58 protein-coding genes (1 of these 58 running past the window's edge) are annotated in these 57671 nt (G+C 30.9%); 34 read left to right on the top strand and 24 right to left on the bottom strand.

Features of this window, described 5'->3' with window-relative positions; genetic code table 11:
- From EG240_RS10410 to EG240_RS10385, 6 genes are all read right to left on the bottom strand, one after another.
- Nucleotides 1–683, bottom strand: the 5' portion of a protein-coding gene (locus tag EG240_RS10410; protein WP_125019340.1) for an OmpH family outer membrane protein. Its footprint begins 469 nt before the window's first position; only the first 683 of its 1152 coding nucleotides appear in the window; it begins with the start codon at nt 681–683; the stop codon falls past the left edge of the window.
- A gap of 27 nt (nt 684–710) precedes the next feature.
- Nucleotides 711–3395 (bottom strand): BamA/OMP85 family outer membrane protein, encoded by a 2685-nt coding sequence (locus EG240_RS10405; protein WP_125019339.1) that lies wholly within the window; start codon nt 3393–3395, stop codon nt 711–713.
- Nucleotides 3396–3410: 15 nt separating this feature from the next.
- Nucleotides 3411–4151, bottom strand: a complete 741-nt coding sequence (locus EG240_RS10400; protein ID WP_125019338.1) for an isoprenyl transferase — start codon at nt 4149–4151, stop codon at nt 3411–3413.
- Nucleotides 4151–4840, bottom strand: a complete 690-nt coding sequence (porG, locus tag EG240_RS10395) for a type IX secretion system protein PorG (protein WP_125019337.1) — start codon at nt 4838–4840, stop codon at nt 4151–4153. Before porG ends, EG240_RS10400 begins: the two co-directional genes overlap by 1 nt.
- A gap of 114 nt (nt 4841–4954) precedes the next feature.
- Entirely contained in the window at nt 4955–5839 is an 885-nt protein-coding gene (locus EG240_RS10390; RefSeq protein ID WP_125019336.1) for an NAD kinase, read from the bottom strand.
- Nucleotides 5840–5841: 2 nt separating this feature from the next.
- Nucleotides 5842–6501 carry a CBS domain-containing protein gene (locus EG240_RS10385; protein WP_125019335.1) on the bottom strand — a complete coding sequence of 220 codons (660 nt, stop codon included), beginning with the start codon at nt 6499–6501 and terminating at the stop codon, nt 5842–5844.
- A gap of 88 nt (nt 6502–6589) precedes the next feature.
- Between EG240_RS10385 and EG240_RS10380 the strand changes: the two genes are divergently transcribed.
- The 11 genes from EG240_RS10380 to EG240_RS10330 all read left to right on the top strand — a co-directional run bounded on the left by EG240_RS10380 (nt 6590) and on the right by EG240_RS10330 (nt 18070).
- The gene (locus EG240_RS10380; RefSeq protein ID WP_125019334.1) at nt 6590–7303 is read left to right on the top strand and encodes a pyridoxine 5'-phosphate synthase; all 714 of its coding nucleotides are present in this window, start codon (nt 6590–6592) and stop codon (nt 7301–7303) included.
- Nucleotide 7304: 1 nt separating this feature from the next.
- On the top strand, nt 7305–8072 hold the full coding sequence (locus tag EG240_RS10375; protein WP_125019333.1) for an alpha/beta fold hydrolase: 768 nt from the start codon (nt 7305–7307) through the stop codon (nt 8070–8072).
- A 127-nt stretch (nt 8073–8199) separates the two neighbouring features.
- Nucleotides 8200–9459: an OmpP1/FadL family transporter gene (locus EG240_RS10370; RefSeq protein WP_125019332.1), complete on the top strand. Its 1260-nt coding sequence runs from the start codon at nt 8200–8202 to the stop codon at nt 9457–9459.
- Nucleotides 9460–9469: 10 nt separating this feature from the next.
- Entirely contained in the window at nt 9470–11053 is a 1584-nt protein-coding gene (locus tag EG240_RS10365; protein WP_125019331.1) for an SGNH/GDSL hydrolase family protein, read from the top strand.
- A 57-nt stretch (nt 11054–11110) separates the two neighbouring features.
- Nucleotides 11111–11461, top strand: a complete 351-nt coding sequence (locus tag EG240_RS10360) for a phage holin family protein (RefSeq protein ID WP_125019330.1) — start codon at nt 11111–11113, stop codon at nt 11459–11461.
- A 101-nt stretch (nt 11462–11562) separates the two neighbouring features.
- Nucleotides 11563–12885: a trigger factor gene (gene tig / locus EG240_RS10355; protein WP_125019329.1), complete on the top strand. Its 1323-nt coding sequence runs from the start codon at nt 11563–11565 to the stop codon at nt 12883–12885.
- 95 nt (nt 12886–12980) lie between these two features.
- The gene (gene clpP / locus EG240_RS10350; RefSeq protein ID WP_125019328.1) at nt 12981–13640 is read left to right on the top strand and encodes an ATP-dependent Clp endopeptidase proteolytic subunit ClpP; all 660 of its coding nucleotides are present in this window, start codon (nt 12981–12983) and stop codon (nt 13638–13640) included.
- A 21-nt stretch (nt 13641–13661) separates the two neighbouring features.
- Nucleotides 13662–14894: an ATP-dependent Clp protease ATP-binding subunit ClpX gene (gene clpX, locus EG240_RS10345; RefSeq protein WP_125019327.1), complete on the top strand. Its 1233-nt coding sequence runs from the start codon at nt 13662–13664 to the stop codon at nt 14892–14894.
- An 87-nt stretch (nt 14895–14981) separates the two neighbouring features.
- On the top strand, nt 14982–15653 hold the full coding sequence (locus tag EG240_RS10340) for a hypothetical protein (RefSeq protein WP_125019326.1): 672 nt from the start codon (nt 14982–14984) through the stop codon (nt 15651–15653).
- A 183-nt stretch (nt 15654–15836) separates the two neighbouring features.
- The gene (locus EG240_RS10335; protein ID WP_125019325.1) at nt 15837–16202 is read left to right on the top strand and encodes a BlaI/MecI/CopY family transcriptional regulator; all 366 of its coding nucleotides are present in this window, start codon (nt 15837–15839) and stop codon (nt 16200–16202) included.
- Between the two features lie 2 nt (nt 16203–16204).
- Nucleotides 16205–18070 (top strand): M56 family metallopeptidase, encoded by a 1866-nt coding sequence (locus tag EG240_RS10330; protein ID WP_125019324.1) that lies wholly within the window; start codon nt 16205–16207, stop codon nt 18068–18070.
- 77 nt (nt 18071–18147) lie between these two features.
- Here EG240_RS10330 and EG240_RS10325 read toward each other — a convergent pair whose 3' ends face one another.
- The 7 genes from EG240_RS10325 to purH are packed head-to-tail and all read right to left on the bottom strand — an operon-like array spanning nt 18148 to nt 25939.
- Nucleotides 18148–18771: a hypothetical protein gene (locus EG240_RS10325; protein WP_125019323.1), complete on the bottom strand. Its 624-nt coding sequence runs from the start codon at nt 18769–18771 to the stop codon at nt 18148–18150.
- A 47-nt stretch (nt 18772–18818) separates the two neighbouring features.
- Nucleotides 18819–20093 carry a rod shape-determining protein RodA gene (rodA, locus tag EG240_RS10320; RefSeq protein ID WP_125019322.1) on the bottom strand — a complete coding sequence of 425 codons (1275 nt, stop codon included), beginning with the start codon at nt 20091–20093 and terminating at the stop codon, nt 18819–18821.
- Nucleotides 20086–21987 carry a penicillin-binding protein 2 gene (gene mrdA, locus EG240_RS10315; protein WP_125019321.1) on the bottom strand — a complete coding sequence of 634 codons (1902 nt, stop codon included), beginning with the start codon at nt 21985–21987 and terminating at the stop codon, nt 20086–20088. The genes rodA and mrdA overlap by 8 nt, the downstream gene beginning before the upstream one ends.
- Nucleotides 21984–22490, bottom strand: coding sequence for a rod shape-determining protein MreD (locus tag EG240_RS10310; RefSeq protein WP_125019320.1), 507 nt, complete (start codon nt 22488–22490; stop codon nt 21984–21986). Before EG240_RS10310 ends, mrdA begins: the two co-directional genes overlap by 4 nt.
- On the bottom strand, nt 22483–23316 hold the full coding sequence (gene mreC / locus EG240_RS10305; protein ID WP_125019319.1) for a rod shape-determining protein MreC: 834 nt from the start codon (nt 23314–23316) through the stop codon (nt 22483–22485). Before mreC ends, EG240_RS10310 begins: the two co-directional genes overlap by 8 nt.
- A 13-nt stretch (nt 23317–23329) precedes the next feature.
- Nucleotides 23330–24358, bottom strand: a complete 1029-nt coding sequence (locus EG240_RS10300; RefSeq protein ID WP_125019318.1) for a rod shape-determining protein — start codon at nt 24356–24358, stop codon at nt 23330–23332.
- 54 nt (nt 24359–24412) lie between these two features.
- Nucleotides 24413–25939: a bifunctional phosphoribosylaminoimidazolecarboxamide formyltransferase/IMP cyclohydrolase gene (purH, locus tag EG240_RS10295; protein WP_125019317.1), complete on the bottom strand. Its 1527-nt coding sequence runs from the start codon at nt 25937–25939 to the stop codon at nt 24413–24415.
- 169 nt (nt 25940–26108) lie between these two features.
- Here purH and EG240_RS10290 point away from each other — a divergent pair, with 169 nt between their 5' ends.
- Nucleotides 26109–27356 carry an ABC transporter permease gene (locus tag EG240_RS10290; protein WP_125019316.1) on the top strand — a complete coding sequence of 416 codons (1248 nt, stop codon included), beginning with the start codon at nt 26109–26111 and terminating at the stop codon, nt 27354–27356.
- A gap of 56 nt (nt 27357–27412) precedes the next feature.
- On the opposite strand, the gene accD is transcribed toward EG240_RS10290, so the two are convergent.
- The 3 genes from accD to tamL are packed head-to-tail and all read right to left on the bottom strand — an operon-like array spanning nt 27413 to nt 31983.
- The gene (accD, locus tag EG240_RS10285) at nt 27413–28267 is read right to left on the bottom strand and encodes an acetyl-CoA carboxylase, carboxyltransferase subunit beta (RefSeq protein ID WP_125019315.1); all 855 of its coding nucleotides are present in this window, start codon (nt 28265–28267) and stop codon (nt 27413–27415) included.
- Between the two features lie 31 nt (nt 28268–28298).
- A complete protein-coding gene (gene fbaA / locus EG240_RS10280; protein WP_125019314.1) occupies nt 28299–29366 on the bottom strand; it encodes a class II fructose-bisphosphate aldolase in 1068 nt (355 codons plus the stop codon).
- 55 nt (nt 29367–29421) lie between these two features.
- Entirely contained in the window at nt 29422–31983 is a 2562-nt protein-coding gene (gene tamL, locus EG240_RS10275) for a translocation and assembly module lipoprotein TamL (RefSeq protein WP_317127011.1), read from the bottom strand.
- Nucleotides 31984–32135: 152 nt separating this feature from the next.
- Between tamL and EG240_RS10270 the strand changes: the two genes are divergently transcribed.
- On the top strand, nt 32136–32858 hold the full coding sequence (locus tag EG240_RS10270) for a TrmH family RNA methyltransferase (RefSeq protein ID WP_125019313.1): 723 nt from the start codon (nt 32136–32138) through the stop codon (nt 32856–32858).
- Between the two features lie 41 nt (nt 32859–32899).
- Here the strand turns inward: EG240_RS10270 and porT are convergent, their stop codons facing one another.
- On the bottom strand, nt 32900–33619 hold the full coding sequence (gene porT / locus EG240_RS10265; protein WP_125019312.1) for a type IX secretion/gliding motility protein PorT/SprT: 720 nt from the start codon (nt 33617–33619) through the stop codon (nt 32900–32902).
- A 3-nt stretch (nt 33620–33622) separates the two neighbouring features.
- The gene (gene ubiE, locus EG240_RS10260) at nt 33623–34351 is read right to left on the bottom strand and encodes a bifunctional demethylmenaquinone methyltransferase/2-methoxy-6-polyprenyl-1,4-benzoquinol methylase UbiE (protein ID WP_125019311.1); all 729 of its coding nucleotides are present in this window, start codon (nt 34349–34351) and stop codon (nt 33623–33625) included.
- A gap of 155 nt (nt 34352–34506) precedes the next feature.
- On the opposite strand from ubiE, the gene EG240_RS10255 reads away from it, so the two are divergent.
- Nucleotides 34507–35013 carry a hypothetical protein gene (locus EG240_RS10255; RefSeq protein WP_125019310.1) on the top strand — a complete coding sequence of 169 codons (507 nt, stop codon included), beginning with the start codon at nt 34507–34509 and terminating at the stop codon, nt 35011–35013.
- 33 nt (nt 35014–35046) lie between these two features.
- Here the strand turns inward: EG240_RS10255 and EG240_RS10250 are convergent, their stop codons facing one another.
- The 4 genes from EG240_RS10250 to EG240_RS10235 all read right to left on the bottom strand — a co-directional run bounded on the left by EG240_RS10250 (nt 35047) and on the right by EG240_RS10235 (nt 40075).
- On the bottom strand, nt 35047–35568 hold the full coding sequence (locus EG240_RS10250) for an inorganic diphosphatase (protein ID WP_125019309.1): 522 nt from the start codon (nt 35566–35568) through the stop codon (nt 35047–35049).
- A gap of 94 nt (nt 35569–35662) precedes the next feature.
- On the bottom strand, nt 35663–38152 hold the full coding sequence (locus tag EG240_RS10245) for a DUF5686 and carboxypeptidase-like regulatory domain-containing protein (RefSeq protein WP_125019308.1): 2490 nt from the start codon (nt 38150–38152) through the stop codon (nt 35663–35665).
- 52 nt (nt 38153–38204) lie between these two features.
- A complete protein-coding gene (locus EG240_RS10240; protein ID WP_125019307.1) occupies nt 38205–39182 on the bottom strand; it encodes a pyruvate dehydrogenase complex E1 component subunit beta in 978 nt (325 codons plus the stop codon).
- Nucleotides 39183–39295: 113 nt separating this feature from the next.
- The gene (locus EG240_RS10235; RefSeq protein WP_125019306.1) at nt 39296–40075 is read right to left on the bottom strand and encodes a hypothetical protein; all 780 of its coding nucleotides are present in this window, start codon (nt 40073–40075) and stop codon (nt 39296–39298) included.
- A 315-nt stretch (nt 40076–40390) separates the two neighbouring features.
- Between EG240_RS10235 and EG240_RS10230 the strand changes: the two genes are divergently transcribed.
- The 9 genes from EG240_RS10230 (at nt 40391) to EG240_RS10190 (ending at nt 47465) form a co-directional block, all read left to right on the top strand.
- A complete protein-coding gene (locus EG240_RS10230; RefSeq protein WP_125019305.1) occupies nt 40391–41137 on the top strand; it encodes an electron transfer flavoprotein subunit beta/FixA family protein in 747 nt (248 codons plus the stop codon).
- A gap of 39 nt (nt 41138–41176) precedes the next feature.
- A complete protein-coding gene (locus tag EG240_RS10225) occupies nt 41177–42145 on the top strand; it encodes an electron transfer flavoprotein subunit alpha/FixB family protein (protein ID WP_125019304.1) in 969 nt (322 codons plus the stop codon).
- An 88-nt stretch (nt 42146–42233) separates the two neighbouring features.
- Nucleotides 42234–42866: a bifunctional nuclease family protein gene (locus tag EG240_RS10220; protein WP_125019303.1), complete on the top strand. Its 633-nt coding sequence runs from the start codon at nt 42234–42236 to the stop codon at nt 42864–42866.
- Nucleotides 42867–42875: 9 nt separating this feature from the next.
- Nucleotides 42876–43700, top strand: a complete 825-nt coding sequence (locus EG240_RS10215; protein ID WP_125019302.1) for a thymidylate synthase — start codon at nt 42876–42878, stop codon at nt 43698–43700.
- 1 nt (nt 43701) lies between these two features.
- Entirely contained in the window at nt 43702–44202 is a 501-nt protein-coding gene (locus tag EG240_RS10210; protein WP_125019301.1) for a dihydrofolate reductase, read from the top strand.
- Nucleotides 44195–44980: a hypothetical protein gene (locus EG240_RS10205; protein ID WP_125019300.1), complete on the top strand. Its 786-nt coding sequence runs from the start codon at nt 44195–44197 to the stop codon at nt 44978–44980. Before EG240_RS10210 ends, EG240_RS10205 begins: the two co-directional genes overlap by 8 nt.
- A complete protein-coding gene (locus EG240_RS10200; protein WP_125019299.1) occupies nt 44981–45595 on the top strand; it encodes a deoxynucleoside kinase in 615 nt (204 codons plus the stop codon).
- Nucleotides 45596–45599: 4 nt separating this feature from the next.
- On the top strand, nt 45600–46730 hold the full coding sequence (locus EG240_RS10195; protein ID WP_125019298.1) for an acyloxyacyl hydrolase: 1131 nt from the start codon (nt 45600–45602) through the stop codon (nt 46728–46730).
- 3 nt (nt 46731–46733) lie between these two features.
- Nucleotides 46734–47465, top strand: a complete 732-nt coding sequence (locus EG240_RS10190; protein ID WP_125019297.1) for a GIN domain-containing protein — start codon at nt 46734–46736, stop codon at nt 47463–47465.
- Between the two features lie 52 nt (nt 47466–47517).
- Here the strand turns inward: EG240_RS10190 and gldA are convergent, their stop codons facing one another.
- Nucleotides 47518–48420: a gliding motility-associated ABC transporter ATP-binding subunit GldA gene (gldA, locus tag EG240_RS10185; RefSeq protein ID WP_125019296.1), complete on the bottom strand. Its 903-nt coding sequence runs from the start codon at nt 48418–48420 to the stop codon at nt 47518–47520.
- Between the two features lie 174 nt (nt 48421–48594).
- On the opposite strand from gldA, the gene EG240_RS10180 reads away from it, so the two are divergent.
- The 11 genes from EG240_RS10180 (at nt 48595) to queA (ending at nt 56106) form a co-directional block, all read left to right on the top strand.
- Nucleotides 48595–49680, top strand: coding sequence for a bifunctional 3-deoxy-7-phosphoheptulonate synthase/chorismate mutase type II (locus EG240_RS10180; RefSeq protein ID WP_125019295.1), 1086 nt, complete (start codon nt 48595–48597; stop codon nt 49678–49680).
- Between the two features lie 61 nt (nt 49681–49741).
- Nucleotides 49742–50707 (top strand): ribosome small subunit-dependent GTPase A, encoded by a 966-nt coding sequence (rsgA, locus tag EG240_RS10175; protein ID WP_125019294.1) that lies wholly within the window; start codon nt 49742–49744, stop codon nt 50705–50707.
- On the top strand, nt 50707–51159 hold the full coding sequence (gene dtd, locus EG240_RS10170) for a D-aminoacyl-tRNA deacylase (RefSeq protein WP_125019293.1): 453 nt from the start codon (nt 50707–50709) through the stop codon (nt 51157–51159). The genes rsgA and dtd overlap by 1 nt, the downstream gene beginning before the upstream one ends.
- Before the next feature lie 52 nt (nt 51160–51211).
- On the top strand, nt 51212–51409 hold the full coding sequence (locus EG240_RS10165; protein ID WP_125019292.1) for a hypothetical protein: 198 nt from the start codon (nt 51212–51214) through the stop codon (nt 51407–51409).
- On the top strand, nt 51402–51596 hold the full coding sequence (locus EG240_RS10160; protein WP_125019291.1) for a hypothetical protein: 195 nt from the start codon (nt 51402–51404) through the stop codon (nt 51594–51596). Before EG240_RS10165 ends, EG240_RS10160 begins: the two co-directional genes overlap by 8 nt.
- The gene (locus tag EG240_RS10155; RefSeq protein ID WP_125019290.1) at nt 51586–51786 is read left to right on the top strand and encodes a hypothetical protein; all 201 of its coding nucleotides are present in this window, start codon (nt 51586–51588) and stop codon (nt 51784–51786) included. Before EG240_RS10160 ends, EG240_RS10155 begins: the two co-directional genes overlap by 11 nt.
- Before the next feature lie 185 nt (nt 51787–51971).
- On the top strand, nt 51972–52298 hold the full coding sequence (locus EG240_RS10150) for a nucleotide pyrophosphohydrolase (protein WP_125019289.1): 327 nt from the start codon (nt 51972–51974) through the stop codon (nt 52296–52298).
- Nucleotides 52299–52303: 5 nt separating this feature from the next.
- Nucleotides 52304–53518, top strand: coding sequence for a 3-phosphoshikimate 1-carboxyvinyltransferase (locus EG240_RS10145; protein WP_125019288.1), 1215 nt, complete (start codon nt 52304–52306; stop codon nt 53516–53518).
- Between the two features lie 52 nt (nt 53519–53570).
- The gene (locus tag EG240_RS10140; protein ID WP_125019287.1) at nt 53571–54083 is read left to right on the top strand and encodes a hypothetical protein; all 513 of its coding nucleotides are present in this window, start codon (nt 53571–53573) and stop codon (nt 54081–54083) included.
- A gap of 103 nt (nt 54084–54186) precedes the next feature.
- A complete protein-coding gene (locus EG240_RS10135) occupies nt 54187–54903 on the top strand; it encodes a carbonic anhydrase family protein (RefSeq protein ID WP_125019286.1) in 717 nt (238 codons plus the stop codon).
- 153 nt (nt 54904–55056) lie between these two features.
- Nucleotides 55057–56106, top strand: coding sequence for a tRNA preQ1(34) S-adenosylmethionine ribosyltransferase-isomerase QueA (gene queA / locus EG240_RS10130; RefSeq protein WP_125019285.1), 1050 nt, complete (start codon nt 55057–55059; stop codon nt 56104–56106).
- Nucleotides 56107–56158: 52 nt separating this feature from the next.
- On the opposite strand, the gene EG240_RS10125 is transcribed toward queA, so the two are convergent.
- Nucleotides 56159–56890 carry an SIMPL domain-containing protein gene (locus tag EG240_RS10125; RefSeq protein ID WP_125019284.1) on the bottom strand — a complete coding sequence of 244 codons (732 nt, stop codon included), beginning with the start codon at nt 56888–56890 and terminating at the stop codon, nt 56159–56161.
- Nucleotides 56891–57671 lie beyond the last annotated feature (781 nt).

Genomic DNA, 57671 nt, shown 5'->3' with positions numbered 1-57671 from the left:
TCGCGACTATTTTCATTTGTATTCGAAGGATTTAATAAACCAGACTCTAAATCTTTTTGTCTTTCTCTTAAATCATCTCTTTTGTTGCGTTGTCTTTCTTTACTTTCGGCTATCTTATCTTGAGCTTCTAAATCTGCAATTTCTTTTTTAGATAATTTACCTCTAGATCGACTTTTCTCCATTTCTTTTAAGACCTGATCTGTAATATCGTTTCTTTTATTAGCATAAAGCATTGTATTACCGTCACCTTTTACGAGTACTACATCGTATTTCTTTTTGGCAGCAATGTCATTTGTAATGGTATGAATCTGATCTAAAATTGGTTTATAAATGTTTTGATGTTGATTGAAATAATCCCCATCCGTGCCAAATTTTTCTTGTTGAAGTGTGTTCAGTTCCGATTCGACCATTCTGATTTCATCTTCTTTTTCTTCAATAAGTTGACTTGTCAAAAGCGCTCTCTCAGTTAGTAAAGCATCTTTCATTTTAGAAACTTCTGCTTTTTTCTTATTGATTTGCGCTTGCCAATCTTTGACACGTTTTTCTAGTTCCAAATTTGCCTCTGTATATTCAGGGCTCTTTTTTAATATATGATAGATATCAACATAAGCAGTTTTGCCATTTTGTCCGAAAACAAATGAACTCGCTGAAAAGAATAGAATTGAAACTAAAAATTTTTTCATAAATGTTATTTTTCAAATATTGTGCCATTAGAACTGTTGCCCTAAGACAAAGTGCGTTTGCCAACCACCTTTTTGGTTTGTTCCTGGAATTTTATCAAATCCGTATCCAAAATCAATTCCTAAAAGACCAAACATTGGCATGTGAACACGTACTCCGGCTCCAGCTCCACGTTGCAATTTAAATGGATTATAATTTTTGAATGAAGCATACGAAGCACCAGCATCAAAGAATCCTAATACGTATGCACTCATCGATTGTTTAAGTGTTATAGGATAACGTAATTCTAGGGCAAATTTATTGTACACAGTTCCACCAATATCAATTCCATTTGCATTTACTGGAGATAAAGAGTTGTCCGGGTAACCTCTCAATGCTATGTTTTCTCTACCATCCATTGAATAATTAATCATTCCACTTCCTCCTAAATAATATCTTTCAAAAGGAATTAATCCTCTACCTTGATTATAAGCTCCTAAAAATCCAAATTGTCCTGAAGTTTTTAAAACTAAATCAGCAAATAGATTTGAATACCATTCCGCTTTTAAATTTATCTTATAATATTCTAACCAATTGAAACGTTTTTGATCAATCTTTTCTTCGTTAGGTGCAGCATCTTCCCAATTTGCTACTGGCAATCCTTTTGAATCTAGATAAGTTCCGATTGGAATATCAGCACCTGTTTGAGGATTGGTTTGAATTTGTGTTGTTCTAATTTTGTATTCTCTTTCGTTACCTAAATTACCATAATCTACTTTGTTAAACAAAGAATATGGAGGTGTTAATTTTGCATCAAAACTTATTAATGATCCATATTTTGGAAATATTGGATTATTACCTCTACTTTCTCTAGTAATATTGAAATTGTAGCTTAAATTTTTTGAACTTCCATTTTTGAAATTAAATAATCCAAAATCATAATTCTTTAAATCATAATATTGGAATCCAATAGAATGAGAAACAGAAAAGAAATCATCTGGTACACTCAATCTTTTTGCAAAACCGAAATTAAAACTTGTAATATTTAATCCTTGTGAACGGTCAACTTTGTAATTGCTATAGTTGTAAGCAAATTGTCTACTGTGAGAAACCGATCCGAATAATGAAATTGGTTTACGACCTCTAAACCAAGGTTCAGAAAAACTTAAACTAAATGTTCTGTAATACGTACTTGCTTGAATTCTTAAAGACATTTTCTGCGCATCTCCCATTGGGAATGGCTTGTAAGCCTCTGTATTGAAAATATTACGTGCAGAGAAGTTGTTGAACGAAAGCGCTAGTGTTCCAATCAATGCTCCACCGCCATATCCTCCTTGAACTTCAACTTGACTTTGACCGTTTTCTGTTACATCCCAGTTGATATCAACTTTACCTTCGTTTCCATCAGGTTTAATATCTGGAGTAATCGATTCTGCATCAAATATTCCCATTCCACCTAATCTACGAATTGTTTCTACAACATCTGCTTTACTCCAAATTTGACCAGGACGTGTACTTAATTCTCTGTAAATAATATTGTCATGAGTTTTGTTGTTTCCAGAAACAGTAATGTTGTTGTATCGTGCTAAAGGTCCTTCAATGATTCTAATGTCATAATCAATAGTATCATTGTATGTCTTAGTTTCTACAGGAATTACTTGAGCAAATAAATATCCGTGATTATGGTATTCATTTGTTAAATCAAATGCATCTGGATTAGAAGTATCTGCAATTTTTTTCTGAAGTAAAACACCGTTATATAAATCACCGTTTTTAATTCCAAGAACATTTCTTAAATGACGGTCAGGATAAATGGTGTTTCCTACAAAACGGATATTTCCAATGTGATATTGATTTCCTTCTTCGATTTTTAAATCAATTTTTACACGATTTGTTTTAGGATTAAAAATAGCAGTTTCTTCTACAATTTGAGCATCTCTATAACCGTTTTCTTTGTATTTATCTAAAATACTATTTAAATCTGTTTTGTAATTTTTTTCAATAAATTTAGAAGATTTAAAAATACGTTTAGGATTCAAAATACTACGAGTTTTTGTTTCCTTCATTGCTTTTTTAATCTGAGAATTCGTAAGTTTCGAATTTCCTTCAATATTGATTGATTCGATTTTGACTTTTTTACCTTTGTCCAAATCAATAATCATATTTTGAGTTTTTCCGTCTCCAGAATCTACTGTTTTTATGTTAACCTTAGAGTTGAAAAAACCATCTTTTTTGTATTTATTTTGGATGTAGTTTGTAGTTGTAGTAATTAAATTATCGTTAACTACAGTACCTTGTTTGATATCTAAATCTTTTAAAATCTCAGCTTTCTTAGCTTTCTTTAATCCATTTAAAGTAATTTCGTTTAAACGAGGAAGTTCATTAAGATTAAGCTCAAGGTTAATTACATCACCAACTATAGAAGTTTCATAAAAATTAATATCACTAAAATAATTAAGTTTCCAAAGCTTTTTAATAGCATCAGGAATCTCTTCTCCAGGAATGTTAATTTCTTGACCTTTCTCTAAACCTGTAAAAGTTAAGATAGTAAGTTCGTTGTATTTAACATTTCCAGTAACTGTAATGTTGCCCAATTTATAGGTTCTAACTCCGTATTCTTCTCTGTTAATAACATTTTCAGAAAATTCTGTTTCTGTTACTATTTCTTGTGCATTTACTTGCGAAGCAATTCCTATGCAAAAGGGAATTAGATATTTTATGCTTTTATGAAACATTGGTAATTTTTTTTCTTATTTTAATTGTTCGCTTGTTTTTCCAAAGCGTCTCTCTCTATCTTGATAATTCTGTAACGCTTCCATTAAATGGTCTTTTGTGAAATCTGGCCATAAAACTTCAGTGAAATACAACTCAGCATACGCAATCTGCCAAAGCAAGAAGTTGCTGATTCGTTGCTCTCCACTAGTTCTTATAACCAAATCTACGTCTGGCATCATTTTAGTGTAAAGATGATTATTAATAATGGAATCGTCAATATCTTCGATTGAAATTATATTATTTTTAACTTTATTACAAAGCTCTTTTGTGGCTGAAACTAGCTCTTCTCTTGAGCCGTAGTTCAATGCGAGTGTTAAAGTTAGTTTTGTGTTTTCTTTTGTTTTTTCTAAAACTTCTGTTAATTCTTTGCGAACTTCCGACGGTAAATTGTTTAAATTACCAATAGCATTTAGGCGAATATTATTTTTTGTGAAAGTTTTTAGTTCCTTTTTTAAAGATTTAACTAAAAGTTTCATCAACATCTGAACTTCAAATTTTGGTCTATTCCAGTTTTCTGTAGAAAACGCATATAAAGTTAGATAATCTAATCCTAATTCTGTACATGCTTCAACAATAGTTCTAACTGTTTTTACTCCATTTTCGTGTCCGATTGTTCTTAAGAATCCATTTTTCTTAGCCCATCTTCCGTTACCATCCATGATTATGGCTAAGTGTCTTGGTAACTTTTCTTTATTTAAATTAAATTCTGTGTTCATTAATTAGGTGCGCAGTAGCAAGGGTTTTTTCCAAATGTGTATGAAAGGGTTAGTCCAGTAAAGACATACCAATCTTTTGATAATGTGTTTCCAAATTGGTTTGATGAATAATTGGTGTCTTTTGGATGATTTCCATCTAAATTGTCTGTAAATGTATATCTGGCTCCAACTTCAGCGCTAAGAACTAGTCGCTTATTTATCAGCGCTTTTACACCAACATGAAGAGGAATTGCCATTGAATATCCATTTCCGTATTTAACTTGGGTATTTGTTTTATTAAAATAAGTTTCGTCAAATTTGAATCCTGCTAAACCTGTGTAAATATAAGGTGTGAAAGCAAACCATTCGTTATGAAGGTCAAATTCAAAGAAGTTAAATTCGATACCTAATGATGCTTCGTGAATTTTATTCTCGAACGTTAAATTTCTAATTCTTCTGCTTGACATATCAGATTTTGCATCGTTTCCAGATATTCCCATATACATATAAGAAGCTCTCCAAGAATGTCTTGGGCTTCTGTTCCATCTATATTGAATTCCGAATCCTAAATCCTTAGGTGCTATATAATCTGTAGCGCCTATATCACCAATGTGATTTGCACCACCTATGGTTACTCCGATTTCATGTATTTGCGCATTTGAATTTACGCATATTGCCAAGGCAAAAAATGTTATTAAATTTCGAATCATAGGTATCTATTAATTTGCAAATATACTAATGTAAATCAATAATTGTTATTTTCAAAATTGAAATTAATTAATTATTTAGTTACTATAACGCTAAAAAATTACAATTATTTTGTGTTAATTTCTTTTGTCTTCGCCCCAAAGTAATTTATTTCTCAGTGTTCTAAGGAAAGTTACATCCGGAAATTCAACCATATTTACTGTATGATGTGCCAATGAAATTTCTATTTCAGTCTCGTTATTTAATGCTGCGGTTTCAGAATCTATTGATAATAAGAATTGAGGTTCACGTCCTGCAATTTTCATTTTTATTCGACTTCTATCATTGATGATTAACGGACGAGTTGTTAAATTATGTGGTGCAATTGGTGTGATAACCAAACAGTTTGAGTCTGGTGTGATAATTGGTCCACCACAACTTAATGAATATCCAGTCGAGCCAGTTGGTGTTGAAATTATTATTCCGTCTGCCCAATATGTTGCTAAAAATTCTTCATTGATATATGTTTCGATGGTAATCATCGAAGTAGTATTTTTACGTGAAATCGTAATTTCGTTTAATGCAAAATTTATTTCAAACGGTGTTTGACTTGGTTCTGGAGAATCTAATTTTAATAAAGTTCTTCTAGAAAGTGTATATTTGTTTTCAAACAATAAAGGAATCAATTCTGAAATAGCTTCTTGTTGTACATTTGCTAAGAAACCCAATCGACCAGCATTTATTCCAACAATCGGAACATTTTTACTTTTTACAAAATTTGCAGCACGTAACATAGTACCATCGCCACCAATACTTACAAAAAATTTGGTATCATCTGCCAAATCAATATGATTGGTGAATGTCTCAAAAACTGGTTCAATGATTTTTTCTTTAATTAATTCATTGTAATATGATTGTTCAAAACTAATTTCACCGTCTTTGTTTTGTATGGCTTCGATTAACGATTTTACAATCGCATTATTCGATGGTTTATAAACTTGTGCGTAAATGGCAAACTTCATATTTATATGTTTAAATATTTATCTAAATAATCTGAACGGTCTTTTAAATCAGACAGAAATTGGTCTTCTATATGTTCTGAAATGATGTTGTATTCATATCTTCTTAACGATTGAATAATTTCATTTATGTTTATTGAAGTAGCTTTGATAATGATTTGAGCAATATTTCCTTCAACTTCACTTATAATAATACCTAAAATTTTAGAATTGTTTATTTCAAAAATTTGAGAAACCTGACTAATGCTATAGCTATAAATATCTTTTTCGATTATTACTGTTGTGCCGATTTCTTTCAAAAAAGGAGTTTCGTTGAAAAAAGGAATAACATCGTCAAAAAGATAATACCCAACTACTTTATTGTTTTTGTCTAAAACAGGAATTATATTGGTCTGATGTTTTGAAAAAAGTTCTAAAACTTCAAACCAAAAACTTGTTTCTCTAACAAAGAAAATTTCAAATAAAGCTCTTGCGTCTTCAATTGGATTATTTTGTGTAAAAGTTTCTGCATCATCTAATGAGATATTTCCAAGAAAGATACCGTTTTCTACTACAGGGAAATGTGTTAAATTTTTATTTATCAATACATCGACTACGTCTGAAAACGAAGTTTCTAAATCAAAGTATTTATTTTTTCTAATAATGAATTCCTGAAGAGATATCATAAGCTCAAATTTGTTACTGCAAAATAATTAAAAATATACTAATTACCCTTCATATTTACTTTGTATTTTTGTAATAAAATGATTAATAATGACAAAACTATCTGTAAACATAAATAAAATTGCTACTTTGAGAAATTCTCGAGGTGGAAATGTTCCTGATTTATTACAATTTGCAACTGATGTTCAAGGTTTTGGAGCTGAAGGTGTAACCATTCATCCACGTCCAGACGAACGCCATATTCGTTATCAAGATGCGCGTGATTTGGTAAAAGTGGTTTATACCGAATATAATATTGAAGGAAATCCAATGGATAACTTTATGGATTTGGTTTTTGAATGTAAACCAACTCAGGTTACTTTGGTTCCGGATGCTGTGAACGCTTTGACTTCGAATGCAGGTTGGGATACAATCAAACATCAATCGTATTTAAAAGAAATTGTTGCTGAATTTCAAAGAAATGGAATTCGTACTTCTATTTTTGTTGACCCCGTTCTGGAAATGATTGAAGGAGCAAAAGCGACAGGTACAAATCGAATTGAATTATATACCGAAGAATTTGCGCATCAATATGGATTAGGAAATGAAAAAGCTATTGAACCTTACACAAAAGCGGCACAATTAGCTAATGATTTAGGAATTGGTGTAAATGCTGGTCACGATTTAAGTTTGCAAAATATTGAGTTCTTTAAAAATAATATCCCCGATTTATTGGAAGTTTCGATTGGACACGCTTTGATTTCTGAATCTTTATATTTAGGAGTTGAAAACGTAATTCGAATGTATCAACAAAAAATGAAATAGTATGATTTATTCTAAGGTTGAAGGTTCGGGTAAACCATTTTTGATTATTCACGGTTTTTTGGGGATGTCTGATAATTGGAAAACGCTTTCTACGCAATTCGCTGCTGAAGGTTTTGAAATGCATTTACTTGATATGAGAAATCATGGACGTAGTTTTCATTCGAATGAATTTAATTACGAAGTAATGGTTCAGGATGTTTTGGAATATGTAAATGATAAAAATCTGGATAAATTTATTTTATTAGGACATTCGATGGGTGGTAAAGTTGCAATGAATTTTGCGTGTGATTATCCAGAACGTGTAGAAAAATTATTGGTGGCAGATATTTCTCCTCGTGAATATGCACCACATCACCAAGATGTGATGGAAGCTTTGAATGCTGTTGATTTTTCTGCGGTATCTTCTCGTAAAGAAATTGAAGATATTATGAGTAAGTATATTAAAGACTTTGGTACACTTCAGTTTTTAATGAAGAATGTGCATCGAGTGACTTCAGATTCGTTTGGTTTTCGATTTAATTTAGAAGCTTTTAATAATGACGAATCTGTAATTGGAGAAGCTTTATCTTCAGATAAAAAATACTCTGGGAAAACTTTGTTCTTAAAAGGAGGTCGTTCAAAATATATTCAAGAATCTGATTATAATGATATTCAAAATCATTTTCCGAATTCAATAATAGAAACCATTTCTAATTCAGGTCATTGGCTTCATGCGGAAAATACAAATGAATTTTTTATTAAAGTAAATGATTTTATTTGTGATAAATAGTATTAAAGCTTTAATAATTTTTAATTAAAACGTTATTTTTTTTTATAAATGTATTTTTTTCTAAAAATATTGCAAGGTTAACATTTTGTTATATATTTGAGATTATAAAACTATAAATGTGAAATTTATGAATAGAAACAAACTTATGGCAATCTCTTTGCTAACCTTGATGTCTTCGAGTGTTTTTGCAGGGGGATATCGTATTAGTATGCAAGGTCAAAGACAATTGGCGATGGGGCACACTGGAGTTGCTGTCATTGGTCAAAACGCAGAAAGTATATTTTTCAATCCTGCGAATGGAACTTTCTTAAAAAACAAATGGAGCTTTTCTGCTGGTGTTACTGCGTTGACATCAGATGTGAAATTTCAAAATAAAACTTATAATTGGAAAAACGAAACAAGTAATACGGGGACGCCTGTTTATTTTTATGGTAATTATCAAGTGAATGATCGTTTTTCTGTTGGATTAGCAATTTATACTCCTTATGGAAGTGCTGTTGAATGGGATCAAGATTGGCAAGGTTCACACTTGGTAAATAATATTGATTTGAAATCTTACTTTATTCAACCAACTTTTTCGTATAAAATCACAGACGAAGTAAGTTTAGGTGTTGGATTGATTTATGTGAATGGTGGTGTTAAATTCAATAGAAATTTGACTCGTAATATGACAGATGATTCTGGTATGAATAGATCTGATGTTACGGTTGATGCACAAGGAGTTCATTCTTTTGGATATAATTTAGGTTTGACAGCGAAATTAGACGATTATGTGACTTTTGGTGTTAATTACCGTTCTCAAATTGATATGAAAGCAAAAGGAGGTAATGCAACTTTTCATGATATGCCAACTTTTGCACAATCAACTTACAAAGATGGTAAATTCGATGCAACGATGCCGTTACCAGCTGAGTTAACAGTAGGATTCTCGTATCAAATTAATAAGCAATGGTTAGCTGCTATTGATTATAATTATACTTTTTGGAGTGCTTATGAAAGCTTAGTAATTGAATTTGAAAACCCGAATATTCCAACTTCGGTTAATCCGAGAAATTATAAAAATTCAAGTACAATTCGTGCTGGAGTACAATATGCGCCAACTGAAAAATTCTCTGCTCGTATTGGTGGATATTATGATGTTTCGCCAGTTCAAGATGGATATTTTGCACCAGAAACACCTAGAAACGATGCTTTGGCAGGAACTTTAGGATTTACTTATAATGTTACTCCAAGATTAGGAGTAGATTTTTCTGCAACTGTTCTTCATTTTAAAGAGACAGATAATTCTTATGATTATTTCATGGAAGATGGAAATCCTGTTTCTTTTGGCGGAACATATCGTTCAGGAGCATATTCTCTTGGTTTAGGTCTTTCTTATAACTTTTAATTGAAGCATCATGAAAAAATATCAAATTATACTTTTAGCTGCAATTGCAGTAGGTTTTTCATCATGTAAACCAGAGTTCGATGATGAAATTGCAAGCGGAACTTATACTGCTGGTGAAGCTGATTTTTCTAGATATGTTGCTGTAGGTAATTCATTAACTTCTGGTTACATGGATGGAACAATGTATCGTTCAGGACAGCAATATTCTTTTCCAAATTTACTATCAAAACAATTTTCTGTAGTTGGTGGAGGAGAATTTACTCAACCTTCGTATGCGGATGACGTCAATGATGTAGGTGGATTACTTTTGGGAGGAAATGTTATCGCTCAAACTCGTATGATTATTAATATGAGTACTGGAGGACCTCAAAATATTGTAGGAACCCCAACTATTCAGGTTGGTCAACTTCAAGCTAAAGCTTTCAATAATATGGGAGTTCCAGGAGCTAAATCTTTTCATTTACTTGCTCCGGGTTATGGTAATTTAGCTGGTGTTGCAACTGGTCAATCGAATCCTTACTTTGTTCGTATGGCGACTTCTCCAAGTACAACAGTGATGACAGATGCAATGTCTATGAATCCTACTTTCTTTACCAATTGGATTGGAAGTAATGATGTTTTAGCTTATGCTTTGTCTGGTGGAACTGGAGTTAATCAACAAGGTAATTTAAATCCAGCGACATATGGTGGAAATGATATTACCGACCCAAATGTATTTGCTCAGGTTTATTCTACAATTACGAATGGTTTGACAGCTAATGGAGCCAAAGGTGTAGTTGCGACAATTCCTTATGTGACTTCAATCCCACATTTTACAACAGTTCCTTATAATCCGTTAACACCTGAAGCTTTGGGTGGTGCGGCAGTTGTTGGTCAATTGAATGAATTGGTTGGGAAATTGAAAGGTGCTTTGACTTATTTAGGAGCAGGTGATCGTGTTGAATTGTTTTCAACAACGGGTTCAAATCCTTTGTTAATAAAAGACGAAACTTTACCAAATTTATCTAATCAATTAACTGCTATTTTTGCACAAGATCCTCAGTTTGGTCCATTAGCTCCAATTTTAGGGCAGATTTACGGTCAAGCTCGTCATGCAAAATCTGATGATTTGTTTGTATTAGGAACAAGTTCTGTGATTGGTACAAATGCATCATCACCATTGTTGCAAAATATTCCAGCTCAGTTTTTACCGATGTTCAATAAAATGGGAGTTACTTTTCCTTTAGAAGATAAATATACTCTAATTCCTCAAGAACAAGAAAATATTAGAGTTGCAACAGATGTTTTTAATAATACAATTAGAACAGTCGCTGCAAGTAAAGGATTAGCAGTTGCTGATATGAATGCGATTTTATCTCAATTAGTTTCTGGAATTCGAGTTGCAGATGGCCAAATTTATACAGCTGATTATTTTAAAGGTTTAGGGAATATGAATGTTGTATTATTCTCTTTAGATGGAGTTCATCCAAATCCAAGAGGATATGCATTTGTATCTAACGAAATCATTCAAGTGATTAATAAACATTACAAATCTAATATACCTTTATTGGTTCCTGGGAATTACCCTGGTGTAACTATTAAAGCAACAAACTAATTTAGTGTTTTATAGAAAAAAGCGTTACATTGTAGCGCTTTTCTAATTTAAATAACTATGAATTTTATTATTCGATTAATCGTTTCAAGTATCTTGGTGATGTTAACAGAAGTTATTGTCCCAGGGGTTTCAATAGAAAGTTGGTCATCAGCTTTATGGGTTGTAGTTGCATTGTCTGTTTTAAATGCGATTGTAAAACCAATTTTGCAAATTTTTTCATTTCCGATTACGATTCTTACATTAGGGTTATTCACCTTAGTAATTAATGCAATAATCGTATTGTTGGCAGAATATTTTGTTAGTGGTTTTGTGGTAAATGGATTTTTTAGTGCATTGCTTTTCTCAATCGTATTATCAGTATTACAAACTATAGCTGGAATTCTGATTCCTTCTTCTAAAAAAAAATAAAAAATTAATAGTTTATTGTAATACAATAGATTAAAAACTTGGTTGGCTTGTAAAAATATTATAATTTTGCAAGCCAATTTTAGTAGTAAATAAACAGAAAGATGAATATTACAAAAAATAATGTAGATGCTCTTAACGCAATCGTTACTATCGAGCTTGCAAAAGAAGATTTCCAAGGAAATGTAGACAATGTTTTAAAAAACTACAAGAAAAGTGCTAACATTCCTGGATTTAGAAAAGGTGCTGTTCCAATGTCTTTAATTCAAAAACAATACGGAACTGCAGTTTTATTCGAAGAAGTAAACAAATTACTTCAAGAAAATTTAAATAAATTTTTAACAGAAGAAAAATTAGATATTTTAGGAAATCCACTTCCTGTTGCAAAAGATATCGATTGGAAAGCTGATACTTTATCTTTTGATTTTGAATTAGGATTAGCTCCAGAATTCACTGTTGATTTAGATTCTAAAAATAATATTACTAAATTCAATATTGTTGCTGACGATGCAATGTTAGAAGAGCAAATTGAATTTATCCAAAAACAATACGGAAAAATCGTTTCTAAAGAAAAATCTGAAGAAGGTGATGATATCCGTGTAAAAGTTTCTAACGAAGAAGAAGGAATTTCTAACGAAGTTACTTTCAATATCGGAGATGTTCGTACAAAAACAAACCAGAAGAAATTTATCGGTAAAAAAGTTGGAGATGTTGTAACTATCTCAACAAAAGGTTTATTCGAAGATGAGCAAAAATTAGTAAGCGTTTTAAATATCGATACTGAAAAAGCTAATGGTTTAGATGTTGAGGTTTCTTTTGAAATTACAGAAATCAACACAACTGAAAAAGCTGAATTAAATCAAGAATTCTTTGATAAATTATTTGGAGAAGGTGTAGTTACTACAGTTGAAGAATTAAAAGCTAAAATTAAAGAAGATGCTGAAAAACAATTCGCATCTCAAGGTGATCAAAAATTCACTAACGATGTAGTTGAATTTTTAATCGAAAATACAGATTTCGAATTACCTGCAACTTTCTTGAAAAAATGGTTACAAACTGCATCTGAGAAACCATTAACTGAAGAAGAAGCTAACGAAGAATACGCAAAATCTGAAAAAGGTTTACGTTACCAATTAATCGAAGGAAGAATTATTACTGACAATAATTTACAAATTACTTTCGAAGAAATTAAAGATTATACTTCAAATTTAATCAAAGAACAAATGGCTCAATTTGGTCAATTAGAACCATCTGAAGCTGATGTTGATAATATCGTTTCTCGTGTTTTAACTAACCAAGAAGAAGTTCGTAGAATTTCTGAGCAATTAATGCAAGAGAAAATGGTTAAATTATTTAGCGAAAAAACAAACGCTAAAGTAAAACAAGTTTCTTATAAAGATTTCGTTAAGGAAGCTTACGAAGCATAATTTTACGAAAAAAAATAACTATATTTGAGCGTCAAATTCAATCGAATTTGACGCTCGCTTATTTAAAATAATCAAAAAAATAAAAAACTTTGCATATGGATTTTGGTAAAGAATTTAAAAAATACGCTACTAAGCATCACGGAGTAAACAGTATGTACTACGACAAAATCGTAGGAAGTATGACACCTTATATTATCGAAGAACGCCCAATGAATATCGCTTCAATGGATGTATTTTCTCGTTTAATGATGGATCGTATCATTTTCCTTGGAACAGGAGTTGATGATTACGTGGCTAACATCATTCAAGCACAATTGTTATTTTTAGAAAGTGTTGATGCTTCTAAAGACATTTCAATTTACATCAATTCTCCTGGCGGAAGCGTTTATGCTGGTTTAGGAATTTATGATACAATGCAATTCGTGAAACCAGACGTTGCTACAATTTGTACTGGAATGGCTGCTTCAATGGGAGCTGTTTTATTATGTGCTGGAGCTGATGGGAAACGTTCGGCTTTACCACATTCACGTGTGATGATTCATCAACCTTCTGGTGGAGCTCAAGGTGTTGCTACAGATATGGAAATCAACTTGAAAGAAATGTTGAAATTGAAAGAAGAATTGTATGAAATCATCGCCAAACATTCTAAGCAACCTTTCGATAAAGTATATAAAGATTCAGAACGTGATTACTGGATGAAAGCTGCTGAAGCTAAAGAATACGGTATGATTGACGAAGTTTTAATTAGAGAATAATTCCAAGAGAAATTGAATAAAATGAAAAACGATGGTAATGATTGTTCGTTTTGTGGACGTCCGAAAGCAGAAACGAACATTCTTATTGCAGGAATAAATGCACATATTTGTGATCATTGCGTGGAACAAGCTCACGGAATTGTCATTGAAGAATTAAAGTCAAATGGGATTTCAGGTTTTTCTGATGACGTTTTATTAAAAAAACCAATTGAAATTCGTCAGTTTTTAGATCAATATGTAATTGGTCAAGATCAAACTAAAAAAGTACTTTCTGTTGCCGTTTACAATCACTACAAAAGATTGTTACAACAAGAATCGAATGATGATGTTGAAATTGAAAAAAGTAATATAATCATTGTTGGACAAACAGGAACTGGTAAAACATTAGTAGCAAAAACAATTGCTCGTATGTTAAACGTACCATTAGCTATTGTTGATGCTACAGTTTTGACTGAAGCTGGTTATGTTGGAGAAGATGTTGAAGGTATTTTGACAAAACTTCTTCAAGCTGCTGATTACGATGTTGAAAAAGCAGAGCGCGGAATTATCTTTATTGATGAAATCGATAAAATTGCTCGTAAAAGTGATAATCCATCAATTACAAGAGATGTTTCTGGAGAAGGAGTTCAACAAGCTTTATTGAAATTGTTAGAAGGTTCGATTGTGAATGTTCCACCAAAAGGAGGAAGAAAACATCCCGATCAAAAATTTATCGAAGTAAATACAAAAGACATTCTTTTTATTGCTGGTGGAGCTTTTGATGGAATCGAAAGAATCATTTCTAAACGTATGAACTTCCAAGCTGTTGGTTTCGGAAATTCTAAAGATGATGGAAAAGTTGATAAAGCTAATTTGTTACAATACATCATCCCAAAAGATATTAAAGACTTTGGTTTAATTCCTGAAATCATTGGTCGTTTACCTGTTTTAACGCATATGGATCCGTTAGATAGAGAAACACTTCGAATGATTTTAACAGAGCCTAAAAATGCATTAATTAAGCAATATCAGAAGCTTTTTGAAATGGATGGTGTTGAACTTAAATTTACAGATGAAGCTTTGGATTATGTTGTTGATAAAGCTTTAGAATATAAACTTGGTGCGCGTGGATTACGTTCACTTTGTGAAGCAATTTTGACAGACCCAATGTATGAATTGCCAAGCAGTAATGAAGATAATTTTGTAATTGATAAACATTTTGCAGAATCTGCTTTAAACAAAAACTTAATGAATAGATTAGAATTAGCAAATTAATTCCATTCTGTAAACTATAAAAATCTCAATATGTTTTTACGTATTGAGATTTTTTTGTATATTAAATTTATTTTTAAAAGATTTAATATGAAAAGCATTATAAATAAAAGTTCAGTTTGTCTTCTTTTTATCTTTCTATTTTTATCTCCTAGGGTAGAAGCAATTTCAAATACTTTTAGTTTTGTTCAATCACAAACTGATTTAATAAATATTACGTATGTGAATAACAGACTTTCGTTTGGATATTTTCAACTTTACGAAAATGTTTATTATTATGTAATCTTGCCTGATAAAACGGTTTCCTTTTATAATAATCTAGGTCAAAAACAGATTTCGTCTAATTTTCAATATCGGATTACAGAAGTTTCTGAAGAAGAAAAAAATAGTTCATTAACGAATGATGTTTATGATATTTTTTTTCAATTTGAGGATGAGGAAATACGGAGAAGTTTTTCTAGAACAGAACCAGTTGGCGGTATAAAACAACTTTATACTGACTTTATGCGTAGATTTAATGCTCCAGAACTTAATTCAAGAAATACTAAAGTTAACTTAGTAATAAAAATATCTGTTGATTCTAAAGGTAATTTGACTGATTTTATTATTCTTAATGATGCTGATTTCAAAAATGCTGATTTCAAAAAAGAAATATTTCGAGTTCTTAAATTACTTCCAAAATTTAATCCAGCTATTTTAAATGGTGTTGAAGTTGATTCTGAATATTTATTTCCTCTTGTCATAAATATATCAATTATGTAGTCTATTTGAGCTATTTTTTTAAATCCTTCGGGATTTTTTTTGTTTTTAAAAAGCCCGAAAACGCCTTGTTTTATTGATGATTTTATTTTAAATATCAAATTACTAGTGTTTTATACCAAAAATAAATTTGGATTCTAAATTTTTTGTTCTATATTCGTAGAACGGATTCTAAAAACATAGAATATGAAATTAACACCAGCAGAAGAACAATTGATGCAATATGTTTGGAAACAAAAGAAAATTTTGTTGAAAGATTTAATTGATAGTTACGACGAACCCAAACCAGCCAAAACCACGGTTGCAACAACGATTAAAAAACTTATTGATAAAAACTTTGTTGCTTATGACGAAATCGGAAGTACGCGTTTGTACTATGCGATTGTTAAGAAGGAAAACTATTTTTCGAAACAAATGAAAAATATGATACATCAGTTTTTTGATAATTCGACTTCCAATTTTGCTTCGTTTTTTGCAAAAGAAGCTTCATTAACTAAAGAAGAATTACAAAATCTACGCGACTTAATTGACGATGAACTTAAAAATAAATAGTTATGATTTTGTATTTTATCAAATCAACTTTTTTGTTGCTGATTTTCTTTTCGATTTATCGATTCAGTTTACAAGACAAGAAATCATTGCAATTCAATCGGTTTTATTTATTGATTGCTTTGGTTTTGGGATTGGTTTTACCTCTTTTTAATTTTAGCTTTTTTGTAGAATCAAATCCAATTATCGAAACAAAAGAAGTCGTTTTTCAACAAATTGCAGGTTTTTCTGATTTTGAATATTTTCCGATGATTCAAAAAGAAAGTTTGTTTTCAAACCTTGAAATTCTTTTTATTGGAATCGTTATTTTTTTAACCATTCGATTTGTATTTCGAGTTTACTTAATTGTTAGATTAAAAAAAGCAGGACAACAAATCAAAAATGAATACGGAAGATTGATTTTACATTCTAAAGTTAAATCGCCTTTTTCATTTCTAAAATCCATATATCTGAATTTGGAATCGTGGAATTCTGGATTAATCGAAAAAGAAATTCTTATTCATGAGCAAGGTCACGTAGTTCAAAAACATTCGTTGGATATTCTGTTTATTGAATTTTTAAAAATCGGATTGTGGTTCCAACCAATGCTATATTTTTATAAAAAAGCCATTCAAGAAAATCACGAATTTCTGGCTGATGCATATTGTGTACAACAAACAACGGATATTAATGCTTATCAAAATATTATTTTGAACTATTACAGCGAACAAAACAAGCGTTTGGAACTGAGTAGTTCGATAGATTATAAAAATTTAAAAAAACGTTTTATGATGATGAAAAACACAAAAAAAGGGAATGTTACAAAAGTTCTGTTTTATAGTTCTGCTTTTGTATTGACGTATTTTGGTTTAGTTGGAATTGAAACCAAAGCAAATACCATTGAAAAATTCGAAACACAAATCTCAGATAAAGTAAATCTGATGATTGATGATAAGATTTCGAATTCAAATTTACAATTTGATGAAAAAATCGAGACACATTCTTTTAAGGAAAATAACGATGAGGTTAATGTTTTAGAATATGTTAAAGGTGAAGAAGCTACTGGTTTTATGTTTAGTAAAAAACACGATAAAATGTTTTACTATGTTATTTCACCTCAATTGGAAGTTTCTATTTTTAATAGAGAAGGAGTAAAGCAAAATGAAAAAGAATTCAATTATAAGTTGAAAGAAATTACAAAAGAAGAACAACTAGCAAAGCTTTCGTCTATAAAGGACGAAAGTTCAAATAAGGGATCTGTTTTTCTTCAATATGTAAAAGGTCAAAAGTCTTATGGATATATTAAGTTTCAGAATGATTCATATTACTATATTATTTCACCTGAATTGGAGGTTTCAATTTATAATCGATATGGTGTAATTCAGGATAAAAATGATTTTAAATATGATTTGAAAGAAATTTCTAAAGAAGAAAATGAATCAAATTTAGTAGCTAAAGAAATTGAATCTTTTTTTAATATCAGAACTGAAGTACTAACAAAAAATCCAGATATTACGGATGGTAAATCAATGAAAGATGCTGTTTCTGCTAATGATATCATAAAAGCTTCACCAAAAGAAGGAATGATGTATTTCTATAAGAGTTTTATGAGAAAAGTAAATGCGCCTGATGTTGATGATATTTTAGAAGTAAAGGTAGTTATAAAAATGCTTATTGATGAAGAAGGAAAACTAACCAATTTTGAAATTGTAAATAAGTCAGCTGCTAATGAATCCTTTGAAAACGAATTTTTACGCGTTCTAAAAACGATGCCTAATTGGAATCCTGCAACTAAAGATGGTAAAGCTATTGCTACTGATTTTATTCTTCCAATTACTATGAAAGTTAATGGTAAATTGAATTCCAATAACACTTTAGTTAATCAAAAATAATTAAGTTGCTACTTTAATTATTTAAGAAAGTGATACATTTAAACAAAAAAACCGAAGATTATAAATCTTCGGTTTTTTTAAACATCAAGTTTTGCTTTTTTAAGTTCCAACTCGTTTTGTTGTAATTTTATTTTAAGTTCTTTTACTTCCGTGTCAAGTTTTAAAATTTTTGCTTTTGCTTTAATTTCTTTTTCAACTGTTAGTTTTCTATTAAGTTTATCTTTTTCAAATTGAGTAGAAGATTTTTTAAGTTTATTTTCAGCGTTTGCTAATTTTTCTTTCGTTTTTGTAACATTTTTTTGACTCTTTTCAATTGAATTATTGGATTTAGATAAACGATTCGCTTCTTTTAATAAAGATTTTTGAGCTTTTTCTAAGTCTTTTAATTCATTTTTTACAAGTTTTACTTCATCATCTGCTGATTTTTGAACTCGCTTTGCATCTTCTGTTTTGATTTTATCTTTAAGACTTTTAGCTTCTTTTGTTTGAATTGCTAATTGCTTTGCCTGACTATCTTTTTGAATAAATTCTTGTTTTTTCAATTCAATTTTTTTTCCAATTTCTGCAGCTTCAGAATTTAACTCTGTTATTTTTTCTTTTGAAGTTTTTATTATTTCTACAGTTGTTTCAATGTTTTGAGCGTGTATTTGTGAATTGAAAATCGATAATAAAAACGCGGTAACTAAAAATAATTTTTTCATTTTGTTGTTATTTTGTGATTTTACTAATAATTCAAAATTCATGCCAATTACCATTCGTTTACTTTATTAGAATCTAATTTTAGAAATATAAAGAGCATTATAGTAAAGGCAATTAAACTTGAACCACCATATGAAAAGAAAGGTAGAGGAACTCCAATTGTTGGAAATAGTCCAATTAACATAGAAACATTCACAAAAAAGTGCATGAATAAAAATGCAGCGACGCAATATCCATAAATTCTAGGAAAGGCTGTTTTTTGTTGTTCAGCTAAATATAAAATTCTAAAAAATAATGTCACAAATAATCCAATGACAACCATACAACCTGCAAATCCCCATTCTTCTCCAACGGTTGTGAAAATATAATCGGTATGTTGTTCTGGAACGAAACCGCCTTTAGTTTGTGTTCCTTCAAGGAAACCTTTTCCTGTCCAGTTACCAGAACCAATTGCTATTTTAGATTGATTTAAGTTGTAACCTTCTTTTTTCATATCCACATCTTCTCCTATCAAAACGTTGATACGGTCTTTTTGATGCGGTTCTAAAACTGAATCATAAACGTAATCAACGCTGTAAACAAAACCAATCATTACGACTGTTACTATCAAATAAATGAATGGATTCCTGTTGATTTTCTTGTTTGTAATAAAATGTATTATCACAGCAATTGCGATTCCTATTAGTATAAAAAGTGGTTCAAATAAAAGAGCAAGAAAGAATAATATTATAGCTACAAAACCAGTCCAAAGATACCAACCTGGAAAACCTTCGCGATACAAAACTAAAAATAAAGTCATGAAAATCATGGCGCTTCCCATGTCAGGTTGCATTAAGATTAACAATACTGGAAACATGAAAATTCCCATTCCAATGGCTTGTTCTTTTAGAGTCTCGAAAGTAGGTTGAGCTTCTGCAATGTATTTTGCGAGTAATAATGCGGTAGCAGTTTTTACAAATTCTGATGGTTGTAAACCAAATCCAGCAAATTGATACCAGTTGGTTTGACCTTTAATACTTTTTCCAAAAACAAATAATCCTAATAAAGAAAGTATTCCAATGCAATAGAAAACGACTGCATATTTTTCGTAAAATTTTGCATCAATGGAAAGAAGAACAATGATTAAAGGAATTGATAATCCAATAAATAATATTTGTTTTCCATAAATCTGACCAAGATCAAAAATTGAAGTAGCTTCATCAGGTAACGATGCCGAATAGATATTTAACCATCCTAAAAAAACTAGGAGAGCATAAATAAAAATGGTAAGCCAATCAACATTGCTTATTACACTTTGATTCGCTAAATGCTTCGTTTTAACCATTGATTCTTTTTTGTTTAGCTTTTAATTCTGCTTCTAATTTAGCTTTTGCTCTTTTTTCTGCTTCAACTTGATCTTTCAATATATATTCTGATTCTAATGTTGAATCTAATAATCTTTTTTCTAAATCAGTTCTTGTAATGATTCCTTTTAAATATTTTTCTATCATTAACGAAGCGAGTGGTCCAGCGATTGTTGCTCCAAAACCACCATTTTCGATAAACACGGCAATTACGATTTTCGGATCTTCTTTTGGTGCAAAAGCTAAGAAAACAGAGTGATCTTTTAATTGTTTCTTTTGACCGTCAACTTTTATGAAATTTTCTACAGTTCCTGTTTTTCCACAAATATTAATATCCGGTATTTGTAATCTACTAGCGGTTCCGCTTTTATAAACTTCTGCCAGACCTTCAATGACCGGAAAAAAATGTTGTTTGTCAATAGTTGTCGTTTTTTTCTCTACAAAGTTTTTATCGATTTTGTCGTCTTGAATTGATTTGATAATATGAGGCGTATAATAATAACCTTGATTTGCAACAGCACACATTACATTTGCAAGTTGAATTGGAGTTACTGTAATTTCACCTTGACCAATTGCATTTGAAATAGTTGTTGTTCCTTTCCAGCCACCTTTTGGATACCAACGATCATAATATTCTGAATTAGGAATTTGTCCTTTACGACCGATTGGTAAGTCATAACCTAAAAATTGTCCTAAACCAAAACTTCTTAAATGGTTGTACCAAGCATCCATTCCTAATTTAGGATTTTTATATTTATCAATGATACGTTTGTAAGTTTGTGCAAAATAGGTATTACATGATTTGGCTATTGCTGGGTGCAAATTCCAACTTCCAGCATCGTGACATTTCATAAATGCGCCTCTTGCGTAATAAAATCCATGGCTGCACGGAAAACTTGTATGTGTATCAATTACTTCTTCTTGCAGTCCAATCAATCCTGTTAAAATCTTGAAAGGTGAACCTGGAGAGTATTCACCAATTAAAACGCGGTCAAAAAAAGGATCACCAGGTAATTCTGCTAATTGCTGATAATTTTTTGAACGTTGTCTTCCCACTAATAATTTAGGATCATAATTTGGCGATGCAATTAATGCAAGAATTTCACCTGTTTTTGGTTCAATAGCTACAATTCCTCCGCGTTTGTTGACCATTAATTTTTCGCCATATTCTTGTAAAGCGCCATCAATAGTAATCGTAATATCTTTTCCTTTTTCTGAAATTGAATCGTAAATTCCTTCTTTGAAAGGTCCAATTTCTCTATTGTGTTTATCTTTTTGGATGTATTTTACTCCTTTTTGTCCTCTTAAAACTTCTTCATAAGCTTGTTCAACTCCCTGAATTCCGATTAAATCTCCACTGATATAATACGGATTTCTTTTTACGTCGTTTTCATTAACTTGTCGGATATATCCAAAAACATTTCCTGCAAAATCAACTTGATAATCACGAAGATTTCTTTTCTGAATATAAAATCCTTTATAATGACGAATCTTCTCTTGAAAAGCAGCAAATTCTCTTTTTGTTAATTGAGATAAAAATACAGATGGAAGCCGTGGACTATAAACCTTTGCTTTTTCTATCTTCTTATCAAAATCTTCTCTGGTTATATCTAAAATTTTACACAAAGCTAATGTGTCAAGATTTTTTATTTCTCGAGGTATAACCATGATGTCATAACTCGGTTGATTGGCTACTAAAAGCTTACCAGTTCGGTCATAAATATATCCTCTTTCTGGATATTCATATACAATTTTTAGAGCGTTATTATCTGATTTTTTTAAGTAAGAGTCATCTATTATTTGCAAATAGAATAATTTAGCAACAATGGCAATTGTCGCTAGAATTATGATAATGGGAAATAATAATTTTCTCATTTTTTTGCAGTCTTAGTTAAGAAGATTAAGATAATAATAAATATTAAAGTTAGTGCTGATGATAAAACGGTTCTTAATAATATTTCTAATGTAAATTGTAAATTAAATATTTCTAAACTATAAAAAATTAAATGATGAAATAAAATAGAAATCCCAAGATAAGTTAATAATTCGGTTGATATTTTATCCGTGATTTTCATCATGTGATATTCGTAACTAATCCCAAATGAAAACTTCAAAAAGGATTCTCTAAAATATGCCAATGAAACACAAGCCGCAGCTTGAACTCCTCCTGAATTATTAAATCCATCTAATATCAAACCAAGAAAAAAACTTGCTAAAATCAGTCCTGAACGATTTGAATTTAAAGGATAAAGTAAGATGAATAAAATGTACGGATAGGGTGTAACAAAACCGAATAAATCAATATTGTCAAACAAAACAACTTGTAACAAAAGTAAAGATACAAATCGAAAAATATTTATGATTAATGTGCTATTCATCGTTTAAAGTTGCTTCTTCTAGTTGTTTTATTTCTTGTAAATTCACATTTTCAATCAAATATATTGAGCCAATATTGGTCATGTCGTTAAACAAACGAACACTAATTGTATAGAAATTGGATGTTTTTGATGCATAAACTTTATCAACTACTCCAATTGGAATGTTTTCTGGAAAAATAGTTGATTCTCCTCCGGTTACTATGCTGTCACCTTTGTGAAGTTTAGCTAATTTTGGAATATCAATTAACTGAACAAATCCAGCATTTTTCCCATCCCAAACTATTGTTCCAAAATGATTTGAGTTACTAACTTTTGCATCAATTCGCGTTTTCGAATTTAAAATACTTTGAACCGTTGCATAATGATTTGAAACATTTTCTACAATACCAATAACTCCACGAGAATTAATAACTCCCATGTCTTTTGTAAAGCCATTTTTTGCTCCACCTTTGATAGTCAAATAATTTTCTTTTTTGTTGTAATTATTACGGATAATTTTTGTTTGGAATACATTATAATCTGTTGCAATTCGCAATTGAGGATTTACCTTGAATGCAGAATCAATAATAATTTCGCTATTATAAAGAGTTTGTTTAAGTCTTGCATTTTCTTTTGCAAGCATTTCATTTTCAGATTTTAAATGAAGATATTCCTTTAAATTGTTGGTTTCTTCGTAGATAGTTCCTGAAACAACGTTTGCTGAATTTACAAACTGGCTTTTATGAAAAGCGTGCGATTGAATAGTCATATATAATGAGATGACTAAAAGCAGCAAAAACAGCAACTTCGTGCTGTTTTTTGTAAAAAAAAATATGATCTGCTGCATGCTTTTTCTTTAATTATTTGATAAGAATACTTCTGTATTTATTGATGTCTTTAATTACCATTCCTGTTCCACGTACTACGGCTCTTAATGGATCTTCTGCAATATAAACTGGTAAATCTGTTTTTTGAGAAATACGTTTATCTAAACCTCTCAATAAAGAACCGCCACCTGCTAAGAAAATTCCTGTGTTATAGATATCTGCAGCTAATTCTGGAGGAGTTTGAGATAAAGTTTCCATAACTGCATCTTCAATTCGTTGAATCGATTTGTCTAAAGCTTTTGCAATCTCTCTATAAGAAATATTGATTTGTTTTGGTTTACCTGTTAATAAATCTCGTCCTTGAACTAACATATCTTCTGGACCTTGATCTAAATCTTCGATTGCAGCTCCGATTTGAATTTTAATTTTCTCTGCGGTTCCTTCTCCAACGAATAAGTTATGTTGCGTTCTCATGTAATAAATGATATCATTTGTAAAAACATCACCAGCAATTTTTACTGATTTATCACAAACAATTCCACCTAATGCAAGTACAGCAATTTCAGAAGTTCCTCCACCTATGTCAACAATCATGTTTCCTTTTGGCTGCATGATGTCAATACCAATTCCAATAGCTGCTGCCATTGGTTCGTGAATTAAGTAAACTTCTTTGCCATTTACACGTTCACACGATTCTTTTACCGCACGCATTTCTACCTCCGTAATTCCAGAAGGAATACAAACAACCATACGTAGGGCAGGAGTGAACATTTTTTTCTTTAAAGCTGGAATACTTTTAATAAAAAGACTAATCATCTTTTCAGAAGCATCGAAATCTGCAATTACTCCGTCTTTTAACGGGCGGATGGTTTTAATGTTATCATGGGTTTTACCCTGCATTAAACTTGCTTCTTTACCTACTGCAATAATTTTTCCAGTAACTCTATCACGAGCTACGATAGACGGACTGTCTACCACAACTTTTCCATTGTGAATAACAAGTGTATTAGCAGTACCAAGGTCCATTGCAATTTCCTCGGTCATGAAATCAAAAAATCCCATATTCGTTAAAAGGGTATTAGGTTAATTAAAATTTTAGTTTACAAAAATAACAAATTAATGTTTAAAATGACGAATTCCTGTTGTAACCATTGCAAGATTATTTTCGTTGCAGTAAGTAACACTTAACTCATCTTTGATTGAACCTCCTGGTTGAATAACAGCAGCTATTCCTGCATTATTAGCAATTTCAACACAATCTGGGAATGGGAAAAATGCATCACTTGCCATTACTGCTCCTTTTAATTCAATATTAAAAGAATTTGCTTTTTCAATTGCTTGATTTAAAGCATCAACTCGTGATGTTTGTCCTGTTCCAGATGAACATAATTGTTTGTTTTTTACTAAAACAATTGTATTCGATTTGGTGTGTTTGCAAATTTTAGATGCAAATAATAAATCTTCAATTTGTTCTTCAGTTGGTTTTAAGTTTGTAACGTAAGTTAAATGTTCTCTTGTGTCAGTGATATAATCTTTATCTTGAACCAAAATTCCGTTTAAGCAGCTACGAACTTGTTTATTTGGTAATTCTACATCGTTAATGATTAGAATAATTCTATTTTTTTTGCTTTGTAAAATAGTAATAGCTTCGTCATCGTAAGAAGGAGCGATTACAATTTCACAGAATAATTTATTTATTTCTTCTGCAGTTGCTACATCAATGTTTCCATTTGCGATTAAAACACCACCAAATGCAGAAGTTGGATCACCAGCTAAAGCTGTTAAATAAGCATCAACCATAGTTGGTTTTTGTGCAACTCCACAAGCGTTATTGTGTTTAAGGATAGCAAACGTAGGAGCTTCATTTCTAAACTCTTCCATTAATTTTACACCAGCATCAACGTCCAATAAATTATTGTAAGATAACTCTTTTCCGTGAACTTTTGTAAACATTTCATCAAAATTCCCAAAGAAAAATCCTTTTTGATGTGGGTTTTCTCCGTAACGTAAAGTTTGACCGTTTGCTTCACTGATTTTTAATACTGTTTCGTCTGTTTTAAAGTAGTTGAAAATAGCGCTATCATAGTTAGAAGAAACATGGAAAGCGCGAGTAGCTAACAATCTTCTTTCTTCTAAAGTTGTTGAACCATTACTTTCTGTAATCATGTTTAAGAATAATTCATATTCATCAACAGAAGCAACGATAACTGTATCTTTAAAGTTTTTAGCAGCAGCACGTATCAAAGAAATTCCACCGATGTCAATTTTTTCTATAATATCAGCTTCTGGTGCTTTAGAAGCTACTGTGTTTTCAAACGGATATAAATCAACAATAACTAAATCGATCTGAGGAATAGCAAATTCTTGCATTTGTTGTACATCACCTTCATGGTCTTGACGGTTCAAAATTCCTCCAAAAATTTTTGGATGTAAAGTTTTAACGCGTCCGCCTAAAATTGATGGGTAAGATGTAACGTCCTCAACAGGAACTACAGGAATACCTAAATCTTTGATAAATGTTTCTGTTCCTCCAGTAGAATAAATAACTACGTTGTTCTCGTGTAATTTTTTTACGATTGGTTCTAAACCATTTTTATCAAAAACTGATATTAATGCAGATTGAATCTTTTTAGTTGTTGTCATTATAGTTGTGTCTTGTGTTTAAGATGCAAAATTACTATTTGTTATTCATTAAATAAAAAAAAAATGAATTGATTTTCAAATATTCATACTTAAAAATATTTTACAAATTTATTGTAACAATATCTCTTGTTTTTCTACTTATATTTATATCAATTTCTATTCAATCTGAATGATTTATTTAAAGCTAATTAAAGAAAGTTTATTGTTTGCACTCAATGCATTGCGAACAAATAAATTGCGAACTTTGCTTTCTCTTTTGGGAGTTACAGTCGGGATTTTTTCGATTATTGCTGTTTTGGCTGCAGTAGATTCTATGGATAAAGGAATTCGTAAAGATTTAGCAGGAATGGATAACTCGATGTTAAACATTTTTCAATATTCTTTTTCACCAACTGATGTTCCAAAGTGGAAAATAGAACAATTTCCAGATATGAAATATGATGAATATGATTATCTAAAACGAAATGTAGCTAGTATTGACCGTATTTCTTTTAATTATTTTACCAATTCGCAAAATATAAAGTCAGAATTCGCAACTGCAAATGATGTTTCGATTTCTCCTTGTAGTTTTGATTACCAATATATAGATAATATAAAAGTCGAAAAAGGGCGTTTTTTTAATGAAAGTGAAGATGCATCTGGAAGTTCAGTAATTGTTTTAGGTTATGAAATAGCAGAAGTTTTGTTTCCGAATGTAAATCCTATAGGTCAAACTGTTCGATTGTATGGAAAACGATTTGATGTCATAGGTGTTTTAGAAAAACAAGGTTCATCTTCATTTGGACAATCAAAAGATTTGCAGGTTTTTATTCCATCAAATTTTCTAAGACAATATTATGGAGAGAATAGTAATTATCTTACTCCAGTGATCGTTGCAAAGCCAAAAAAAGGTTTTGATTCTGATATTTTCAAAGATGATATTACTTTAAAGTTACGAACATTTCGAGGGTTGAAACCTTCGGATATCGATAATTTCTTCTTAAACGAATTTGCCGGTTTGACTCAATTTATCGATAATATTGTAGGTAGCTTAAATTTAGTTGGCTGGATTATTAGTGCTTTTTCTTTATTGGTTGGAGGATTTGGTATTGCAAATATTATGTTTGTTTCGGTTAAAGAACGAACACATATTATCGGAATACAAAAAGCATTAGGCGCAAAGAATCATTTTATTTTATATCAGTTTTTATTCGAAGCCGTAATTCTTTCTTTTATCGGAGGATTGGTCGGTGTAGTTTTGGTTTATTTAATTGCGATTGTAGTAACGTCATTATCTTCATTTGAGTTTGTTTTAAGTTTTACGAATGTAATAATCGGATTGTCTTTAGCAAGTTTTATTGGTTTGATTTCAGGGATTTTACCAGCGCTTTCAGCTTCTAAATTGGATCCGGTTGAAGCAATTCGTTCTGGAATGTAAACTCAGATTATTCTATAAAAAAAAGCATTTTCGTTTTTGAAAATGCTTTTTTTATTTTATCTAACTGGACGATTTAAAATCAAATCGATATATAGATTAACGTTATCTTTTAATTTTTTACGATGTGTAACAAAATCTAAGAATCCGTGCTCTAATAAAAATTCTGATGTTTGGAAACCTTCTGGTAAATCTTTACCTGTTGTGTCTTTTACGATACGAGGTCCCGCAAATCCGATTAAAGCTCCAGGTTCAGCAATATTAATATCACCTAACATCGCATAAGAAGCAGTTGTTCCACCAGTAGTTGGATCGGTACATAAAGAAATATAAGGGATTTTTGCTTCTGCTAATTGAGCTAATTTTGCAGAAGTTTTTGCCATTTGCATTAAAGAAAAAGCAGCTTCCATCATACGTGCACCACCAGATTTGGAAATCATCATAAAAGGAATTTTATTTTTGATTGAATAATCAATTCCTCTTGCGATTTTTTCTCCAACAACAGATCCCATTGAACCACCGATAAAAGCGAAATCCATACAAGCAACTACTAAATCAGCTCCTTTAGATTTTCCTACAGCAACACGAACCGCATCTTTCAATTTGGTTTTGCTTTGTGCTTCTTTTAAACGATCTGTATATTTTTTTGTATCAACGAAATCTAAAATATCTTTTGATACAATTTTTTCAAATAATTCTGTGTATTTGTTGTCGTCGAATAAAATTTTGTAATATTCGTTACTTCCAATTCTAACGTGGTAGCCGTCTTCTGGGCTTACCCATAAGTTTGCAGCAAGTTCATCTGCATCAACAATTTTACCTGTTGGAGATTTGTACCATAAACCTTTTGGTGTGTCTTTTTTATCTTCAGTTGGGGTTTGAATCCCTTTTTCAGTTCTTTTAAACCAAGCCATATTTTAATTTTTAATAGCTTCAGCGATTTTATTACAGCGTGTTTACGTTGTTTAAATCAGAGAAAGCTTGTTCTAATCGTTTGTTGAATGTTAATTCTGATTCGCGTAACCATTTACGTGGATCATAATATTTTTTATTTGGAAGTTCTTCTCCTTCTGGATTTCCAATTTGTGTTTTTAAATAATCTATTTTAGAAACCATGTAATCTCTCGCACCTTCTGTGAAAGCAAATTGTAAATCGGTATCTAAATTCATTTTGATAACTCCGTAACCAATAGATTCTCTGATTTCTTCTAATGTCGAACCTGATCCTCCATGGAATACAAAATCAATTGGATTAGCTGTAGTTTCGTACTTTTGCTCAACAAATTTTTGAGAATTGTCTAAAATTTTTGGAGTCAATTTTACGTTTCCTGGTTTGTAAACACCATGAACATTTCCGAAAGCTGCTGCGATTGTGAAACGAGGAGAAACTTTCATTAATTCTTCGTAAGCGTAAGCTACTTCTTCTGGTTGTGTGTATAATTTTGAAGAATCAACATCTGAATTGTCAACTCCGTCTTCTTCACCACCTGTGATTCCTAATTCAATTTCTAAAGTCATTCCCATTTTACTCATACGCTCTAAATATTTTTTAGAGATTTCTAAGTTTTCTTCGATTGGTTCTTCAGAAAGATCAATCATGTGAGAAGAGAATAATGGTTTACCAGTTTCAGCAAAGAATTTTTCGCTTGCATCTAATAATCCATCAATCCAAGGTAATAATTTTTTTGCACAATGATCTGTGTGTAAAATTACAGTTGCACCGTATAATTCTGCTAATTCATGTACGTGTTTTGCACCAGAAACGCATCCTGCAATAGCTGCTTTTTCATTTTCATTTGACAAACCTTTTCCAGCCATAAATAATCCTCCTCCGTTAGAGAACTGAATGATAACAGGAGCATTTAATTTTGCTGCTGTTTCCATTACACCATTGATATTGCTAGAATTTGTTACGTTAATTGCAGGTAAAGCAAATCCTTTTTCTTTTGCATATCTGAAGATTTCTTGAACTTGATCACCTGTTGCTACTCCAGGTTTAATGTTATGTGCCATATTTTAGTTGTGTTTTTTTTGTTTAATTTAAATGTTTACAAAAATAGTAATTTTATTAAAATGGATAGTTAATTCCTACATTTAAAACAGCATCGCTTAAATTAAATTCTTTGAACCATCTTTCACCAGGAGATTTTCCTGGATTGTAAGTCTTAAATCCTACGTCACAACGGATTACAAAAAAACCTAAATCGTAGCGAATTCCAAGTCCTGTTCCAAGAGCAATTTCTTCTAAAGATTCAAATCCTTTAAATTTCATTGCATCGTCTTGAACATTGTCTAAAACATTCCAAATATTTCCTGCATCTGCAAATAAACCAAGGTTCCATTTTCCTGTTAAATTAAAACGATATTCTGCAGAAAATAATAATTTCATGTTTGCTTCGTTAAAATCATTTATTCCACCACTACTTCCTGGTCCTAAACGATAAGATTGCCATGCGCGGTTGTCATTTGAACCTCCGGCAAAATAACTTCGAGAAAAGGGAATGCTTTTTGAATTTCCGTACGGAATTGCAATACCTCCAAATGCTCTAAACGCTATAATTTTTTTGTTGCCTAAATCTATGTATTTTATAAAATCAACTTCTCCTTTTATATATTGTGAATAGGCTACGTCGAATAAAGTTTTTGAACCGTCTTCGCGAATGTTGTTTTTTTGAAGTTTAGAAAGTAAACTTGCTATATTTCCTGCTGATTCAATTTTAGTTTTAAGGATAAAAAACTCATTGTCATCAATATTTGTTCTTGACGATTGCGTGAATGTAATGTTTGACGCAAGTATTAAGTTGTTTTCAGTAAGTCTATTTTTTCGTTCATTAATGCTACTTACCGTTTTGTATTCTGGAGAATTATCTGCAATTGTTGTGTCTCCAGCTAAAACGTCTTGTATAAAATGATCAGGGCCATCATTACCAATATCCAAATTTCCTTGATTGTTTAAATAATTTGGATTAGTATCTGTACCTCTTGAAATTGCGTTTAATGTATTGTAAGAAGATTTGTAAACATTAAAATAATTTCCAGGATTTAAGTTTCGAACATATTGTAAATTCAATAAATCCAAATTGAAATTTGTTCTTCTGCGTGGACTCCAATTGTAGTTGTAAACAGCAGTTAAGTTTCTTTTGTCAAGACCGATATTTTGTTGACTTGAAAATCCTAAACTTATATTGGTAACTGGAAACATTCTTCTAGGTAGAATTTTATCGGTATCTGTGAAGAATACAAATCGAGGAAAGGATAATTTAACATCGGCTCCATATTCTAAGATGTCAAAAAAAGAATTTTCGACACTTCTATATTTACTTGCAGACGAACCAATACTTCCGCGAACACCAACACTTAAAATTTCAGCTCCTTTAAAAACATTGTTGAAATCATAGTTTAGACTTCCTAGAATTCCAAAATCTTGAATGTTTGAATGTGTTACGTCTATAGATGGTCTAAAAACCGCTCTTTGTTTTGGAACTAAAGTAATGTTAGTTATCAAGGATTGTCCCGTACTATCTGCTGGATCTTTTACAAATTCGATTGATGGATAATTGAAAACTCGTAAATTACTTAATGAACGAGAAGTTAATAATCTTCTGCTATCGCTATATTTTGTTTCTGGCTCTAAGAAAATGGTATTTGTTAAAACTTTAGGGCGATAGTTCAAAGGACCTTCACTTAAAATTTTAACTCCATTATAATCAATCGTGTCCGTTAACATTCTTCGATTGCTAGCGGTTTTGTTTAATGTGTAAACATTAACTTTACTTAGTGTATATATTTTAAAAGGTTCTTTTATTAAAGAATCACCTGTTTTTACTGTTTTGTCATTGATTATTAGGTTGATGTCTGCTTTGTGATTTTTTCCAATTGTATCAATCTCATAATTAATAAATGTTTTCTGAAAATCGTAAGCACCATTATCTCTAAATAATGTTGTAATTCGCTCTCTCTCTTCGTCTAAAATTGCGCTGTTATATTGTTTATTTAGTTTGATTAATGAGCGTTTTTCATTCAAATTATACAAAGTTTCTAAATCTTTAGAATATACTGTTGAATATAAACTATCAATATAAAACGGTTCGCCTGTAGTAATTGTGTAATCAACCTTAGCTTCTTTAAGTTTAATTGAGTCGATTTTATAATCCACCTTAGTGTTGAAAAAACCACGGTTGAAATAGTAATTTCGTAATCGTAATGTTGATTTTTTTGCTTGATCTTCATTCAAAAGAACCGGTTTTTCTCCAAGATTTTTCAAAGAATTGCTAATTCCTGAAACTAAAAACGACTTTCCTAAACGATCGGTTTGTTTTTCTGACAAAACAGAAATTAAAAAACGATTGGTATTTGGATTTCTTTTTAACCAAGCGTTATATGAAGAGTCTGCATTAACCTTTGCTAAATTATATAATTGCAAACGAATTCTCATCCCAAATAAATTGGAATTTGGATGTTGGTATAATTGACCTTTTATGGCATCAGAAGATTCCTTTTTGCCATTTTTTGAAATCTCATTTTTCATTAAAAGTTGTTCGCCATCTGGTACTCTTTTTGTCAAAGAGCAAGAATACAAAATCATGCTTGAAATGATAACTATTGCTGTTTTAGAGATGTATTTTTTCAAAGTCGTAATAAAATAGAATGTAAAAATACAATTTTTTGTTTACCAAAAGATTCTATTTTTTCGAGATTATGATATTGTAAAAACATTATTTGTTTTGTTTCTATTTATTATGAGTTTTACTTTATAAATTTGCCTAATATTAAATAGAAAATATGATAAGTAAAAATCAAATAAAGCAAATCAGTCAATTGAAACAAAAGAAATTTCGTGAGATTGAACAGAAATTTATCGCTGAAGGAATTAAAGTGATTCAAGAGCTTATTGCATCAGATTTGAAATTAATTCATATTTATTCAACAGAAGATTTTGACTTTGGTGTTCAACCAAACTTAATAAGTCAAATTTCTGAATCCGATTTAAAGAAAATTTCTGCATTAACGAATCCAAATACTTGTTTGGCAGTTTTTGAAATTCCAGCTTTACCACAACCAAAAACGGAAGGTTTGCAAGTTGCTTTGGATGATATTCGTGATCCAGGAAATTTAGGAACTATAATCCGACTTTGTGATTGGTTTGGAATTTCTGATTTAATCTGTAGCGAAACAACGGTTGATGTTTATAATCCGAAAGTGGTTCAGGCAACCATGGGTTCTATTACTCGAGTTAATATTCATTATGTTGATTTAAAAAAATATCTCGAACAAACGGATTTACCTATTTATGGAACCTTTATGGATGGAGAAAATATTTATAATGAGAAATTAGCAACAGATGGAATAATTGTAATGGGAAATGAAGCAAATGGAATTTCTGCTGAAATTGAAAAATTGGTAAGCAATCGAATTTCAATTCCAAGATTTGGAACTTTACAAGCGACAGAAAGTTTAAATGTAGCTACAGCAACAGCAATTACTTTGAGCGAATTTAGAAGATAACAAAAAAGCTATATCGTTTTGATATAGCTTTTTTTATGTTTTTATTGAAATGTAAAGTTGACTAAGATTGCTCTTGTTTTCATCGATTCAATACCTCCAGTCCATGGACTTTGTGCATTTCGGTCTCTTACCAATTCGTCGCCAATTCCGAATGAGCCACGTACTGATGGAGTGAATTTGAAATGTTCGAAATAGAAATCGATTCCTAAACCAAGTTCATAATTAGAACTCCATTTTTTTACACGAAATTTCCCTGCGTAATTATCGTCTTTAGAATCTTGATTACTTCCTAAATTTAAAGATTGAGAAAAACCACCAAGTACAAACGGACGAATATTTCCAGTTCTCATCGCTGAGAATTTTAATAAAAGCGGAAAATTTATGTAAGTTGAATTGATTGTTCTTATTTTAGATAAATTATTTCCTTCTGCTAGTTGTGGAAAAAAAAGTGTTTTTTTTCCGTAATATAATCCAGGTTCAAAGCGTAAGCTTAAATATTCTGTTAATCTCAAATTGGTGATAAAACCAACGTTAAATCCACCAGTTGTATTTACTTGAATTTCTTGTCCATTGTTTTTAATTTGGTAACCTTCTGTATAATTAATTTTATAATTATATGTGTTGAAACCAAGAAAATATCCCCAATGAACTCTTTGTTTATCCATTTCTTGTTGGTTTTTGTATGGATTTTTTCCAAACATATTTTGAGCAACACTTGTTACCGAAATAAAAAGACAAGCAATTACAATTAGTTTTTTCATAGTTTACTTTGATGATTCATAAATTGTAGCAACTCCCATTGTTTGAGGATGATGCTTTACATTCTTAAACCCAACTTTTCTCAAAATATTGTTTAACTCTTCCCCAAAAGGAAAGTTTTTTGCAGATTCTGATAAATATTCATACGCCTGTTGATCTTTAGAGAACATTTTTCCCATAAAAGGAACCACAACTTTTGTATAAAAATTATATCCTTGTTTTAAAGGAAATTTAGTTGGAACTGAAGTTTCTAATATAATAAAAATTCCGTTCGGTTTTAACACTCTTAAAATTTCTGCTAAACCTTTTTCTAAAGTCTCGAAATTTCTAATACCAAAGCCAACTGTTATGGCATCAAAAGTGTTGTCATCGAAAGGTAAATTTTCTGAATCTCCCAAAATCATTTCGATTTGTTTGTCCAATTTCAAAGTTTTTACTTTTACTTTTCCAACATCAAGCATTCCTTGTGAAAGGTCTAAACCTACAATTCTGCTTGCATTTGTTTTAGATAAAAAAATCGCCATGTCACCAGTTCCAGTTGCAATATCTAAGATAGAATTCGGCTTTTTATCAGCAACCATTTTCAATACATTTCTCCTCCAACCTTGATCTGTTCCTAACGAAATCATTCGATTTAAGTTGTCGTAATTACCAGAAATGGTGTTAAACATTTGGGCAACTTGTTCTTTTTTACCCAAGTTAGAATCTTTATATGGATTGATTTGTTTTGACATTTTCCTTTTTAATTTCTACAAATATAAGGAATTCTTAAAAAGGAAATTTAATTTTCATGATTGTTCTACTGATATATAATAACTATTTTAGTATGGATTTTCTGTGTTGAGTTTTTTATTGTTATTTAGCAAACAATTAAATGATTTTAATTTATATGAAAAAGAAAATTAATAAATATTCTTTGTGGTTTGTGAATGTTTTGGCTGTTCTAAATATATTTTTGTTAGTTGCAGATTTTACTTTTCCTAAAACGCAAACCGAAATTTTTCTTGATAAAATTACTTCTAGAGGAGTTGATGGAAGAAAAAGTAAAAAACAAATTATTATCAAGTTTGATAAGCTTGTTTTTTATGGAAATACAAATGTTTCTAAAACCTTGAATGGTAATTCTAATAACTCTTATTTTTTAGAGAAAAATAAATTTTTGCAGAATAATGTTTTTGTGAAGGTTGTAAATAAGGATAGTGGATTTTCTGATAGTGTTTTTATTGGTTATCACTGTTACAATGCTTATTTTTTGTATTTGTTATTTTTGAGTTTATTTTGTTATGCTTTTTTGCTTTATAATTTGAGAGCTCGTGATTTTTTTAATTTGATTCCTTATTTTTCTATTCCAATCGGAATCGTATTTTTGATAAATATTTTAGTGCAATATTCATAAAAAAGCCAGAACTTTTGTTCTGGCTTGGTATTTTTAGATTGCGAATGAAGCTTGTTTTTCAGCGTCTAAAGCATTGAAACGAGCTTGACATTCTTCGATTAAAGCAATTGCAGCTGCTTTATCTCCGAATCCGTTAGTTTCTACTTTTTTCTTTTCTAAATCTTTATAAACTTGGAAGAAGTGTTCGATCTCTAATAATTTGTGTTCGTTAACGTCTTTTAAGTCATTTAATTTATTCATGATTGGATCTCCTGTAGGAACACAAATGATTTTTTCGTCTTGTCCTTTATCGTCAGACATATAGAAAACACCAACTGGTTTTACTTCTACAATTAATCCTGGAATCATTGGTTCTGTTACTAAAACTAAAACGTCTAATGGATCGTTATCTAAAGCTAAAGTTTCAGGAATGAATCCGTAATCTGCTGGATACATCATTGAAGAGAATAATAAACGGTCGAAACGCATTTTTTTCAATTCAAAATCAAATTCGTATTTGTTTCTGCTTCCAGTAGGTATTTCGATAAATGCATCGAATTTTTCAAAATTTGCCATAATGCTTTTATGTGTAATATTTAATTGTCAAAAAAATTGGATGCAAAAGTAAGCTAAAATCCAAATTATTACAACTTTATCTGTGAAAATAGTCTTAAAACTGAAATCCGAAACCAATTTTTGCTCCAAATTTATGAGCTCCTGGATTTTCTAAATAGTTTCCTCTCCAAGTAAAATCAACTCTTATTAATTTGAAGATGTTTCCAACTCCAACATAATATTCGTAATATATTTTATCAGTTGGCGCTACATAATGAATGTTTGAAGCGTTAATTGCTTTGTTTGCATCTGATACCGTTCCGTAAGCTCCTCTAAATCCGATGATTTCTCTAAGATTTAAATCTCTAACATAAGGAATTCTAGAAAATAAACGCCCTTCGAAATTATGTTCTAAATGTAAAGTGACATACGTATCGGTAACAAATTCGTAATAGTTTAATTGACTAAATGCGTTTTCGATTCTAAAATACGATTGGTTACCAGGAATTACGCTCATTAATCCTAATGGAACGGTTCCGAATGTTTTTCCTGCTTCAATAATAGGTGTTAATCTTCCGAATCCACCAACCCAAAATGGATGTTTATAGAAAACTTGAACTTTCTTGTAATCAAAATCACCATCAAGCATTCCTTTTACTCCTAAACTATAATTCACGAATAATCTTGCATAATCATAATTTACATCAATTCGGTCAACTCCATATCCAATATATTTTCTTTTTGGAGTATAATCAACAGATAAATTTATTTCTGATTGTTTTAATTGTTGTTCAATAGTTCCAGTTTTTAAATCTAAATAATCTAAACTAAATGTTGGTGAAGCTGTTTTTAAGGTTTTGTAATTTAAAGACGTTGAAAATTTTAAATTTTTAGCAGGTTCGATTTCTAAACCTGCCGTACTTGTATTGATATTAGATAATTTTGAATTATCTCCACTTGCAAATAAAGCACTCGATGCAAAACTTCTTCCAAGTACATCAACAATTGGCGATAAACTTGCTCCAATTTGTTCTACATCTCTACGATTTCCAGCATATATCATGAAACGATTTCTTTTGTTTAGCATGTATTTTGCAGAGATTCCATACTTGAATTTGTCATCTTTAATACCATAGGCAAGGAAACCTTCTAAACGCCAATAATCATTTGGGCCAAAATAGGTTCTTCCGCCAACTCTGATTCTTGTTCCTTCAACATCATTAAATCCTAAAGAAGAGAAAATAGGACCGTAGTCAAAATTTCCAAACTGGATATATTCACTAGATAGTACACTTACTAAATTCATGTAACTATTGAATCTTTTGTTTTCTTTTAGCGCATCTAACATTTCATAGATTCCCATTTCTTCTTCAGAAAGAGGTTCAAATCGGTATGATTCCCAAAAGGCATCGTCACGAGCCATTATATTTTCATCATAAGTGTTGATTTCACTAGTGTAGAAGTTTTCTGGACGTTTTAGATTGAATTGATGATCTTTGTAATAAGTAGTTCTTTTCCCATAAACACCTTTAGATTCGTCTTTTTTGCTAATGCTAAAATCCGTCATCATGTGGTCTTTTGTCAATAAGAAGACGGAGTCGTCAAAAACTTCAAATTCTTGTTCTACATAAATATCTTTTACCCAGTTGATATTTACACCTTTGCTTACTGCTAAATTTATTTTTTTGATTGCCCAAGTTGAATCATTAACCCAGAAATCTCCTTTGAAAGTAAGTTCACCTTTTCTTCTTGGATAAAAAACGATGTTGTAACACCATTTATTTCCAATAAAAGTACTGTCAGCTAAAACATAATTGTAAACATTTATACCCGTTGTTGAAAGTGGACTTACGAAATCTTTGTCGTAAAATCGGATATAATTGTCATAGATATTATAATCAACATATAAATCATTAATAAATGAAATTATGTGTTGATTGTTTTCAAACCCAGAGTTTTTATTCCCTTTTAATAATTCTTTCTTTCTTTTTTTTATATTATCGCCATAAATCATAGAAGCTTTTTCATTGATGAAAATGGGAAGATAAGTTTTTCCTGTAGTTGAAGAAGTGTCAACATGATTGAAAATAAATTCCATTCCATTAAAAATGCGATTTTTCATAAAAGCACTGTCAATAGAATTCATATCAAATTCTACTTTTTCGTATTTTGAATATTGATATTGGTCGTATTTATAAAGTCCGTTTTTACGTTTATTTGCCCAAATCTTGCGTAAAATATCAATAGCTGGATTGTCTTTTTTTGAAGTTTTTCCAGCATAGATTTTCATTTCTTCAAGCGTGTTGTCTTCCTCGAGTTCGATATTTAAATTAAGTGTTGAAGCTGATTTTAAAGAGATAAATTTATCTGCATATCCAACATAAGAGATAACTAAAGTGTCGTGTTTTGAATTTGATTCTAGATAAAATTTTCCAATTTCATTAGTAATAACTCCTTCAGATGAATTTTTAAAATAGACACTTACATATGCAAGTGGCTGGTTATTATTTTCTTTTACAACTCCACTAACTTTAGTTTGTGCATAAAAATTAAGTGAAAATATTAAGAAAAATAGATGTATAAGTGTTTGTTTAAGTGGCTTCATAAAAAAAAACTCCAACGTTTAGGTTGGAGTATCAAATATATTAGTTTTTTTTCTATTTATAAGCTACTTTTTTAACAGCTTTTATTACGTCGTTTGAATTTGGTAACCATTCTTTTAATAAAACTGGAGAGAATGGAGCAGGTGTATCTGCTGTCGTAATTCTTTGGATTGGTGCGTCTAAGAAATCAAATGCTTTTTCTTGAACGATGTAAGTAATTTCTGATGAAACTGATGCGAATGGCCAAGCTTCTTCTAAAATTACCAAGCGATTTGTTTTCTTAACCGAGTTGATGATACAATCAAAATCCAATGGACGTACAGTTCTTAAATCGATAACTTCGCAAGAAATTCCTTCTTTTTGTAATTCTTCAGCAGCAATTAAAGCTTCTTTGATGATTTTACCAAAAGAAACAATCGTAACATCTGTTCCTGGTCTTTTGATATCAGCAACGCCTAACGGAATTGTGTATTCTCCTTCAGGAATTTCTCCTTTATCACCATACATTTGTTCTGATTCCATAAAAATAACTGGGTCGTTATCACGGATTGCAGATTTTAATAAACCTTTTGCATCGTAAGGAGTAGAAGGAACGACAACTTTTAAACCTGGAGTATTTGCATACCAATTTTCAAAAGCTTGTGAATGTGTTGCTGCTAATTGCCCAGCTGATGCTGTAGGTCCACGAAAAACCATTGGCATATTAAATTGTCCACCAGACATTTGACGCATTTTTGCTGCGTTGTTTATAATTTGGTCGATTCCAACAAGTGAAAAGTTGAATGTCATAAATTCTACAATCGGACGTAATCCGTTCATAGCCGAACCAACTGCGATACCTGCAAAACCTAATTCTGCAATTGGAGTGTCAATAACACGTTTTGGTCCGAATTCATCTAACATTCCTTTTGAAGCTTTGTAAGCACCATTATATTCAGCAACTTCTTCTCCCATTAAATAAATGGTTTCATCGCGACGCATTTCTTCGCTCATCGCTTCGCAAATTGCTTCTCTAAATTGTATAGTTCTCATAATGTATTATCGTAATTAATAGGAACACAAAAATATAAAAATATAATTTGTTTGGCTTCTTTTTGAGAATAAATTATAATTAAGGTTTTTTACTTTAATCGATGTTTTTGATTTTATTTAATTCCGTCATATTTAAAATTTGAACCATTCCATTTATAGATTAAATTTTTCTTTGTAACTGTTCCTTCTTTATTTATTAACGGAATATACAAAATGTTGTTTTTCAAAGTAATTAATTCAACTGGACGTTCAGGTCTGTCAACTACGCTGAAAAAATTAAACTCACAATGAATCGATGAAAGTGATTGATTTTTTGTTTTAAAAGCTTTTGTAGCGATTAATTTATTGTTAGAAATTTTATATGCAAAAACGCTTTGCGTTGCATCTTTTGTAGAATATATGGAATTGTTTATCGTCAAATAAATGGTTTCTTTTTTGTTGGTTTTTATTGAATATATTTTTGAAATGAAAGATTGTGCATCTTCATTTGCTGTTTTTAGATTCGAATTGATTTTTCCGTTATCGTTAAATTGAATAATTTGGTCGAAGAAACGCATTGTTCCACCTTGATTATTATCCCAACTGTAAATTCTCAACTTTTTGTCAGAAGAAGTTGCAATTCGAATATCGGTTTCTTCTTGTAGTTTTTTAAAGGAATATTCTAAGCTTCTTGGATTTTTTTCAATAATTTGATTAAATTGCTTAGCAAATGAGCTTGAAAGTTCAGCATTTTCTTGCATTTGTTTATATGCTTTTATCAAATTTTCTTCTAGAGTTGCTAATTCATTTTTGTCTTGTACGATTTCGTACTTAATAAGATTAGATTGTTGATTGCTGTAAACATTAAAGTTTAGTAATGAGATAATTCCGAAAATAAATGTAGTTTTTGACATAAGTTTTTTTGTTTGGATTCAAAAATATCTATAATTTTCTTTAATTCTAATTTATTTTAATGAAATCAATATTTTTTATATTAAATCAAAATGAGCAGTTGATAATAAAGAAAAAAATCTCATTTGTGATATTGTTAATTTTTTTTACGTATTTTCATTAAAACATATTTTAATGTTGTTATTTCGGATGTAAAATGAATTTATTTTAAAAAATTGGATTTTCTACTAAAAAATATTATGCACGCATACTATTTATATAAATAAATTTTTTATCTTCGTTTTTATTAAAACATTAATCTAAAAAACTTACAATAAATGAAAATATTAGTTTGCATCAGCCACGTGCCTGATACTACTTCGAAAATCAATTTCACCAACGGAGATACAGAGTTCGATACAAATGGTGTTCAGTTTGTTATCAATCCTAATGATGAGTTTGGATTAACTCGTGCTATTTGGTTCAAAGAAAAACAAGGTGCTCACGTAACTGTTGTTAATGTTGGTGGTGCAGAAACTGAAGCTACAATTCGTAAAGCTTTAGCTATTGGTGCAGATGAAGCTATTCGTGTTAACGCTAATCCAACTGATGGATTTTTCGTTGCTAAACAGTTAGCTGAAGTAGTTAAAAACGGTGGTTATGATTTAGTAATTGCAGGAAAAGAGTCTTTAGATTATAATGGAGGAATGGTTCCAGGAATGTTAGCTACAATTTTAGGCTATAATTTTGTGAATTCTTGTGTTGGAATCGAAGTTGATGGAAATACTGCTAAAGTAACTAGAGAAATCGACGGAGGTAAAGAAATTTTATCTGCTGGATTACCTTTAGTTGTTGGTGGACAAAAAGGAATTGTTGAAGAGAAAGATTTACGTATTCCAAACATGCGTGGAATTATGACGGCTCGTACAAAAGCTTTAAATGTTGTTGAGCCAACAGGTGATGCAGCTTTAACTAAAGTTGTTAAATACGAAAGTCCAGCTCCAAAATCTGCTTGTAAAATCGTTAGCGCAGATAATTTAGATGAGTTAGTAAGCTTATTACATAACGAAGCTAAAGTAATCTAATCACTTCAATTTATTTATTCATTACAAAATTAAAAGAGTATGTCAGTTTTAATATATGCTGAATCAGCAGAAGGAAAATTTAAAAAAGTTGCATTAGAATTAGCTTCTTATGCAAAAAAAGTTGCAGAATCTTTAGGGACAACTGTAACTGCTGTAACAATCAATGCATCTGATGTTTCTGAATTAGGAAACTACGGAGTTGATAAAGTTTTAAAAGTATCTAACGATAAATTAAATAAATTCAGTGCTAAAGCTTACGCTGATGTAATCAAACAAGCTGCACAAAAAGAAGGAGCTAAGGTTGTTGTTCTATCTTCAACTACAGATTCTTTATACTTAGCTCCAATCGTAGCTGTTAATTTAGAAGCAGGATTTGCTTCAAACGTTGTTGCTTTACCAGTTTCAACAAGTCCTTTCCAAGTAAAAAGAAATGCTTTTTCAACTAAAGGATTTAACGTTACTGAGATTTCTTCAGACGTAAAGGTATTAGCTTTAGCTAAAAACTCTTTCGGATTAGTTGAAGCTTCAGGAGCTGCTGCTGCAGAAGATTTTGCTCCAGCTTTAAATGATGCAGATTTTGCTATCGTTGTAGAAAGTGTTGAGAAAGTTACAGGAAAAGTAACTATCGCTGATGCTGAAATCGTTGTTTCTGCAGGTCGTGGATTAAAAGGTCCAGAGAATTGGGGAATGATTGAAGAATTAGCTGCTGTTTTAGGAGCTGCTACTGCTTGTTCAAAACCAGTTTCTGATTTAGATTGGAGACCTCACTCTGAGCACGTTGGACAAACAGGTAAGCCAGTTGCTGCGAACTTATATATTGCAGTTGGTATTTCTGGAGCTATTCAACACATTGCGGGTATCAACTCATCTAAAGTAAAAGTGGTTATCAATACAGATCCAGAAGCTCCTTTCTTCAAGGTTGCTGATTACGGAGTTGTTGGTGATGCTTTCCAAGTTGTACCAGCTTTAATCGCTAAATTAAAAGAGTTCAAAGCTAAAAACGCTTAGTTCTTTTTAAAAATATAAAAACCCATTTGGGCTATTAAAATAAAGTAGTATCTTTGTTTTAATAGCCCTTTTTTTGGTTAGGAAATATATGAGTTTAGTAAAATTAGTTATAAAGGGAATTTCGTACAGTCATACGCAGAATGGTGCTTATGCGCTGATTTTAAACGAAGTTGATGGCGATAGAAAACTTCCGATTGTCATTGGAGCTTTTGAAGCACAATCAATTGCTATCGCTATTGAAAAAGAATTAAAACCACCAAGACCATTAACACACGATTTGTTCAAAAATTTTGCAGATCGTTTTGATATTGTTATCAATCAGGTTATCATTCATAAATTGGTTGATGGCGTTTTCTTTTCAAGTATTATTTGTGAACGCGATGGGATTGAAGAAATTATCGACGCTCGTACATCAGATGCTATTTCATTAGCTATTCGTTTTAAAGCACCTATCTTTACTTACAAAAACATCTTAGATAAAGCTGGTATTTATTTGAATGATGGAGTTGTTGATGGAAATGAAGAAGAAGATGACGATATCGATGATGTTCTTGAAGAAATTTTTACAAATATCGAACCATCAAAACCAGTTGAAAAAGTAAACGAATATGCACATTTTTCTCTTAAAGAATTAAATGACTTATTAGCAAACGCTGTTGCAAATGAAGATTACGAAAAAGCAGCTCGTTTACGTGATGAAATTTCTAGAAAACAAGAATAAATAAAACTTATGAAGCAATATTTAGATTTAGTAAAACACGTTATTGAAACTGGTGTTCAAAAAGGTGACCGAACTGGAACTGGAACAAAAAGTGTTTTTGGTTACCAAATGCGTTTTGATTTAAACGAAGGTTTTCCGATGGTTACCACTAAAAAAGTTCACTTAAAATCAATCATTCACGAATTGTTATGGTTCTTGAAAGGTGAAACAAATATTGCTTATTTAAAAGAAAATGGCGTTCGTATTTGGGACGAATGGGCTGATGAGAATGGCGATTTAGGACCAGTTTACGGTTACCAATGGCGTAATTGGAACGGCGAAGAAATCGATCAAATCTCGGAATTGATTGAAACTTTAAAAACAAATCCAAACAGTAGAAGAATGTTGATTTCTGCTTGGAATCCAAGTGTTTTGCCAGATACATCGGTTTCGTTCGCAGAAAATGTTGCAAATAATAAAGCTGCATTGCCACCTTGTCACGCCTTCTTTCAGTTTTACGTAGCCGAAGGTAAATTATCTTGCCAGTTATACCAACGTAGTGCGGATATTTTCTTAGGAGTTCCATTTAATATTGCATCTTATGCGTTGTTTACGATGATGGTTGCCCAAGTTTGTGGTTTAGGATATGGTGATTTTATCCATACTTTTGGAGATGCTCATATTTATAACAATCACATCGAACAATTGGAATTGCAATTATCACGTGAACCAAAACCATTACCGACGATGAGGTTAAATCCTGAAGTGAAAAATATTTTCGATTTTACTTATGATGATTTTACCTTAGAAAATTACGAACCGCATCCTGCAATTAAAGGTCAAGTTTCAGTTTAATATGGAAATAATTCTTGTTGCAGCGGTCGCTGAAAATAATGCGCTAGGAAAAGATAATGCGATGATTTGGCATTTACCAGATGATTTTAAACATTTTAAAAGTTTAACCACAGGGCATTTTATTTTGATGGGAAGAAAAACGTTTGAAAGTTTTCCCAAACCATTACCAAATCGCACGCATTTGATTATCTCTAGAAATACCAATTACCAAGTTCCTGAAAATTGTTTTGTTTTTCAATCGATTGATGAAGCCATCAAATTTACACAAGATAAAAATCAAGATAAACTTTTTGTAATTGGTGGAGGACAAATCTATATACAAACTATTGATTTAGCTACCGAACTTTCGATTACAGAAGTTCATGAATTGTTTAATGCTGATACATATTTCCCAGCAATTAATAAAAATGTTTGGAAATCAGTTGAAGTTGTTCATCACGAAACAGACGAAAAACATAAATATGCCTTTGATATAATTACTTACAAACGGAATAATGAATAAATTTTTCATCATCTTATTTTTGAGTTTTTCGAGTTTGATTCAAGCTCAAGATTTAGATGTAGAATTAGTAAAAAGTATTCCAAATTCAAAAGGTATCCAATTTGCTTCATTTGACCATTTAGGAGATTTTTATTTGGTTAAGAATAATCAATTAACCAAACAAACGAAAGAAAAAAGTTATAATTACAGTAATTTACTTTACGGAGAAGTAACTTCGATTGATATTCGAAATCCCTTTCAAATTCTTGTTTTCTATAAAGATTTTCAAAGCTTTGTAGTTTTAGATAATCAATTAAATGAAATTTCGAATGTTAATTTTAGCGTTCAATTTCCTGAATTAGATGTGATTTCGGTCAGTGCTTCGAACAAAAATCAGTATTGGGTTTTGGACGGAATTTCAAGACGTATTTTTATTTTTGATGTAGGACAAAATATATTGAAACCTGTTTCTGTTCCTTTCGAAAATAAATTTTCTGATTGGAATTCAAATGCAAACTCGTTTTTTATAGAATCAAATCAAATCATTTATACTTTTGATATTTACGGAAAAGTTTCTCAAAATCCTTTTTCAACCAAATTTGATAAAATTGATTTGATTTCATCCACAACTTTTATCAGTCAATACAGTCAAGATTTGTTTTATCATAATTTAGATTCAAATCAAAACTTAAAAATCAATCTGAAGAATAATAACATCGTTTCATTTCAAATTAATAATGAAATTTTAACTATTTTTACAGATACAGAAATTAATATTTACAAATTAAAATTACCATAAATGCAAGTTGCAATAGCAGGGAATATTGGAGCAGGGAAAACAACTTTGACTCGATTACTTTCAAAACATTTTAAGTGGGAACCGCATTTTGAGGATGTAGTTGACAATCCATATTTAGATGATTTTTATCATTCGATGGATCGTTGGTCATTTAACTTACAAATTTATTTCTTAAATAGCCGTTTTCGTCAAGTTTTAAAGATGAAAGAAAGCGGAAAAAATACCATTCAAGACCGTACGATTTACGAAGATGCACATATTTTCGCTCCAAATTTACATGCAATGGGATTGATGGGAAATCGTGATTACGAAAATTACAAATCACTTTTTGAATTGATGGAACAATTGGTTGGAGCTCCAGATTTGTTGATTTATCTGAGAAGTTCAATTCCAAATTTAGTTGGTCAAATTCACAAACGTGGGCGTGAATATGAAAATACAATTTCCATCGATTATTTAAATCGTTTGAACGAACGTTACGAAGCTTGGATTCAAACGTACAATAAAGGTAAATTATTGATTATAGATGTTGATAATATTAATTTTGTTGATAATCCTGAAGATTTAGGAAATATCATCAATAGAATCGACGCAGAAATCAACGGATTATTCTAAAAATATGCAGTGTTTAAAAATGTTTTTTTCGAGCAATTGGAAAAGTGTTTTTAAGCACTTTTTTTTTGCTATTCTGTTTTTTTCTACAAATGCCAATGCGCAAAGTTTTGATGATTGGTTTGTTGAAGGAAATTATTACACAGGATCGATTCTTCCGCATAACGAACAAATTTCTCATTTGATAACTGCCAAACCAGATGGTTTTCTTTTAAGTTTTAATCGAAAAACGTTAGGAGCAAAACCTTGGGAAAGTTTTTATAATTTTCCTGATTATGGATTTACGCTTCATTACCAAAACAATCACAACCCCGAATTAGGTAATTTATATGGAGCTTTCGCACATTTGAATTTTTATTTTTTCAATCGAAATTTACAACTTCGAATTGCACAAGGAATCGCTTATGCAACTAATCCGTATGACCGAGAAACCAATTTTAGAAATTTAGCTTACGGAACTAAATTTATGCCTTCGACTTTTTTTTCTCTGAATTATAATAGACAGAATATTTGGAATGGAATCGGATTCCAAACGGGTTTGGTTTTTATTCATCATTCAAATGCAACGTTCAAATCTCCAAATACAAGTACAAATACGGTCGGGTTTCAAATTGGTTTAAATTATGCATTTGACCATCAAGAACCAAATCGACGTTTCAATTCGCAAGCCGATAATTTTGATACAAAAATGAAATATGTTATCAGTTTCAAAACGGGTGTGAACGAAGGTCATATTATTGGAATGGGACAAAAGCCTTTTTATCATATCAATGCTTATGCAGAAAAACGTTTGAATCGAACGGGTTCTGTGCAATTAGGAACTGAATTGTTTCTGTCAGAAACTGTAAAAGAGATTATTCCACTTTTAGCGAGTTCGTTTCCTGAAGCGAATATGTCTGTAGATACCGATTATAAACGAGTTGGTGTTTTTGCAGGTTATGAAATGTATTTGAGTAAGTTTAGTATTGAAGGACAAATGGGTGTTTATGTTTACGACCAATACAAAGTAAATGGAAGTTTATATCAACGTTTGGGGTTGAAATATAATGTTACGGAACGTATTTTTGGCTCCGTAAGTTTGAAAACGCATTTTGCAAAAGCCGAAGCTTTGGAGTTTGGTGTTGGGATTAAATTTTAGTTTATGAAATATTTTGTATATCTAGTTTTCGTTTTTCTGATTTTTACATCTTGTAATAACGGCGATTCGTGTTTTTCAAATTCCGGAGATTCAGTTACTCAAACTTTAGGATTGCCTTCTTTTGATGTAATTGACATACCGAAAGGATTTACTGTTGAAATTATTGAATCTTCCCAATCAAAAATTGAAATAGAATCCAAAGAAAACTATTTATCGAATTTAGATTTTCAGGTTCAAGATTCTCAATTGACAATGACTAATGCGATGAGTTGTTCAATGTTCCATAGTTATGAAATTGCAAAAGTTCGAATTTACACACCGACTTTAAAAAAGATTATTTCAAGAACACAATTAAAAGTTTCTTCTGTTGGAACTTTACGATTTCCAGAATTGTTTGTTATCACTAGTATTGAAGATGGTGCTTCATCATTAATTGATTTAAATATCGATAACAATGTTTTACGAATTGAAGATAATCAAGTTGGTTATTTTAAAATTTCTGGAAAAACAACTTGGTTGGATATTGGGCTTTATGGTGGAAATGGTCGTGTTGAAGCTCAAAATCTAAATGCTTTTGATTGTACTTTATTTCAACGTAGTAATAATGATATTTTAGTTCGTCCAGAAAATAAATTAGCAGGAACTATCTATGCAACTGGAAATGTGATTTCATTTAGTAAACCGAATGAAGTTGATGTAAAAGAAATGTATAAAGGAAAATTGATTTATAAATAATTGATTTAGTATTTAAAGACTAAAAAAGCCCAGAAGAATCTGAGCTTTGATATTATTTTTGCGTGGTTTTTTCGCGGAATAACGTTTCTAAATCCTTATTTTTCAATTGAACCGATAACGTTCGAAGTCCGTTTTCTTGTGCGAAATCAAAAATTGCAGGACGCATATCTTCATCAGCTTTGAAAACCAATTCCCACTGGTTATCGTGAATGTTTTTAAACGAAACTAAATTTTTAAGATTTGAAATAAATTGTTCTTCAATTTTAAAATCGAATTCAACTTCAATTACTTGTTCATTTTCTGACGAGAACGTTTGATTTAATAAACGATCGTCAACAATTTTTCCTTTATTGATAATGATTACGCGGTCGCAAATGGCTTCAACTTCTTGCATAATATGTGTAGAAAGAAAAACGGTTTTATCTTTTCCGATGTTTTTAATCAATTCACGAATCTCAACCAATTGATTCGGATCTAAACCTGTCGTTGGTTCATCTAAAATCAAAACATCTGGATTGTGTAAAAGCGCCGTTGCCAATCCAACGCGTTGACGATATCCCTTTGAAAGCTGCCCGATTTTCTTTTTCGATTCGGGTGTTAAACCTGTAAGTTCAATCACTTCGTCAATTCTGCTTTTATTTACTTTGTAAACATCCGCATTGAATTCTAAATATTCTTTTACGTATAAATCTAAATATAACGGATTGTGCTCAGGTAAATAACCAATAGATTTTTCAACTTGTTGTGGTTGCGCGTTCACATCGAAACCGTTTACTAAAGCCGAACCTGAATCTGCTTCAATATAAGTAGTTAATATTTTCATTAAGGTTGATTTTCCGGCACCATTCGGACCTAAAAATCCTACAATTTCTCCTTTTTTAATAGAAAAAGAAACTGCATCTAAAGCTTTTTGCTCCCCGTAAATTTTCGAAATATTTTTAACTTCTATCGACATCGTTTGTTTTAATTTGAATTCCAAAGATAATAAAAGATGTAAATAAGTTATATCAATTGATAAGAATTTGATAAGAAAAACTTATGTAAGCTCTACAATATTATTCGTAAATTTGAATGTTGGAAATTTAAGTGTTTGTCACAAGAATTTCCTTTATAAAAATAGATACGATACATGACAAATTCTTCAGAATTAAAAACTTGGTTAAACGATTTTCAATTAGCACATCCGTTGGTAATTGCAGGTCCGTGTAGTGCCGAAACCGAAGAACAAGTTTTAAAAATAGCACACGAATTAAAAGATTCTGACGTAAGTATTTTACGTGCCGGAATCTGGAAACCAAGAACACGTCCAGGAGGTTTTGAAGGCGTAGGAGAAATTGGTTTAAAATGGTTGAAACGTGCCAAAGACGAAACCGGTTTGTTAATTGCGACGGAAGTGGCAACGGCAAATCACGTAAAATTAGCATTAGAATACGAAGTTGATGTACTTTGGATTGGTGCTCGTACAACGGCAAATCCGTTTGCGGTTCAAGAAATTGCAGACGCGCTTCAAAATACAGATAAAATTGTTTTGGTAAAAAATCCGGTGAATCCTGATTTGTCTTTATGGTTAGGCGGAATTGAACGTTTATATAATGCCGGAATTAAAAAACTTGGAGTTATTCATCGTGGATTTTCTTCATACGAAAAAACCAAATATCGCAACATTCCCGAATGGCAAATTCCGATTGATTTAAGAAATCGTTTTCCTGATTTACCGTTGATTTGTGATCCGTCTCATATTACCGGAAATAGAAATATGATTCAAGAAGTTTCGCAACAAGCGTTGAATTTAAATTACGATGGATTAATTATTGAAACGCATATCGATCCCGATAATGCTTGGAGCGATGCTGCTCAGCAAGTAACGCCAGTTACGCTAAAACAAATTTGTAAAGATTTGGTTGTTCGAAAAAAGAATGACGAATCGGATGATTACAATACAGAACTTGAAAATCTTCGTTTGAAAATTGACGATTTAGACGATAAGATAATTGAAATTTTATCTCAACGAATGCATTTTGTCGATGAAATCGGAACTCTGAAAAAGCAACATAATGTTTCGGTTTTACAAAACGAACGTTGGCAAGCGATCGAAAATCGTGTAAAATCTATTTGTATTGAAAAAGGTTTAACAGAAGATTTTACAGAACAATTGTTTAAATTGGTTCATCAAGAAAGTATTTCGCATCAAAATAAAATCATCAATAAATCATAATTTTAATGACAGAATTATATATAAACTTTCATATTCCTATCAATAACAATATCTTTGCCTTATGAATGGAATAGTTTACAAATCTACAGGAAGTTGGTACACGGTGAAAACCGAGTCGGGAGAATTTTTAGAATGCCGAATCAAAGGTAAATTTAGAATGAAAGGTATCAAAAGTACCAATCCTATTGCTGTGGGTGATTATGTCGAATATGATTTAGATGAAACTTCTGATGCAGTGACAGGTGTTATAACAACAATTCACGATCGTAAGAATTACATTGTTCGTAAATCGGTAAACCTTTCAAAGCAATTACATATTATCGCATCGAATATTGATCGATTATTTATTTTGGTAACGATTAATAATCCAATTACAACCACAAGTTTCATAGATCGTTTGTTGGTAACTGCGGAAGCTTATGGTATTGAAGCAATTATCGTTTTTAATAAAGTAGATACATTTAATGAAGAAACTTTAGACGAACAATTGTTTTTGCAACACGTTTACACCGAAATTGGTTATCAATGTATTCGCGTTTCAGCTTCTGAAGGAAAAGGTTTAGATAAATTAAAAGATTTAATGCGCGATAAAGTTTCGATGTTCACAGGCCATTCAGGTGTTGGGAAATCAACTTTAGTAAATGCATTAGAACCTTCTTTAAATTTAAAAACCAAACAAATTTCAGATCAACATCAACAAGGGCAACACACCACGACGTTTGCCGAAATGTTTGATTTATCTTTTGGTGCTCGAATTATCGATACGCCTGGAATCCGTGGTTTTGGAATTGTTGAAATGGAAAAGCAAGAAATCGGAGGTTATTTTCCTGAGTTTTTCGCTTTAAGAGATAAATGTAAATTCAATAACTGTTTGCATAAAGAAGAACCACATTGTGCAATTAAGGAAGCCTTGGATAACGATGAAATTTTCTGGTCGAGATATAAAAGTTATACGCAAATTTTGGAAGGTGATGAAGAACATTATCGTTCAGATATTTATGCAGACGGACGTAATCAAGAAGAATAATGAAAATAGTTATACAACGTGCGTCAGAAGCTTCGGTAACTATTAACAATGTAAGAGTTGCCGAAATCAATCAAGGATTGGTTATTCTTCTTGGAATTGAAGATGCCGATACAGACGATGATATTAAATGGTTATCTAGTAAAATTGTGAATCTTCGCATTTTTAGCGATGAAAACGAGGTGATGAATTGTTCTGTTAAAGATGTGAATGCCGATATTATTTTGGTTTCACAATTTACACTTCACGCATCAACCAAAAAAGGAAATCGACCTTCGTACATTAAAGCATCAAAACCTGATTTTGCTATACCGATGTACGAGAAATTTATACATCAATTAGAAGTTGATTTAGAAAAGAAAATTCAAACCGGACAATTTGGAGCCGATATGAAAGTTGCTTTAATCAACGATGGACCCGTTACTATTGTGATTGATTCAAAGAATAGGGAATAATTTTTCTAAATAATATTCTTATATTTAAGAAGTTTTTTTAAATTCAGAAAATATGAAGGAAAAATTATCTTATATCACAGCTGGTTTAATCATATATTCTATTCTTGGAATAGTTATTAGTTATTTTTCATTCTCTATGTTTGATTGGAGTTTTATCTTTTTTTGGACTTTATTCATGACTTTAGCAGATTTTTTTATCATAAGAAATATAAAGAAATGGCTTTCAAAAAAACAAAATAATCATGCTTAAAAAACTTATTTTATATACAGCAATTTATGCACTTATTACGATTCTACTTTCAAACGATTGGAATTGTATTCTTGATCCAGATAGTTATTGTTTGGTTAACGTTTTGGCTAAATATATTGTTTTCATGTTGTTGATTGTAATTTTTGATAAATTCATAAAGAAGAAAATATTTAAAAATGAAAAGTAGAATACTTTATTTAGTCATTAGTTTTGTAGGATTTTACTTAACAGGTTTATTTTGCTCGTATTTTATTAATGATCAAGTAAGTTGGATTTACGCACTTGTTTTTGCAATTTTTGCAATTTTGTTAGAACCATTTGTAAATAAATTAATTAAAAAATTCATACCATCTTTAAATAAACAAAATGAAAAGTAAACCGTTACATTTATTATTAGCCTTATTGGTTTATGGATTTTTCTACGGAATTATTTTATATTATTTCTGAGAAGGAATCCCAACGCAAATTTTCTGGGCACAAGTTTTTATCTTCGGATTTTTCATGGCTTTGGCAGAAGTTTTTGTATTTGATAAATTAAGAAAAAGAAGAAAAAAGAAATAAAATGGATTTGAAAAACGCACAGTTAGATGTTGATAATTGGATCAAAGAACACGGCGTTCGTTATTTTAACGAATTAACAAATATGGCACAACTTACAGAAGAAGTAGGTGAGGTTGCCAGAATCATTGCACGTCGTTACGGTGAACAATCTGAAAAAGAAAGCGATAAAAATAAAGATTTAGGTGAAGAATTAGCCGATGTCGTTTTTGTTGTACTTTGTTTAGCAAACCAAACAGGAGTTGACTTACAAGCTGCTTTCGATAAAAAAATGGATTTTAAAACCAAACGAGATCACGATCGTCACCACAACAACGAAAAATTAAAATAATACATATGAACATACGATTGCATCCTGACTCATTTAAACCGAATCAAACTTTAGTTTTATCCGGAAGTAAATCAGAAACCAATCGTATGTTTTTACTTCAAGCACTTTTTCCAGAGATTAAGATCGAGAATGTCTCAAATTCCGATGATAGTTTAGCAATGGAAAAAGCCTTGAATTTTTTTTCTGAAATTGTTGATGTACATCACGCCGGAACAGCAATGCGTTTTCTTACTGCTTTTTTTGCAACTCAAGAAAATCGTGTTGTTGTTTTAACAGGCTCTTCACGAATGCAAGAAAGACCCATTCATATTTTGGTCGATGCATTGAAAATTTTAGGTACGGATATTCAATATTTAAACCAAGAAGGATTTCCTCCCTTAAAAATTAAAGGTAAAAAACTGCAATCAAGTAAAATTGCAATTCCTGCAAAAATCAGCAGTCAATACATTTCGGCATTATTACTTATTGCGCCAAAATTAGAAAATGGTTTATCACTGGAACTAATCGGTGAGCAAACATCACTTCCTTATATTAAAATGACGTTGGCTCTTTTAAATGAAATTGGCGTTGATACTACTTTTGTAGGAAATCAAATACAAGTTTTTCCAAAACATAGAGTCGATCCTAAAACAATTACCGTAGAATCTGATTGGTCTTCGGCTTCTTATTTTTTTGAGTTAATAGCCTTTTCCGAAATCGGTACTTCATTAAAAATTCAAAAACTAAAATCGAATTCCCTTCAAGCGGATCGTGCCGTGGTTGAAATATTTGAACAATTCGGCGTTGAAACGCAATTCCTTCCGAATAACGAAATCCAAATTACTAAAGCCAATAATCAACTTCCTTCAGAAATTAATTTAAATTTAATTGAATGCCCGGATATTGCTCAAACCATTGCAGTTACTTGTTTTGGTTTAGGTGTCCAAGTTAATTTAACCGGACTTCATACGTTGAAAATTAAAGAAACTGATCGTTTAGTTGCTTTAAAAAACGAATTAGAAAAATTCGGCGCAATTGTTGAAATTACAAACGATTCTCTTTTCCTACATAAAAGAAATTTACAAAATGTTTTACCTGAAAATGTTTTGGTAAAAACCTATCAAGATCACAGAATGGCTATGGCTTTTGCTCCGCTGGGTTTATTTACACCAATAGAAATTGAAAATGCAGAAGTGGTTTCTAAATCATATCCAAAGTTTTGGGAAAATATTTGTTTTTAGTTTTTATTTTTTTTAAGTTTGATAATCAACAACTTATAGAAATTTAAAAAATATGAAAAACTTAATATATCTATTTTTTAGTCTTTTTTTACTATCGTGTTCAGATGATGGTAAAGTGGAAGACGAAATTGCAACAGCAGTGATTTATCCTAATAATGTAGAGTTAACGGTTCTGAATTCAAACGGAGAAAAAGTATTTGTTACAGGCGAGATGAATAGAGAGGATGTTGTTGTTGAAATGGCATATCGCAATGATGAATTTATTCTAGATAATGAAATCATGAATGAATTTTGTGAAGAAGATTTAAGCGGAATTTTTTTGCCACTTGCAAGTATTAGTAAGTATCCAAGTTTTTATACAGTTAAATTTAGAATTACTTTTCCTAACGCACAAGTTTATTTAGTTGAGGTAGATGTTGAGAAAACTCCTAATCAATACACCTTACATTGGTTTAATAAAACAATTCGCATAAATGGTGAGGTTGCTTATGAAGGAGATGTTTCAGAACCTGGTGAATATTGCCATGGGGGTGCATTAAAACTAAACTTAGTCTTAAGTCAATAAAATTTTAAAACTATCGAGGGAACTCGGTAGTTTTTTTGTTTGTTATAATATAAGGTTGTAGAAAATATTGCTTATATTTAGAAAACAAAAAATCAGATAAATTATGAAAAAATATATTTTATCCTTAGCTGTTTTATTTGCTTTAGCTTCTTGCAATAAAACAATAATAGAAGATGAAGAAATAATCCCGACACACGTTTTAACCAAAGAACAACAAGAAAAATTAACTCCAGATGAAGTTATTGCCGATTTAAAAGCTGGAAATAAAGATTTTGTTGATGATAATTTAACCGTTCGTAATTCAACAAAATTGGTTCGTGAAGCAGCTTTAGGTCAATATCCAGAAGCCGTGGTGCTTTCTTGTTTAGATTCACGTGTTCCAGTAGAAGATGTTTTTCATAAAGCAATTGGTGAAATTTTCGTTGCTCGTGTAGCTGGTAATATTGTTAATCACGATATTCTTGGGAGTTTAGAATACGCTTGTAAAGTTTCGGGTTCAAAAGTAGTGGTCGTTTTAGGTCACGAATATTGTGGTGCAATCAAATCGAGTATCGAAGGTGTTAAATTAGGAAATATCACAACTTTACTTGAGAAGATTGATCCTGCAATAATTGCCGCTAAGCAAAATTTTAAAGGAGATGCAACAGCTAAAAATCCTGAATTTGTTGATGAAGTTTGTAAATTCAATGTATATAATTCGATTGAAGAAATTCGTAGAGATAGTCCAATTCTAAAAGAAATGGAAGCTAATAACGAAATTAAAATTGTTGGAGCAGTTTACGATATGAAAACAGGTGAAGTGAAATTCTTAGATTATTAAAAATCAAAAAGCCCTGTAGGTAACGCTTTTCAAACGAAGTTTAAAATAAATCGCTTTTTACTTGACAACGCCTATTTTGAAGTCGTATATTTGCAAGCTTGAAGTTTCAAATCGGAACTTCATTTTACAAATAAATATAAAAGCAACAATAATATGAAGTTATCTAATTTCAACTTTAACTTACCGGAAGAGTTGTTGGCTGAATTTCCAGCTGAAAACAGAGATGAATCTCGTTTAATGGTTGTAAACCGTAAATTAGGAACAATCGAACACAAATTATTCAAAGATGTGATTGATTATTTCGGAGAAGGAGATGTGATGGTTTTGAATAATACCAAAGTTTTTCCAGCTCGTTTATACGGAAACAAAGAAAAAACAGGTGCTCGTATTGAAGTTTTCTTGTTAAGAGAATTAAATGAAGAACAACGTTTATGGGATGTTTTAGTTGATCCAGCACGTAAAATTCGTATCGGAAATAAATTATATTTCGGAGATGACGATTCATTAGTAGCTGAGGTAATCGATAATACAACTTCACGCGGAAGAACTTTACGTTTCTTATACGATGGTTCTTATGAAGAATTTAGAGCTAAATTAACAGAACTTGGAGAAACTCCAATACCAAAATACATCAACCGCGAAGTAACTCCAGAAGACGAAGAGCGTTACCAAACGATTTATGCTACTGAAGAAGGAGCTGTTGCTGCGCCAACTGCAGGTTTACACTTCTCTAAACATTTATTAAAACGTTTAGAAATTAAAGGTGTTGAATTTGCAAAAGTAACTTTACATATTGGTTTAGGAACTTTCAATCCAGTTGAGGTTGAAGATTTATCTAAACACAAAATGGATTCAGAAGAGTTAATCATTACTGAAGAAGCTTGTGAAATTGTAAACAGAGCAAAAGAGCGTAAAAGTAAAATTTGTGCAGTAGGAACAACTTCTATGCGAGCATTAGAAAGTTCAGTTTCTTCAAACAGAACATTAAATTCTTTTACAGGTTGGACAAATAAGTTTGTTTTTCCACCTTACGATTTTAGTATCGCAGATTGTATGATTACAAACTTCCATATGCCAAAATCTACATTATTAATGATGATTTCAGCTTTTTGCGGTCACGATTTAATGATGGAAGCTTATAAAGAAGCAATTAAAGAAGGATATAAATTTTATTCTTACGGGGATGCGATGTTAATCATCTAATCTTTGAATAATATAAAAAAAAACTCATCTTATTAAGATGAGTTTTTTTGCTTTAATCTATTTTGTAAACCAGTTTAATAGTGATGGTTGCTGTTTTGTTTTTCGCAGAAGTATTGAATGAACCTCCCCAAGAATAATCTTCGGATGAATTTTGCGCTACAATTTGAAAAACACCCATTTCAGATTTTTTTAAATCACCCAAACTACTACCTGCATTTTCTGAGATATTTTCAGCTCTCAATTTTGCATCTTTTGTTGCTTCAGCAACCATTTTCAATTTTAATTCCGAAAGTTTGGTGTAATAATATTCTGGGGCACTTGAATATAGTTCAACTCCAGAGTTGATTAATTCTGTAACTTCTCGTGAAATATTTTCCACTTTCGTTACTTCCTTGCTTTCGACCTGAACACTTTGAGTTAAATTATAACCTGTAAAAGTTTCAGTTCTTGTGTTGTAATTTGAGTCCGTCACTGTTGTGAACTCTTTATTAATTGATACTGATGAGAAAATAATTTCCGATTCTTTAACTCCTTTACCAATTAAATAGTTTTTGATTGTTCTTCGGTCGTTTTCCAATTCCGTGTAAGCATCTTTAAGGATATAGTTTTTTTTAGAAAATGAACTATTCCAAACAATCAAATCTGATACAAAATCGGTTGAACCTAAACCAGTGACGCTAATTGTGTCATTTGTGTTATTTCTTTTTTTGTAAGCGTTTGTTAATAAAAACGTACAGGTTATAAGAGAAATTCCAACGATTGCAGCAGTAATATAATTTTTCATATAATTTATTTTTACATAAAGATATAAAATTTTGGCGTTCCCTCGCTCATTATATAAGAGTAAAATGATATTCTGCTGAAGCCGCTCGGTCGGGCTTTCCGCTAAATCTTTTTTGTTTTTATTGGTTATTCATTTTATGTCTTTCTGAACTCGATTCACAATCTCATTTTTAAATGACATTCCGTTTTTAAACAAAAAAGGATACCGCTCCAATCCCTAACGCAACCTGAGTCATGTAGTCCAAAGCCTAAAGTTAACCTGCAAGGTTTCTAAAACCTTGTAGGTTTATATCTAACAAAGTTTACATAAATAAGAAGTATTCAATATCTTTCATTATTTCATTTTTCAATCATTAAATTTTAAATTTTGAAATTTCATCTGTGCATCTGTGGTAAAAAAGTATTTTTATACATAATATGATTTCTCAATTTTCATTTTTAAATCCTCGAATCAGCAAATTAACAAATTTTCAATCCTTAAATCTTTTAGCATCAGCTTACTAAAAAATAATCAAAAATTAACTTCAAAAAAGCTTGTTTGGCACGAGAATAAGGCGGTATATTTGCACCGTTGAAAAATAGAAGTTCATACAAATCACGAAAAACAAATTTAAATTTTAACAAAAATAAATTTGGAAGATAAGTTAAAAGAGTTGTAGTTTTGCAATCCGATTCTGAAACAAGAAGAGGGGCAGAAGTTTTACAAATACTGAGAAAAACTTTCAATAATATTTACAAAATAAATTTGCGAGGTTTAAAAAGAATTTCTACTTTTGCAACCG

This window comes from Paenimyroides tangerinum (assembly GCF_003865405.1).
Classification (GTDB): Bacteria; Bacteroidota; Bacteroidia; order Flavobacteriales; family Flavobacteriaceae; genus Flavobacterium; species Flavobacterium tangerinum.
Note: the sequence above shows the minus strand (reverse complement) of the source record. Positions and strands in the feature narration are given on the sequence as shown.

What these genes read in the sequence shown, in the direction of transcription:
- EG240_RS10405 (WP_125019339.1), bottom strand. Translation starts at nt 3,395, where the DNA reads ATGTTTCATAAAAGCATAAAATATCTAATTCCCTTTTGCATAGGAATT.
- EG240_RS10400 (WP_125019338.1), bottom strand. Translation starts at nt 4,151, where the DNA reads ATGAACACAGAATTTAATTTAAATAAAGAAAAGTTACCAAGACACTTA.
- porG (WP_125019337.1), bottom strand. Translation starts at nt 4,840, where the DNA reads ATGATTCGAAATTTAATAACATTTTTTGCCTTGGCAATATGCGTAAAT.
- EG240_RS10390 (WP_125019336.1), bottom strand. Translation starts at nt 5,839, where the DNA reads ATGAAGTTTGCCATTTACGCACAAGTTTATAAACCATCGAATAATGCG.
- EG240_RS10385 (WP_125019335.1), bottom strand. Translation starts at nt 6,501, where the DNA reads ATGATATCTCTTCAGGAATTCATTATTAGAAAAAATAAATACTTTGAT.
- EG240_RS10380 (WP_125019334.1), top strand. Translation starts at nt 6,590, where the DNA reads ATGACAAAACTATCTGTAAACATAAATAAAATTGCTACTTTGAGAAAT.
- EG240_RS10375 (WP_125019333.1), top strand. Translation starts at nt 7,305, where the DNA reads ATGATTTATTCTAAGGTTGAAGGTTCGGGTAAACCATTTTTGATTATT.
- EG240_RS10370 (WP_125019332.1), top strand. Translation starts at nt 8,200, where the DNA reads ATGAATAGAAACAAACTTATGGCAATCTCTTTGCTAACCTTGATGTCT.
- EG240_RS10365 (WP_125019331.1), top strand. Translation starts at nt 9,470, where the DNA reads ATGAAAAAATATCAAATTATACTTTTAGCTGCAATTGCAGTAGGTTTT.
- EG240_RS10360 (WP_125019330.1), top strand. Translation starts at nt 11,111, where the DNA reads ATGAATTTTATTATTCGATTAATCGTTTCAAGTATCTTGGTGATGTTA.
- tig (WP_125019329.1), top strand. Translation starts at nt 11,563, where the DNA reads ATGAATATTACAAAAAATAATGTAGATGCTCTTAACGCAATCGTTACT.
- clpP (WP_125019328.1), top strand. Translation starts at nt 12,981, where the DNA reads ATGGATTTTGGTAAAGAATTTAAAAAATACGCTACTAAGCATCACGGA.
- clpX (WP_125019327.1), top strand. Translation starts at nt 13,662, where the DNA reads ATGAAAAACGATGGTAATGATTGTTCGTTTTGTGGACGTCCGAAAGCA.
- EG240_RS10340 (WP_125019326.1), top strand. Translation starts at nt 14,982, where the DNA reads ATGAAAAGCATTATAAATAAAAGTTCAGTTTGTCTTCTTTTTATCTTT.
- EG240_RS10335 (WP_125019325.1), top strand. Translation starts at nt 15,837, where the DNA reads ATGAAATTAACACCAGCAGAAGAACAATTGATGCAATATGTTTGGAAA.
- EG240_RS10330 (WP_125019324.1), top strand. Translation starts at nt 16,205, where the DNA reads ATGATTTTGTATTTTATCAAATCAACTTTTTTGTTGCTGATTTTCTTT.
- EG240_RS10325 (WP_125019323.1), bottom strand. Translation starts at nt 18,771, where the DNA reads ATGAAAAAATTATTTTTAGTTACCGCGTTTTTATTATCGATTTTCAAT.
- rodA (WP_125019322.1), bottom strand. Translation starts at nt 20,093, where the DNA reads ATGGTTAAAACGAAGCATTTAGCGAATCAAAGTGTAATAAGCAATGTT.
- mrdA (WP_125019321.1), bottom strand. Translation starts at nt 21,987, where the DNA reads ATGAGAAAATTATTATTTCCCATTATCATAATTCTAGCGACAATTGCC.
- EG240_RS10310 (WP_125019320.1), bottom strand. Translation starts at nt 22,490, where the DNA reads ATGAATAGCACATTAATCATAAATATTTTTCGATTTGTATCTTTACTT.
- mreC (WP_125019319.1), bottom strand. Translation starts at nt 23,316, where the DNA reads ATGCAGCAGATCATATTTTTTTTTACAAAAAACAGCACGAAGTTGCTG.
- EG240_RS10300 (WP_125019318.1), bottom strand. Translation starts at nt 24,358, where the DNA reads ATGGGATTTTTTGATTTCATGACCGAGGAAATTGCAATGGACCTTGGT.
- purH (WP_125019317.1), bottom strand. Translation starts at nt 25,939, where the DNA reads ATGACAACAACTAAAAAGATTCAATCTGCATTAATATCAGTTTTTGAT.
- EG240_RS10290 (WP_125019316.1), top strand. Translation starts at nt 26,109, where the DNA reads ATGATTTATTTAAAGCTAATTAAAGAAAGTTTATTGTTTGCACTCAAT.
- accD (WP_125019315.1), bottom strand. Translation starts at nt 28,267, where the DNA reads ATGGCTTGGTTTAAAAGAACTGAAAAAGGGATTCAAACCCCAACTGAA.
- fbaA (WP_125019314.1), bottom strand. Translation starts at nt 29,366, where the DNA reads ATGGCACATAACATTAAACCTGGAGTAGCAACAGGTGATCAAGTTCAA.
- EG240_RS10270 (WP_125019313.1), top strand. Translation starts at nt 32,136, where the DNA reads ATGATAAGTAAAAATCAAATAAAGCAAATCAGTCAATTGAAACAAAAG.
- porT (WP_125019312.1), bottom strand. Translation starts at nt 33,619, where the DNA reads ATGAAAAAACTAATTGTAATTGCTTGTCTTTTTATTTCGGTAACAAGT.
- ubiE (WP_125019311.1), bottom strand. Translation starts at nt 34,351, where the DNA reads ATGTCAAAACAAATCAATCCATATAAAGATTCTAACTTGGGTAAAAAA.
- EG240_RS10255 (WP_125019310.1), top strand. Translation starts at nt 34,507, where the DNA reads ATGAAAAAGAAAATTAATAAATATTCTTTGTGGTTTGTGAATGTTTTG.
- EG240_RS10250 (WP_125019309.1), bottom strand. Translation starts at nt 35,568, where the DNA reads ATGGCAAATTTTGAAAAATTCGATGCATTTATCGAAATACCTACTGGA.
- EG240_RS10245 (WP_125019308.1), bottom strand. Translation starts at nt 38,152, where the DNA reads ATGAAGCCACTTAAACAAACACTTATACATCTATTTTTCTTAATATTT.
- EG240_RS10240 (WP_125019307.1), bottom strand. Translation starts at nt 39,182, where the DNA reads ATGAGAACTATACAATTTAGAGAAGCAATTTGCGAAGCGATGAGCGAA.
- EG240_RS10235 (WP_125019306.1), bottom strand. Translation starts at nt 40,075, where the DNA reads ATGTCAAAAACTACATTTATTTTCGGAATTATCTCATTACTAAACTTT.
- EG240_RS10230 (WP_125019305.1), top strand. Translation starts at nt 40,391, where the DNA reads ATGAAAATATTAGTTTGCATCAGCCACGTGCCTGATACTACTTCGAAA.
- EG240_RS10225 (WP_125019304.1), top strand. Translation starts at nt 41,177, where the DNA reads ATGTCAGTTTTAATATATGCTGAATCAGCAGAAGGAAAATTTAAAAAA.
- EG240_RS10220 (WP_125019303.1), top strand. Translation starts at nt 42,234, where the DNA reads ATGAGTTTAGTAAAATTAGTTATAAAGGGAATTTCGTACAGTCATACG.
- EG240_RS10215 (WP_125019302.1), top strand. Translation starts at nt 42,876, where the DNA reads ATGAAGCAATATTTAGATTTAGTAAAACACGTTATTGAAACTGGTGTT.
- EG240_RS10210 (WP_125019301.1), top strand. Translation starts at nt 43,702, where the DNA reads ATGGAAATAATTCTTGTTGCAGCGGTCGCTGAAAATAATGCGCTAGGA.
- EG240_RS10205 (WP_125019300.1), top strand. Translation starts at nt 44,195, where the DNA reads ATGAATAAATTTTTCATCATCTTATTTTTGAGTTTTTCGAGTTTGATT.
- EG240_RS10200 (WP_125019299.1), top strand. Translation starts at nt 44,981, where the DNA reads ATGCAAGTTGCAATAGCAGGGAATATTGGAGCAGGGAAAACAACTTTG.
- EG240_RS10195 (WP_125019298.1), top strand. Translation starts at nt 45,600, where the DNA reads ATGCAGTGTTTAAAAATGTTTTTTTCGAGCAATTGGAAAAGTGTTTTT.
- EG240_RS10190 (WP_125019297.1), top strand. Translation starts at nt 46,734, where the DNA reads ATGAAATATTTTGTATATCTAGTTTTCGTTTTTCTGATTTTTACATCT.
- gldA (WP_125019296.1), bottom strand. Translation starts at nt 48,420, where the DNA reads ATGTCGATAGAAGTTAAAAATATTTCGAAAATTTACGGGGAGCAAAAA.
- EG240_RS10180 (WP_125019295.1), top strand. Translation starts at nt 48,595, where the DNA reads ATGACAAATTCTTCAGAATTAAAAACTTGGTTAAACGATTTTCAATTA.
- rsgA (WP_125019294.1), top strand. Translation starts at nt 49,742, where the DNA reads ATGAATGGAATAGTTTACAAATCTACAGGAAGTTGGTACACGGTGAAA.
- dtd (WP_125019293.1), top strand. Translation starts at nt 50,707, where the DNA reads ATGAAAATAGTTATACAACGTGCGTCAGAAGCTTCGGTAACTATTAAC.
- EG240_RS10165 (WP_125019292.1), top strand. Translation starts at nt 51,212, where the DNA reads ATGAAGGAAAAATTATCTTATATCACAGCTGGTTTAATCATATATTCT.
- EG240_RS10160 (WP_125019291.1), top strand. Translation starts at nt 51,402, where the DNA reads ATGCTTAAAAAACTTATTTTATATACAGCAATTTATGCACTTATTACG.
- EG240_RS10155 (WP_125019290.1), top strand. Translation starts at nt 51,586, where the DNA reads ATGAAAAGTAGAATACTTTATTTAGTCATTAGTTTTGTAGGATTTTAC.
- EG240_RS10150 (WP_125019289.1), top strand. Translation starts at nt 51,972, where the DNA reads ATGGATTTGAAAAACGCACAGTTAGATGTTGATAATTGGATCAAAGAA.
- EG240_RS10145 (WP_125019288.1), top strand. Translation starts at nt 52,304, where the DNA reads ATGAACATACGATTGCATCCTGACTCATTTAAACCGAATCAAACTTTA.
- EG240_RS10140 (WP_125019287.1), top strand. Translation starts at nt 53,571, where the DNA reads ATGAAAAACTTAATATATCTATTTTTTAGTCTTTTTTTACTATCGTGT.
- EG240_RS10135 (WP_125019286.1), top strand. Translation starts at nt 54,187, where the DNA reads ATGAAAAAATATATTTTATCCTTAGCTGTTTTATTTGCTTTAGCTTCT.
- queA (WP_125019285.1), top strand. Translation starts at nt 55,057, where the DNA reads ATGAAGTTATCTAATTTCAACTTTAACTTACCGGAAGAGTTGTTGGCT.
- EG240_RS10125 (WP_125019284.1), bottom strand. Translation starts at nt 56,890, where the DNA reads ATGAAAAATTATATTACTGCTGCAATCGTTGGAATTTCTCTTATAACC.